Consider the following 56,252-nt stretch of genomic DNA (forward strand, 5'->3'; position numbering starts at 1 on the left):
GTCGTCTTCGCCCAGGAATGGAACCCGGACCAGCACAACAGCGAACCAGAGCACTCCTGCGTCTACGTCGCGATCGCCCGCATCGACTGAGGCCGTTGAATCCGTCCGCTGCGCCTGAACACCAACATCCATCCACGTTGAGCGGCCCGGTTGCTCAACCGGGCCGCTCAACTTCGTGCCCGAACGCATCGACCTTTCCAACGCCGTGGAGCTGGAAGCCGACGGTTTCCCGCTGAACTGGCAGGACTTCCGATGGAATGCGTATCCCTGTTCGACGACGTCACTCGCCCGGCGCGCGGTAGCCGAGCTCCTTCGACACGGCCTCGTCGACCTCGGCGGGGGTCATCAGGACGACGGTATCGGTGCGAGCGGCACCGGAGCCGCTGACGGCCAGTCCGATCGACGCCGCCGAGGCGTTGTCCGGCAAGTCGATGATGACGTAGGTGTCGTACTCGCCGAAGGCGAAGTAGAACGACTCCAACTTGCCGCCGAGCTTCTCCGCCACGCTCCGGATGGCGTCCACCCGGGCCGTGCCGCCCTTCTTGCGCAGACCCTTGACACCCTCGGCGGTGTAGGCCGCTCGCACCAGGTACTTGGTCACTTCGATCACGCCCTCGATCCGTCGTTCGCAGGCAACAAAATTGCTGGTCGTCGAGAAGCGTGATGCCGTCGACGGGATGTCCGCAAACGCTCTCCCCTGAACGGGTCCGAATGCCGTGTATTGGCCATACATCAAGTCGGGCACCCGGAGTCCAGGCGGGCGCTGAGGTTCCGCGACCCGCACCGCCCCGCAGGACGAGGATGGAAAACCCTCAGTTGAAGTGGCGTGACCGGAACGGTCGGCGTTCTGTCCGCTCCGGCGATTCCGCAGGTCTTTTCGCGTTCGTAACCTGCACCTTACCCAGGAGCGCTCTGCGCGACGCGAACGAGGAGATGTTGCCATGCCTCTGGAACCAGCATCCCAGGCTTTCCTGGCACAACTCGCCGAGTCGGGTGGCCCGGCAATACACGAGTCGACACCCGCGATCGCACGGATGAGCGGACCGATCTTGGCCGGTATGAGTGGGCCGGGCCCGGCGGTCGCATCGGTGCAGAACATCAAGCTGGAGGGCGCGGGCGGGCAGTTCCGGACTCGGGTGTTGACGCCCGAGGGCACGCCGAAGGCGATCATCGTGTACTTCCACGGCGGTGGCTGGGTCCTGGGTGACATCGATCTGCAGTACGACCACTTGGGCCGCCAGCTGGCGAACATGACGCAGTCGACCGTGGTCCTCGTCAACTACCGCAAGGCCCCCGAGCACCCCTTCCCGACCGCGATCGAGGACGGCTACGTCGGCCTGACCTGGACCGACGAGCACGCCGCGGAGCTCGCGCCCGAGGGTGCGCCGCTGATCGTCGCCGGTGACAGCGCCGGCGGGAACATCAGCGCGGTGATGACGCTGTGGGCTCGCGACAAGCAGGGGCCGAAGATCGACTACCAGGTCCTCGTCTACCCCGTGACCGACTGCGACCTGAACACGGCGTCCTACCTCGCACCGGAGAACCAGCTGCTGCTCAGCCGGGACACCATGGTCTGGTTCTGGGACCACTACATCCCGGACGAGCAAGCACGCGAGAACCCCGATGCTTCCCCACTGCGCGCCGCAAGCCACGCGGGCCTACCTCCAGCCCTGGTCTACGTCGCGGAGTGCGATCCCCTGCACGACGAAGGCGTCGCCTACGCGAAGGCCCTGGAGGCCGCCGGCGTGCCCGTCGCCCTCGAAGAGGCCAAAGGCCAGATGCACGCGTACTTCCAGATGGCGAAGATCCTGCCCGGGTACGACGAGGGCGTGCAGCTCGTCGCCGAGCACATCAACGAGTTCATCGCTTCGTTCGGTGAGGAGGGCTGAACCGTGCTCGACCACGACGTGATCATCATCGGTGCGGGGTTCGCGGGGCTGTACCAGCTGTACCGGCTGCGCCAGGCCGGTTTCGACGCGCGAGTCATCGAGGCCGGCGACGACGTCGGCGGCACCTGGTACTGGAACCGCTACCCGGGTGCGCGGTGCGACATCGAGTCGGTCGAGTACTCCTACTCCTTCGACCCCGAGCTCGAGCAGGAGTGGGACTGGAGCGAGCGCTACGCCGCGCAGCCGGAGATCCTCGCCTATGCCCAGCACGTCGCGCAGCGGTACGACCTGCGCAAGGACATCACCTTCAGCACGCGGGTCGAGAAATTGGACTGGGACGAGGACGCGACCCGGTGGACGGTGACGACCGACGACGGGCAGAGCCGGACCGCGGCGCACGTGATCGCGGCGACCGGCTGCCTGTCGAAACCGTCCCGCCCGCGGTTCGAGGGCATCGATGACTTCGCAGGCCTGGTGTACTGGACCTCCAACTGGCCGCACGAGGGAGTGGACCTGGCGGGCAAGAAGGTCGCCGTGATCGGCACGGGCTCGTCCGGCTTGCAGACGATCACCGCGATCGCTCCGATCGTCGGGGAACTGACGGTCTTCCAGCGCACGCCGAGCTTCGCCGTCCCCGCGCACAACGGACCGAACGAGCGACTCGCCCGGGTTAGGCCGCACTACCAGGCCTATCGCGAGGCCAGCCGGATGACGCGGCTCGGGTTCCAGTGCGACGACGGCACCGGATTCCTCGCGGAGACCGATCCCGCGGAAGCTGCGGCAGAGCTCAGCCGACGCTGGGACATCGGTGGCCTGTGCTACAACTCCGGCTTCCGGGACATCCTCACCGATGCGAACGCCAACGAGATCGCCGCCGAGTACGTGCGCAGCCGGATCCGCGAGAAGGTCGAGGATCCCGAGTTGGCCGAGAAGCTGTCACCGCGCACATACCCGATCGCGAGCAAGCGGATGTGCGTCGACACCGGCTATTTCGAGGTGTACAACCAGGACAACGTGTCACTGGTCGACATCAACGAAGAGCCGATCCACCGGATCACCTCGACGGGAATCGTCGCAGGCGACACCGAGCGCGAATGCGACGTGATCATCATGGCCACCGGTTTCGACGCGATGACGGGTGCGCTCGGAGCGATGGAGATCCGCAACGGCGACCGGACCCTGCGCCAGAAGTGGGCCCACGGTCCGCGGACCTACCTGGGGCTGATGTCGGAGGGCTTCCCGAACCTGTTCACGATCACCGGCCCGCAGAGCCCATCGGTGCTGTCCAACATGATGACCTCCATCGAGTACCACGTCGACTGGATCACCGGCGCGCTGAAGCACCTGCGCGAGCAGGGGCTCAACCGCATGGAAGCGGCACTCGACGCCGAGGACAACTGGGTCAACACCACCAACGACGCCGCGGACCTGACGTTGATGCCGCAGGCCGCGTCGTGGTACATGGGTGCCAACATCCCGGGCAAGCAGCGCGTTTTCATGCCGTTCACCGGCGGAGTCGGAACCTACAAGCAGATCTGCGACGGGATAGCCGTGGCGCACTACCACGGCTTCGAGTTGAGCTGATGCGCCGACAGCGGCATTCCAGGGACGCACCGCCGGAAACGGGTGGGCTACTGGGCTGTCTCGCCCGTCCACCGCCGGAACGCGCGCACGAAGCTCGAGCCCTCCGCGTAGCCGAACCGCTGGGCGAGCTCGGCCGCGGAGAGCGTCTCCCGGCGCATCGTGTCCTGGACGATGGTCAGCCGGACGTCGTCGATCAGCCGCCGGTACGTGGTGCCTTCTGCCGACAGCTTGCGGCGCAGCGTTCGGGATGACATGTGCAGCCGCCTGGCCAAGTGCTCCACTCCCGGGCCCACCCCACCGTTCTCGATCAAGTACTCCCGGACCGCCTTCGCGACCCCGCCGGCGCTGCGCTGGGCCAGCAGCCGGTCGCACAGCCTTCGGCAGACCTGCGCGGTGTGCGGATTGCCGTGCGGCATCGGGCGGTCCAGGTAGTCGCCGTCCAGGTACAACGCCGTCGTCGGTGCGCCGTACCTGACCGGAACCCCGTAGTCGGGAAAGGGCAGTCCACCGGAGGGCTCGGGGAAGCCGAAGTCCACCTGCCGCAACGGGATCGGATCGCTGCCCTCGAACATGTGCCGGTGCATCACGATAATCGCCGCGCAGTCGCGCTCGACCAAGAACCGGCGCACATCGGCGGGGATGCGGTGCCCGCGCATCCGCAGCACGAACCGGCCGAGTTCGTCCACCTCGCCGGTGATCCGGGAGAAGGCGAACGTCAGAGCGGCATAGCGCAGGCCCACCTCGACCATGTCGCGCACGGTCGGGCTGCTGATCAGGGCATATCCGTAGATGCCGAAGGTCGTCAAGTGGTAGTGGCTCCCGACCTCGAGACCGAGCCCGGGTGGGCTGCCGACCTCGCGGAGGATGTTGCGCACCACCGCCAGCTCCTGGGAGGCCTCGACCAGCAGATCGGGATCGTGCAAGGTGTCCGGATCGATGCCCGAGCCTGCCAGGCACGCCACCGCCGACATCCCACGAGTCGCCGCGAAGTCGAGAAGCAGCACCAATCCGGCGGTGGTTCGCGGGAAGTCCCAGTCGTCGAAGCCGCTGGCGATCACGTGCGGCCGTGCAGGCTCCGCATCCGCAACCGGGGACATGCCCGACCTCCCGTTCCGCCCTGGACAGCATCACTGGCGAACCGGGGGCGGTCGCCGGTGACCTGGCAGTTCCGAGCTCTCGACGGCGAGTCCGCTCGACCACCGAAAACCCGCGCGACGCGGTGGCACCACGAACTCGCCGAGGTGCCCCGCGGTCACGTCTCAACATCCGCGGTTCCTATCGCAGCACGACTCGGCCAGCGGATCAACTTCCCCCACGGAGTCCGGAACCACCGCTGCACGGCATTCGCCGAGCTCGCTGAGGTGCGCCTGCTTCGCCTCAACACCTGCTGATCCGCTTCGCCCTATCTCGCTGTCTCCCACGCTTTCGCTGCGCTGCGACTCAACGCCCAGTCGGGTGTTAATGATCGCGCCGGCGGGTAGGACGTGGTCATGGCTAAGGACAAGAAGACAAGCAAGATCGTCACCGATCCGGATCAAGCCCTTGCCCGCGCGCGGGCGGCCGCCGAACAGGTCAAGCCGAAGAACGAGGCGCTGTACTGGGCGATGATGGCTCAAGCTTTGTTCTTGAGCGAGCTGCGCGACATGATTCGCGAGACACGCACTCCCCGAAGTGGGAGCGTGGAGCTACCCGACCAAGCGCCGCCACGGAGAACAGCCAGGGTTGACGTCGTTGAGAAGTAGCACGCCGTGGATATCGTCGGTGCTTCCACGCAAACGCCCAGGTCCCGCCTCGTGCGCACCACCTGAGGCACGACGCGCAGAAGCACACAGCCAATGCATCCACTAGCTGGAGCCGCGATGCCGGGCCAGTCTTCTCGAGCCCCGACCCCGCTTACCAGTACCGGCTTTAGCTGCCCGAGCTGTCGGGACGGCACCCTCAGGTGGGAACGTCTCCTCGGCCGGCCGAGCGCTCGCCTCAGTCGAGGCTTCGGCTTCTTCAGGGGTCTGTTCCCGGCCGAGTGAAGGTTCCACTGGTTCCTTCGGCGAGCGCAACAGACGATAAGCGACGTACGCCATGGCAGCCGCTGCTGCGCTCCCCGCCGCCACCATGCCCGTACGCCTCGAAAGCACCATCCTCCGCTCGTGGACCTTTGACCGCCAGGTAAACCTGCGCTTGCCACGACGCCTCGGCGCACGAGCTTCGAACACGTCCTGGACAACCTTGCCAACGCGGCGCAATGCGATCTTTGCCATGTCCCAGAGGTGCAGCAAAGATCCGAGGAGCGCGGCCAGAAAAGCCTTGATCTTTATCATGTCCCGAGCTTCCAATCACCGTTTTCATCACACGCGCGAGCAGTTGCAGTCCATTCTTCAGGCGCAGGGGTCTGGACGCCATTCACGAGGCAGTCGATCATCACGTCCCTGAGCGAAAAAAGGTCGCCCATGTGAACTCGCTACGAGCCCGGTGCCACCTCCAAACATCGCTCAATCTAGTGAGGCGATCAAGCGTCGAAGCTCGCGCGGAAAATCCGAAGCACGTGTCCAGAGCCTCCAGCCGCGGTGACTCAACCGCGCTGCGTTGCCCACGGCACTTACGATCAGCACCAACAAGAGGATCACAACCAAACACGACAAGCAGGATGGCCAGCAAGATCGTCCCCACCACCAAGACAAATCTGGCCTGCCAGCTCATACCGGCCGGTGAACCGTCCATCGCTTCCCAGGCCGGGCTCTTCCCGAGGGTGGCTGCAGGAACCTGTGAGCTCGCCCGGAAGACACGAACACGTTGCGATCGGGCTGTCCTGATTGGACCTGTTCGCCTCGTTCTGCGCGTGTGACTACCAATCACGCTCCCGAATACGTGATTCCCGGCGCCGGCCGGGCTGATTCTTCCCCTTAGCATCCTGGCCAGTACCGCGGAACTCGCCGAACTTCTCCTTGGCGGCGTCGATCATCCCCTTGGTCTTACCCTTGGCCCCGCCCTCAGCCATGCTCTGCATCAGCTCTGGAAGGTCCTTGCCGCCCGTCTGATCCAGGTCCAGCCTGTTGGTCGCCTCCGCGAACCGCAGGTAGGTGTCCACACTGGCCACGACGACGCGCGCATCGACTGTGAGGATCTCGATCCCCACGAGCGAGACACGCGCGAACACGTCAATGACCAGGCCCTTGTCGAGGATGAGCTCAACTACATCTGCAAGATTGCCTCCAGTTCGCCGCTGTACCGGGGACCCACCGCCGCCTTGCATGCTTGCGACGGTCATGCGATCACCTTCTCCGACTGGGTATCACAGGTTCACGGCGACGCCGTCCGTGTTCTTCCTCATCCTCCTCGTCCTCGACGAAGCCCTAGGCACTTCCGGGTACTCCTCGACCTAATCGCCGTCCTCGTCTCCTTCGCGCTCCTCGGTTTCGAATTCCTCATCCACTTCTCCGCAGTCCCCGTCTCGCGCGGCAGAGGGGGTATTTCCTCCCGTGGCTTCGTGCAGCCGGCGGAGGACGTCTTTAATGATCTTCCGGTTTGTCGGGTGTGCGAGGGGGTTTCCCCTGTGGTCAGTCATCGCGAGGTAGCAGAGGGCCGAGCGGCCCAAGGTCCAGGTTGAGGTCCTCGACGGCGAAGCCGAAGCGGTCGCGGAGTTCGGCCATCGCCTCTTCCAGCTTCATCAGAGCCAAGCCCAGCTCTTCCACCTGGTCCTCGTCGAGGCCGCCTTCATCCACACGGCGCAGGGCCTGCCGTTCCATCAACTGGCGCAGCAGTTCGATGATGGTCAGGACGAGCCGGACCAGGTCGCGTTGAACCGACTCCGCGTCGGTTTCTATGCGGTGCGGTAGTCCCCGCTGCCTCTCTGGTCGGTGGTAACGCGAAGATTCACCCATCGTCGACCTGCTCCCACGAGTCGACGTCCACCGTGGCCTCATGGATCGAGGTGATGATGGCCCGCAAAGACACCCGCACCAAGTCGACACCTGCCAGCGAGATGGTTACGTCGCCGGCCAGCACGACGCCGCCCGCCAACAACCGATCGAGCAGATCGACGAGTGCGATCTCCCGGGAGTCGCGAACCGTGAGCGGGCTGATGTCGCGGCCCGCGGCAATCGCGCTCACCGCTGATCCGCACCTTCCACCATCACGAACGAGTACGGGGCCCACGGCCCAGTCAGCTCGATCCGCATGGCGCTCTCCGCGGCGATGCTCTCCACCGCCGCGATGAACTCCTCGGTGCGCGCATCCTCCACCAGGTAAGCGCCGTTGAGCACCATCAGCCCCTGATAGCCCGCCAGATCGCGATTCTGCGGCGGATGTACTCGGTTCGCATGAGACACATCGCTGAGCGCAGCGTGGATCTCCTCGGCTTGCCGCCACGCATCGCGCTCCGCCTCGGCCTGTCCCTTCCGCCGTTCCCGGAGCTTGCCGAGGTATGCCTGCCCTGGCCGATCTTGGGCCCCACCGGGCTCCGAGGTCGTGGACTCCCGCTGCTCCTTCCTGCTGACGTCAGCGAAGGCCTTGACCCCCCACTCGACATGACCGGAGACGAGCTCCAGGATGTCGGCGAACGCCGGTCCTCGTTCCACGAGTGCGGCCCGAACGCGGTCATCGTTGTAGTAGACCGTGGCGAGGGCCAGCGGGGCGACAGGCGCGGCGGTGACGGCGGCCTCGACGACCCGGCTGTGCGCCCGGACCGTGGTTGCCAGCCACCCCATGTCTTCCAGGTTCTTGCGCAGCCCTTGTTCGCCGAACTCCGCGGCATCGACAGTGCTGACAAGTGCGGCAAGGCCACCGGAAGTGACCAGACGGACCTCTGACCCGGCGATTCCTGCCACACGCCCGGAAATGCCCACGCCCGCTCGCAAGATCGCGTAGACGTAAGAGAGCGTTTCAGCCATGGTCCTGCTCCTCAGCGCTGCGTTCGCGCACCTCCCGATGAGGTTCGGGGAGCGGCTCGTCCGCACCTTCCTCCAGCGCGGCCCCGGTCGTGCTGCGCCCAGATTCGAGCTCGCGCACCTGCGATCGCAGCAACCGGTTCTCTTCGACCAGGTCCCGGTGGCCGGACGACAGCGTGGGGTCGTGCTCCCACCAGTCGATCCCCATTTCGCGGGCGCGCTCGACCGAGGCTACGACCAGCCGGAGCTTGATCGTGAGCAGTTCGATGTCCAGCAAGTTCACCTGGATGTCACCGGCGATGACGATGCCCTTGTCCAACACCCGTTCCAGGATGTCGGCGAGGTTCGCGGACTGCGGCTGCGCGGGCGTCGTGCCGCGCTCGCCGTACCACGTCGGTGCGCGAGCACCGCCTCCTCGCACCGCTGGAGCGGTGGTCCGGTCGTTTCCGTCATAGCCGTTCATCGTTCGTTGCCTCGCCCTCTGGCATAGCGGTCGACCCGGCGGTAGGAAACGAGATCACCGTCCTCGTCCAGTTCCGCCTCGTACACGGCCAAGATGTCGGCCGTGTCCGGAACCCGGCGGCTCTCGACCACCTCGACGTCCACGACCCAGCCCGTTTCGGACCGCTCGAGGGACGTGACGCCTTCCGGCTGCCGACCGGTCAGCTCGTACACCTGGCGCACGGCCATCCGGGCCACTTCGGCCGCTTTGAGTGAATGCTGTGCTCGCACCCGGCCTCTGTCATCGTCGCTGTCGTGTTCCTGGCGCGGCGGCCGCTTCGGCTCCCGGCCCCGCTCCGGGCTGCTCTTCGTCGTAGGCGTCTTGGATCCCGTCTGCCGCGGGAGATCGCGCCGGCGGGGCTCCGCAGGCGGCTCGCGATCTCCTGGTCCCTCGCGCCGCGCCGTGGCCACCGGGTCACATCTCCTTTCCTCGACGTCGCCGATTTGCCTCGAACAGCCTGCTCAGCAATTCGTCGTGCAACCGGTCGCGTTCGGAGTCGGACAGCTCACCGGCTGCGTAGGCATCGTCGACGTCCGCGATTTGGCGCTGGATGAGCGCGGGGTCGTAGTACTGCTGCTCCGCCTGCTGCTTGACCTGTTCGGCGGCCCACACGACACCACGTACTGGTGCCAGGGGCAAGGTGAGAAGTCCGGTGATGAGTCCCATGTTCAGTTCTCCGGCACGAAGTCGTAGGGAGCGAGCGGACCGATCAACCGCAGGTCGATCCGTCCCGCCCACCGCTCCCCCAGTTCGTCCATGGCCTGCTCGAACTGCGGGATCTGCTCGCGATCGACTAGGAACGTGACGTGCACGGCATCGTCTTCGGCTGCGACCGCATGTGGAAGTGAAGCAACGGAGAACGGTTCGAGCGAGGCCACTAGCGTCTCCGCATCGGATTCGCGCTTCTGGTCGACGGCGTTGCTGACCAGTTCACCCAGTCGCACGCGCTCTGCGTAGCCTGCGTCTTCCGGCAGACCGCTGAGATCTTCGCGGAGCTGCCGGACCTCGGGCACTTCATGCACGATCTCGCGCAAGTGCGCGCTCTCCGCGTATCTGCCCCGAACGGTGAACTGAACGAGTCCTTCGAGTTCGGTGAGCATGGCCTCGAAGCGGTCGTGATGGGGTTCCAGCAGCTCCTCGACGACCGCGTCCGCAGTTGTCACGACCGAGCCAAAACGCATCGGTATCACGGTCGTTTCGGCGGCGAGGGTGTCCAGGACGCGCTCGTGCGCAAGCAGGTCTTCACGGGTGCCGAGCGGTCGAACCAGCCGCACCTCGCTGATCAGCGCAGAGAGCTCGCCTCGCGAGGCCAGCACGACCTCGGCTTCGTCGTCCCCGACGGAGGGAAGCTCGTCTGGCAGTTCTTCTCGGCGACCGATGATGCCGTAGACGTACACGGCTTTCTCGACATCCCCTCCTGGTTCGGTCTGGACATCCTCGGCGCGCTTCGCATGCGTGGTCATCGTTCACGCTCCCGACTCCGCGTGCGCTTGACCGGCTGCTTCTCCCGCTTCTCCGCCTGATCGTCACTCCGGAATTCGTCGAACTTGTCCTTGGCAGCATCGATCACTCCCCTGGTCTTGCCTTCGACGCTGCTCTGCGTAACGCCCTCCACCAGCTCCGGGAGGTCCTTGCCACCCTTCTGCTCCAGGTCCAGCCTGTTGGTCGCCTCGGCGAACCTCAAGTAGGTGTCCACACTGGCCACTACAACCCGCGCATCAACAGTGGCGATCTCGATTCCCACCAGGGAAACCCGAACGAAGACGTCGATGACGAGCCCCTTGTCCAGGATGAGTTCGACAACTTCCGCCAAGTCGCCCGACGATCCGCGCTGCACCGGCGATCCGCCGCCCCCTTGCATGCTCGCGACGGTCATGTGATCACCTTCTCCGGCTGGACGTCATCGCTTCGCGGCGGCGTCGGCCGCGCTGCTCCTCTCCTTCGCGGCCTTCGCCCTCGTCGTACTCCTCATCGCCTCCACCCTCATACTCCTCGGCTTCCGATTCTTCGCCGTGGTCCGCCTCCCCCTCCTCTTCTTCGCCGCCGTACTCGCCCTCCTCTTCCTCTCCGTATTCCTCGCCTTCCTCTTCCTCTCCGTATTCCTCGCCTTCCTCGCCCTCCTCAGCGCCCTCTTCGGCTTCGCCGTACTCGCCCTCGTACTCCTGGGGCTCTTCCTCGCCGCCCCCAGGGGCGTACTCCGCTTCTTCCTCTTCGCGCAAAGCGTCTTCGTGGGTCTTCACGACCTCACGATCTCGGATCTCGCCGCGCCAACCTTCGACCGCGTCCGGCTCCAAGATCGTCCGCGTCATCAGGTGCCGCTTTATGTACTTGAAGTCGGCGCGAACACGGCGGCCCTGCGCACGCCACATGTATGCGGTCTTCTCGAAGAACCCCTGCGGGTAGTACTCGATGACGAGCAGGATCCTGGTCATGTCCGGCGCGAGCGCGTGGAAGGTGACGGAGCCATCCACGGTCCCCTTCGCCCCTGTTGAAGTCCACACGATCCGTTCGTCGGGAACCTGTTCGACGATGGTGGCTTGCCAGCTCCGCTTCGAGAGGAAGATCTGCGCCTGCCAGTTGACCTTCTCGTCCGATTCCTGATCCACACTGAGGACTTTCTTCGTCATATTTGGAAAATCCTCGAATCTGGTCCACTGGTCGTACACGACGCGAACCGGAAGCCCAACATCATTGTGCTCGATGATGTTCACCACCTTGGACTTCCCCTTCTTCCCCCCTTTTCCGCCACCCATGCCCAGTGCACCTTTAATTTTTTGCCCCAGGCCCGTCAGACCGGCCTTCAGTCCCGACTTGACCGGGGATCCCCCTTCAGCCATCTCCTTGGCGCCCGTAACCGCTGCCATCAGTCCGGCGCCGCCGTTCTCCGCCGATTCGGTCAACCGCTCGGTCATTTCTTCGACCTTTTCGCCGACCAAACCGGCTGCACGCTCCCCGGCCGACGTCAGTAGCTCCTTGGCACCAGCCTTCAACGGCTCAAGCGGCAGTTCTCGCAACAAGCCACCCGATCTGGATTCGCGACTTTCGCTGGACGGTTGCGCCATGATCATCACCCAGCCCGCTCAGGAGGTCTTCTTGGGAGCCGAAGGCTTGGACCTGGAGGTCGCCGGCTTGTGCTGGCCCTGCCCCGCAGAACCGCCGATCCGGCGCTCCGCCCGGCCGCTCGAATCACTGGAGGACTTGGTCGCAGACGTCGTCTTGCCCCGCGCACTGGATTGCGACGTCCTCGAGGTTTCCTTCCCCTCGGCGGCATACCTCGGCCGCCGCCCGCTCAAGCGTGCGGAGTGCGCGGGCGTGCGGCGGCGTTCCGTTCTGCCTTCCACGGACTTCTCCGCAGTCCGTTCTTCTTCGTATCCCTCGGACTCGGTCTCTTCCTCGGCCGGAGTCCCTTCCGAGCTCGCCCTCCGCCGGGTTGCCTTCTTGCTGAGGTTGGCCACTTCTTTCCCGGCGCCCGAAAGTTGCTCTTCGGCGTCTTCGACGTTGACCGCACGCAGACCGGCGGCGCGTCTCGTCAGATTGTCACCGAGCGATTCGATCTTGCTCGTCGCAGCAGCCAACACCGCTGATTTGGCCGCGTCCAACAGTCGCTCTCGCGCCTCTCCCGTGAGCTTCTGCACCTCTGGAGAGGCTCCCAGCAGTTTGCCGCCCTTGGCCAGCAGTTCCTTGGGATCCGAGAAACGTCGTCCCGCCAACATCCCCGCAGCTGCGATCGCGAGCTTCATCTTGCGACTGCGCCCGAGGGCATAACCGACGGCTACCGCCAGCGCGATTTGAGGTCCTGATTTCATGATCAGCTCCCTGCCCGAACAGCCGGGCGGGCCTGTTGCCCGCAGTCACGATCGATTCACGCAACCGAATACCAGGGTTCGGCGCTGTCATTTCGACCAAGCGCCGAAGCCCGATCAGCCGACTTCCACGACCACCGTAGTCGGCTACCCGCCCACTGGACACCGGACACCTGCGTCGCGGGGCGATTTCGTGATTTTGAAATACATCAAACTTTGCCATCACGGCTGTCACCCACGATGGAATATCATTGCCTGGACTTGAAAACGAGATCACTGGACCACGCCGGCCCGCTGAAGTTCCTCGTCCACGATCCCGCTCACCCAGCCTCGCAGGGACCACGGAGGTTCCGAGGTGTCGTGCTCTCGTCGATACCGGCGCCGCGCCTGCTCACCACACAGCTTCGCGGATTCTTCATCCGCTGATCCTGAACATATGGTCAAACCGATCAGGGCGGTCAGCACGCTTCGGCCGGCTGCGAGCGTCGCCAAAGTCCCCCGCGCCGGCGGCACGGGTCTGAAACTGCCCAGCAGCAGCGCGTCACTGATGTCGGTCATCACGCGACCTACTACAGCCAGTCGCAGCGGATCCGGGCTGGGCGCGAACACCAGGGCCAGCCCCGATACGACGTCTCGGGCACCGATGCCCCGGCAAAGCGCCGCCGTACCTGGGGAAGTCGTTCCGGCTGTGCCGGTGAGCCCGCATGGAACGGCCAGCGTTTCTGGACGAACAACGACGGTCGCACCAATCGCGGCCGTACCGATGCCGAGCAAGCGAGGGAACCACGACATGGTGCCGCCCCCTTCTTCGAGATGCGAATGCCCTAACCGGACAGAGCGTCTTCGATCAGTGGAGCACCCCACTGGCCTGCTCCACCGGACGCACGAACACCGTGCTCGCCGACCAGTATGCGCTTGGCGCGTGCAAGACGAAGATGGACGATGTGCGGTAGCCGTCGATGCTTGCACGGTGGTCTTGATGACCGAAGTCCTCTTGGCGAAACCCCGCCTGACAGGTAACTTCCAGCGCCCGAGCTAATTGGCCGCGGCCTGAGTCAGCGCTGGGCCCCCTTCTTCGCTGACTTCTTCTTCGCTCTTGCCTTGGGCTCGCGCGCTGCCGGGATGGCACCTTCTGGTGGAACGATTGCTTCGTCCGCACTCTCGCCTAGCGGCGCAGCTCCTTCCACCGGAGCCCCTGCCGGTTGCTCGGCTTCGCTGGTTTCGAGCGCGACCGAGCGGGTCATGCGATAGGCAGCGTAGGCAGCTCCAGCCCCGGCCGTAATGCACGCCGCAGTTATACCTGCGCGCTGCAGGAGCAGCTTTCTGCGATTCGAGGCTGCCCGTCGGCGGGCAGGTCTCATGCTGCTCAGCTTCTTGCGCGCCAGCAGGCGCGCGAGGCGCAAGGCGGCTTTCCCCATGTGCCATCGGCCCAGCAGGTAGCCGATGAAAGCCGCCAGGTACATCTTGATTCGAACCAACATCACGACCCCCCGATGCCAAGATCGCGGTATGCACGCCAAGATCCGAACTTGACCTGCGCTGCCCTCTTCCGTTTCCCAGTGTTCACCTCCATTCCTCAGGGCTTCCCGACGCAGTCAGTCGATGAAGGTTCAAGGGCTCATGGCGGGGTTGGCGATAGCCTGCGCTCGGAAAGCGACCGCGACGCGCGGGGCTGCAACTCTCGATCACCCCATCACCACCGCGAAGTAACGAATTCCTCACTGTGCCGCAGTCGCATCGTTTTGATCACGGCGATGACCAGGAATACCAAGAGCAGCACGAGCAACACAGGCCCCAGCAGCAAGGCAAGGGCGAGGCCGAGGACCAGGAGAACCTTGACCTTGACGCTCAGTCCGGCGACCGCGGCCTTCACCGCCGGCCACAACGGGTGCTTTCCCCTCATGGCAGCGGAAACCCCTGCCAGTCCAGATTGCACGCTCGGCGAACCGCTCGCCGAGTCGGCGAGTTTGTCCAGCCAGGCGGGAACCTTTCGGTAAAGCCTGACCAGCAGGTCGCGGACGATTCGCCCGGCAGCCTCCCGTAGCCACCCGGCCGATCGGGCCAGGAATTTCCGGGTCCTGGCGCTGGCCCTGCCCAGCGTAGCCATGCATCGAGGCTACCCACGGGAGGCCGCCACCAACCGATCCAGCGCGCTGGTCGGACCCTTTCCGACGTTGCCACGGAATGCTTCTGCTCGGGTCGGTGGCCGGGCCCTGGTCAGCGGCGCCCTGGCGCTGCTGATTGTCCTGTTCGCGTCCTGCCAACGCTGGCGACGAGCTACCCCACAGCCATCGCCGCAGTCGTCCTCTATGGAACGATCGGATTCTCCGACACCACACCGCAAACACACCGGCTGATCAGCGCCGAGCCAGCCAACGCCGCGTTCCGACGCAAGATGAGTGCGGCGGACCTGACCTACCTGACCGTCGGTCGCAAACGGCTACCGACCACCGAGCTGGTGCGGCGCTACCACGAGAAGCTGCCGTCCGGCAGCGTCCACCTCGTCTCCCACGTAACCGCGGACGACCCGATCGTCGACGGCGGCACGGCCGCCCGGATGAGCCAGGCCATGGCGACTCCCACCTACGCCCGCGACCACGACACCTTCGAAGCGCTGCTCGGCGGCGCGCCGCTGGTGGAGCCCGGGGTCGTCTTCGCCCAGGAATGGAACCCGGACCAGCACAACAGCGAACCAGAGCACTCCTGCGTCTACGTCGCGATCGCCCGCATCGACTGAGGCCGTGAGTGCGCAACCGCCGTGGAACCTGATCGCGCTACCCGCACGCTTCGCCGCTGTCCAGGCCACCAAGAACCGCTCGCGCACCAGGACAGCCGAAGATCACGAGTCACGTCGCCCACCGCAGCGGTGCTCAGCAGGTGGGTGCTGGACTTCCCCCTGCTGACACACCTGGGCACGCATCGCCTCCAACGCCCGGTGCCGAATCCGTAGCACCTCCTGCCGGGACTGCGACCCGAGCAACAGCATGTCGCTCTGACCGAACGACGAGATCGATTAGACAGCGGCGAGCGGGTCGGAAAGGCTTCCAAGGACCCTGTGCCAGGTGCTCTGCGCGAGTTGTGTCGACGAGCCGCCCGCGCGGTAGCCGGCCAGGCAAGCCGCCGTGGCCCATCCGCGCCGCGAGCGGTCGTGCAGCCCTTGGCGCGGGTGGGGCGTGCGGCGACACTGGGGATGTCGCTGCAGAGGGGGCCGTGATGCAGCCAGGTGCACCGGTGACCGGACAGGCCTACGACCAGCGGAACCAGCAGTGGGATCAGGAGCTGACCGCGGCTTTGCTGGCCGAGTTCGGGCCCGATCAGGGGCGTGCGGTGGCCGCGGTGTACGGCAGCGCGTTCTCCTCCGGCTACCGGGAGGACTCGCCGGTGACGCAGGCGGTGGCCGACATCGCCTGCCTGGAAGGGGACGAGGCCGGGCCGCCGCTGGGCCGGGTGTACCGGTCGCCGCAGGCGGTGGCCGGGTCGGTGCGGTTCCGGATCTGCTGGGCGGGTGAGGCTCCGCTGCTGCAGGAGGTGCTGCCGATCTTCGCCGGGCTGGGGCTGCGAGTGGCCGACCACCGCAGCTACGAGATCCAGCCGCGTGGGCGGCGTGCGGCCCGCGTCGACGATTTCGGGTTGCGGCACGACATCGACGAGCTCAGCGGGCACGCGGCGGCGTTGGTGGAGGACGCCTTCGCGGCGATGTGGCACGGCCGCGCCGAGACCGACGGGTTCAACCGGCTGGTGCTGACCGCGGGCCTGGACTGGCGGCAGGCCGCGCTGGTGCGCGCCGCCTACCACTACCTGTGGCAGGCGGGGTTCGCGTTCTCCCGCCCCTACGTGGAGGCGACGTTGGCGTCCCGGCCGCGGTTCGTGCGGGCGCTGCTGGAGTTCTTCGCAGCCCGCTTCGACCCCGACCAGCCGCGAGGGCCGGTGCCCGCGGAGTTGGAGGAAACGCTGCAGGAGGTCACCGGGCTGGACGAGGACAAGACGTTGCGGGCGGTGCTGGCGTTCTTCTCGGCGGTGGTCCGCACCAACTACTTCCAGCGCGACGCGGAGGGGAAACCGAAGGAGTACCTGGCGTTCAAGATCGACCCGTCGGGCATGCCGTTCGTGCCGCGGCCGCGGCCGTTGTTCGAAGCGTTCGTCTACTCCCCCGCGGTGGAGGCGCTGCACCTGCGGTCGCGGCGGGTGGCGCGCGGCGGGATCCGCTGGTCGGACCGGCCGGAGGACTTCCGCACCGAGGTGCTGGGGTTGATGAAGGCCCAGACGGTGAAGAACGCGCTGATCGTGCCGGGCGGCGCCAAGGGCGCGTTCGTGGTGCGGCGCTCGCTTGCCGGGCTGGAGCGCGCGGAAGCCGATGCGCAGGTCCGGGCCTGCTATGCGACGTTCATCCGGGGGATGCTCGACGTCACCGACAACCTCTTCGACGGTGCGGTGGTGCCGCCGCCTCGGGTGGTCTGCCACGACGAACCGGACCCCTACCTGGTGGTGGCCGCGGACAAGGGCACCGCGCGGTTTTCCGACCTGGCCAACGAAATTGCCGCCGAGTACGGGTTCTGGTTGGGCGATGCTTTCGCCTCCGGGGGTTCGTCGGGGTACGACCACAAGGCGATGGGCATCACCGCGCGCGGGGCGTGGGTGTCGTTGCGCCAGCACTGCGAGCAGCTGGGCTGGGACCCCGATGTCGACGAGTTCACGGTGGTGGGCATCGGGGACATGTCCGGGGACGTCTTCGGCAACGGCATGCTGCTGTCGCAGCGGATCCGGTTGATCGGCGCGTTCGACCACCGGCACATCTTCTTGGATCCCGACCCGGATCCGCTGCTCTCCCACGCCGAGCGGGCGCGGTTGGCGGCGCTGCCCGCCTCCAGTTGGCTCGACTACGCCCCGGAGCGGATCTCCGCTGGCGGTGGGGTGTTCTCGCGGCGGGCGAAGTCGGTGCCGATCTCCCCGCAGGTCCAGCAGCGGTTGGGGGTGCAGGCCGCGGAGCTGACGCCGCCGGAGCTGGTGCAGGCGTTGCTGCGGGCTCCGGTGGACGTGCTGTGGAACGGTGGGATGGGCACGTTCGTCAAGGCCAGCACCCAAAATCACGCCGATGCCGCCGATCCGGCCAACGACGCGGTGCGGGTGGATGCCGACGGGTTGCGGGCGCGGGTGGTCGTCGAGGGCGGCAACCTGGGGTTGACCCAGCCCGCGCGCATCGAGTACGCACTGGCCGGCGGGCGGATCAACACCGACTTCGTCGACAACTCCGCCGGGGTGGACACCTCCGACCGGGAGGTGAACCTGAAGATCCTGCTGGATGCGGCGGTCCGCGACCGCGTGATCGATGGCGGCGAGCGCAACCGGTTGCTGGCCGAGGTCGCCGATGAAGTGGCGGCGGCGGTGCTCACCGACAGCCGGTTGCAGTCACGGGTGTTGGGCGTGGTGGAAGCCGAGGCACCGGTGCTCCTGGACCAGCACGCCGGAGCCATCCGCAAATTCGAGCAGATCAGCAAGCTGGACCGGGCGCTGGAGTGCTTGCCCGACGAGCCGGAGCTGGCGCGGCGCAGGCGGGCCGGGCTGGGGTTGGCGCGCCCGGAGATCGCGATGTTGTTGGCGCACGCCAAGAACAACCTGGCGCAGGAGCTGGTGAATTCGCCGGTGCCCGATGATCCGCACCTGGCCGCGCAGCTGCTGGAGTACTTGCCGGTGGCGTTGCGGGAGCGCTTCGGAGCGGCGATGGCGCGGCATCCGCTGCGGCGGGAGATCCTGGCCACCGCGTTGAGCAACGACCTGGCCGACCACGTCGGCACCGGCTTCGTCTACCGGCTCGAGGAGACCACCGGGGTGGACACCCCGGATACGGTGCTGGCGTATTTGGCGGTGCGCGAGATCTTCGGGTTCAACGCCTTGTGGTCGGACGTCGACGGACTGGGGTCGCGGTGTCCGCCGGGAGTGCGCGCCGAGATGTTCCACGAGCTGCAGCGGTTCTGCCAGCTGGGCGCGTTGTGGTTCTTGCGCCACCGGCGGCCACCGGTGGACGTGGCCGCGGAGGTGGCGCATTTCCGCGGGCAGGTCCGGCAGTTGGTGCCGGTGTTGCCGGCGGCGTTGGCCGGTTCGCAGGCCGAGGCGGTGGCCGCGCGCACCGCCGAGCTCGAGGGGCTGGGGGTGCCGGGGTTGTTGGCGGGGCGGATCGCGGTGCTGGGCCCGTTGGCGGGGTCGCTGGACGTGGTGGAGATCGCCGGTGATCGCCGTGATGTGGGGTTCGTGGCCGCGGTGTATTCGGCGCTGGACGTGGGGTTGGGGATGGACTGGCTGCAGGAGCAGATCGTCGAGCTGCCCTCGGAGTCGCATTGGGAGTTGCTGGCCAAGATCTCGCTGCGGGACGGGTTGTTCGCGCAGCGGCGGCGGTTGACCGCCTCGGCGTTGGCCGGGTTCGTGCCCGGGGTAGGTGTCGATGAGCTCGTGGCGGAGTGGTTGCAGGGCAATGCGGGGCCGGTGCGGCGGTGCCGGGAGACGTTGGGGCAGTTGCGCGAGGCCGGCCGGGTGGATGTGGCGATGTTGTCGGTGGCGTTGCAGGACCTGCGCAATCTCGTGCAGATCAGCGCTGATCCGCGCGTCCGTTGATCAGGTCCGCTGGCCGGCGAGCTCGACGAGAGCGGTGACGGTTTTCCAGTTGGTTTCCGCGCTCGAAGCGCAAGTGCGATCGGCACCCGTTCCCAGGGTCGCCGGACCCGGTTGCTGGGGTATTCCCTACCCCCGTGCGGGTGCATGCCCCATGTTGCGCAGCGGTCGCGGCGAGTCACGCTGAGATCAGCGAAGTGCGGGGAGGCGACGATGATCGTGCAGCGCGAGTCCGGTCGGGTCGGGTGGGCCAGGCGGAAATCCCTCGAGCAGCAGCTGCACGACGGCCCGGCGCTGCGGCTGGCCGCGCTGGCCCTGCGCTTGGGCGTGTGCCGGCACCGCGTCGAGCACGATGCGCGGGTGCACGAATGCTTGACCGGTGTGCAGGACGAGCTGCACGAAGTGCTGGAAGAACTGCGGGAACTGGCCGGGGAGATCTACCCGCGGGCGCTGGCGACCGCCGGACTGGCTGCCGCGCTGGAGGCGCTGGCCGAGCGCAAGGGCATCCCGGTGGCGATCCGGGTGCCGGCGCAGCGCTTCGACGCCGAAGTGGAAGCGGCCGTCTACTTCGAGGTCGCCGAACGCTTGGCGGAGCTGCCCGCCGATGCGGCGTGCGCGCAGGTGTCGATCCAGCGCAAGGGCGCGGAGCTGGTCGTGGCGATCGGCTCCGACGAGCACGACACGAGCCTGATGAGGATCCCATGCGAGTAGCGATCGCCGAGGACGGAGCCCTGTTCCGCGAAGGCCTGGTGATGCTGCTGGACGACGCCGGCCACGAAGTCGTCGCCTGCGTGGACAACGGCGATTCGCTGTTCGAGGCGCCGGAGACGGCGACCGCCGACGTCGCGGTGCTCGACATCCGGATGCCGCCGGAACCCGATGGTGGCATCAGCACCGCCGAACGGCTGCGCGCGAAGTACCCGAAGCTCGGGCTGCTGCTGCTTTCGCACTACGCCGAAACGCACTACCTGATGCGGATCCTGGACATCGGCACGGAACGCATCGGCTACCGGTTGAAGGAGAAGATCGCCAGCGTCGAGGTGCTCACCGACACCCTGACCCGGATCCAGGACGGCGAGATCGTCATCGAGCCGGTGCTGGCCAAGCGGCTCGTGGAGCGGCCGCGCGGCAAGGAGGAGAAAGCGCTGGCCACGTTGACCGAACGGGAAGCCGAGGTGTTGAAGCTGATGGCCGAGGGCCGCTCCAACCCCGGCATCGCCAACCGCCTGTTCGTCAGCCCGAAGGCGGTGGAGAAGCACGTCGCCAGCATCCTGTCCAAGCTCGGCATCCCACCGGAGGACACCCATCACCACCGCCGGGTACTGGCCGTGCTGACCTACCTGCGCGCCCACTGGACCGAGTCCTGAACCCCCGACTTTGTGCCCTGGTGGAGGCATCACCGCGGCCTAGGGTTGGGGTCGTTCGGGGGGAGTGATGCGCGGGAAGGGTCTGGTCGCGCCGTTTCACTGGTTGGTGTTGGTCGGATTCGTCGTCCTGACCTACATCACCGTGGTCGGCGGTGCTGCCCTGCTCTTCGGGGCCGGGCGGCCGATGATGGTGCCCGCGTTCCTCGCCGCTGCGGTGTGCGTCGCTGGTCTCGCCGTGCTGGACCGGCGGATCGGGCGGCTGCCACCGGCACCGTCGACCGAGATCGCCGCGGTCGCCGGGAAGCTGCCCGCCACGGGCTCCTGGGAGCAGACGCTGCCGACTCTCGCCCGCATTCTGGCCGAGAGCACGCGCGCGGAGCACGCTTCGCTGTGGCTGATGGCCGGCGGCCGGTTGGTCAACTCGGCAGCTTGGCCGTCGGCGCTGGCCGGCACCACGCACACCGTCGCCGACATCGACGCGCTTCAGGCAGTGCCCGGGGTGCGGCATGTGGTGCCGGTGGTGGACGGCCACATCCAGCGCGGCGCGCTGGCCATCGGCAAATCCGAGTCCGCGCCCGAAACCCAGGAGCGGCGGATGCGCGACGTCGCGAAGGGCACGGCTCTGCTGCTGCGCAGCGTTTCCCTCGCGAACGAGTTGCAGTCCCGGGTGCGGCGCGCCCAGGAGTTGGCGGACGAGCTCGACGCCTCGCAGCAGCGGCTCATGCACGCGCGCGATATCGAACGCCGCCGCCTGGTCGGCGACATCGGCACCGTCTCCGAGGACGGGCTCAGCGCCATCCGCACCGAGATCCAGCAGCTCAGATCCGCCCTCGACGCAGATCCCGAATCTGCCGCGGAGGTGCTGACCAGGTTGCGCGCGACGTTGGAAGGCGTCATCGAGCGGTTCCGCGCCGTGGTGCGCGGCGTCTACCCCAGCGTGCTGCGCGATGGAGGCCCGCTGGCTGCGCTGCGCGAGCTCTGCGCCGACCTCGGCCGACCAGTGCGGGTCACCGGCGAGCTGACTCGGCGGGTGGACTGGGAAATCGAGTCGGGCCTGTACTACCTGGCCGCTTCGGCGGTCCGGCTGTTCACCGGAACCGAGGACGACCCGGTGCTGGTGCACTTCGCGCAAGAATCCGACCGGATCACCGTGCGCATCAGCGCGCCGACGCCCGCGGAACCGGCCGACCTGGGAGCCGCGCTCGCCAACGACGACGACCGCATCGCCGCTCTGGGCGGCGAAGTGCGCTGGAGCCAGGACACCCGGATCAGCGTGGTCGGCTGGCTTCCGGACCAGCTCACCCCGGTTGTCGAGGAATCCGCACCCGAGCCGGCGGAGTCCGGGGCCGCGCCGGACGGCGTCGAACCGCTGCCCGACCGGATCAATCGACTCTTCCAGCTCGTCTCCGACGCCGTCGAGGTCCGGATCCCGATCAGCGCCGAGGCTCCCCCGGAGCGGGCGGCGCTGGATGCCCTGGATACCGCTGTGCGGGACCTGCCCGCAGGCGATCCGCGCCGCGCGGCGCTGATGTTCGAGCTGGCGCAGATCCGCAGCAGTTCACACGACCTGCTCGAAGAAGAACTTCTCGATCTGCTGCGCAACAACGGCACCGCGCTGTCCGAAGACGACCGGCGGGGAGCGGCGCGACTGCTCGGCGCGGTCGGCCGCGCCCCGTGCACCCGGCTGGCCTTGCCGGTGGGCAGCCCGCCGCAGGAGATCCAGCGGACAGCCGGTGCGCAGCTCGAGCACTGGCGCAGCCGTGCGGAGAATCCGCTGGCACCGCGGGAAGTGCGGGAGATCTGCCGGGGTGTTGCGCTGACCTGCGAGGGGCTGCTGCAGATCAAAGCGGAATGAACCCCTCCACCACGGTGCCCTGCTCCGGTGCGGAGCGGACGGTGAGCCGACCGCCGACCGCACCGGTGCGGTCGGCGATGTTGTGCAACCCTCGCCCGGCGTCGTCGCCGCTGGTGTGGAAACCCGGACCGTCATCGGCCACCTCGAAGTGCACCCCGCGGTAGTCGTCGCGGATGGTGACGGTCACCGCGGCTCCCGGCGCGTGCTTGAAGGCGTTGTTGACCGCTTCCAGGCAGGTGAAGTAGACCGCTGTTTCGACCTCGAGCGGGAACCGACGTCGGGCCACCGCTTCGTCGAGCCTGAGGGCCACCGTGGGCTGATCGGCGCCGAACTCGGCCGTCAGCGCCGCGGCCAGCCCGTGGTCGGCCAGCACGACCGGGAACACCCCGGCCGCGGTGTCGCCGAGCACCCGGCGCGCCCCCTCCAGCTGCGCCAGCAGGTGGTCCAGGCGACCGCGAGCGGATTCTGGCCGGTCGTGGGTGATCTCGTGCTCCACCGACCCGACTGCCATCTGCAGCGCCACGAGGTGGTGCTGCGCCCCGTCGTGCAGGTTGCGTTCCAGGCCCCGGCGCTCGCTGTCCATGTCGGCGATGGCGCGGCGGCGCGACTCGGCGATCTCGTCGGCCCGCTGCAACGCGGTGTTGAGCTGCTCCTCCAGTTCCAGACCGAGCCTGCTGTTGTGCAGCACCGGACCGAGGATGCCCACCAGGTCGTCCAGCAGTCGGTCGCGCTGCCCCGGGACGTCGGTGGCGCTGGTCCGGTCCACCACGAGCGAACCGATTGCCGCGCCCCCGAACCTCACCGGCAGCACGACCGGTTCCGGCAGCTCCGCCTGATCAGCCGGCCACCGGAAGCACCGCTGGCCACCGGACACGTCCAGCCGCAGTTCGCAGAAGTCCGCGCCCAGCCCGCGCGCGATGACCTCCGCCAGGTCGGTCAGATCCGGGTGGTCGCGGCCGCTGGAGACTTCCGCGACCTGCTCCAGGACCGTGGCGGGCTCCGGGCGGCGGCCGAACACCAAACGGTCCACCAGCCGTTCCGCACCCGTGTGCACGGGCAGGAAGACCAGCGCGGCCACCACGACCGCCGCGAGCATCCCGATGACGGCGTTGATCGGTTCGACTGCGGCCAGCACCACGAGTGCCGCGCTGCCGACGAGAAGGACCACCAGGGTGTGCACCGACGCCCGGCTGAACAGGTGCTCGGTCTCCCACGGGCGGGTTCGGCGGGTCACCGTGATCAGCGCGCACGGGACCACCGCGAAGACCAGCCGGGCCGGCCAGAACACCACGGCCAGCGACTCGGGGTAGGGCTTCCCCGGCTGGCGCACGGTCGGGTCGAACAACGTCAGCCCCGGCGTGCGCAACGACCACAGCAGTGCGGTGACCGCGCCCAGCACGGTGATGACGATCAACGCCACGGCCAGGGCCTCGCACAGCAACCGCGACTCGCGCCGCATCTCCGGGGTCGGGCCGGTGCGGGCGTGGTGCCGCTGCGCGAAGACCCCGACGACCGACACCAGCAGCCCGAACAAGATCACGAAGCCGATCGTGTGCGGGTAGTTCACGGTGGAGATGGCCAGCAGATAGAGCACCCCGGCGACGCTGACGCCGACCGCGACCCGCGTCGGCCAAGACGTGAGTCCGATGCGGCCCAGCCTGCCGGCCGGGAACACCACCAGCGCCAGCACGTAGGCCACGCCGCCGACGACGTGCAGCAGCAGCACGTGCCACCAGCCGATGTCGAAGTCGAAGGCGGTCTCGACGACCGGTGCCGAGGCGTGCGCCTGGAGGTTGACCGCCCCGGCCGTGGCCACCAGGGCGATCGTGAGCAGCCGGGTGGCGACATCGCGCCTGCCCGACCGCCAGAGCGCCGCGGCGACCACCAGGTTGAGCAAGCTGAGCAGGTAGTCCAGTAGCGCCAGCCCGGCGAGTTCGCTTTGCTCCGCACCGGCGAGCAGCCCGCGCGCCCACCGGGCGTCAGACACCACCAGCAGGTCGTGGAAGCCGGGCGAGTAAGCGGCGAGAGCGGCCAGCGCACCGATGGTCAGCCATGCCGCGGTCAGCACCACGAATCCGGCGAGCACGGCGTTCAACACCGCGCGGCCAGTCCGTCCAGCGGTGCGCTCGGTCATGGGCTTCTGCCCCCACGTGCCAGTGTCCGCCCCGCAGCGCCCGGAGCAGTAGGTCATACGGCCCTATCGAGAAGATCGTCAACGACGTCCGGGCACAGCCGAGCGACTGACCTTTTGCGGGTCGGGAAGTTCGGCTCCGTCCGCTGCGGGCACCGCCCGGCTACGCAATCGCGACCACGTCCGCCGTGGACAGATCGATCGGCGGTCAGGCCGCCACGTGCAGCGATGTGTTGTAGGCGAGCGTGCCGCCCGCGTGGTGCAGGCTGCGCGCCAAGGCGGTGGCGTGGTCGTTGGCCTGCGCCAGGTGCGGGCCGACCGTTGCCCAGCTGGCCAGGTCCCGGCGGGCCTGGTCCGCCAGGCGGCCGACCAACTCGGCGATCGCGGCGAGATCGGTGAGGACGGCCACCGGGTCGGTGCCCGCGAACAGATCCGCGGCGCCGAGCGCGGTGCGGGCGTCGGTGATGTGCTGCTGCGGGTTCATGGCGGTCGCCCCCTTCGGCTTCCCGGTGTTGTCGATACCCAAATGCTCCCGCTGCCCTCTGACAATTCCGATGGAGCGCGCCCCCGAACCGCCGGTGCACGACCACCGGATTGCGGTGGGGTTCTCCCCACCCGACCGAGCGAGACGCTCAGGTTCTGCGCAGTCAAAGGTGACTTGGAACTGCTTGACGGACGCCATCGGCGCGGGAAAGGGCCGGGCCCGGAGATGCAATTCCCGGACACGACCCTCAGCCGCTAGCGGTTGTTCAGTTGCGCGGTGTATCTGTCAGTACCAGTCCGACCCCATCCACTGGTTGATCTTGGCGTTGTTGTCGCCGCTGCCGTCGTTGCTCTGGTTGATCTTGGCGTTGTTGTCGCCGCTGCCGTCGTTGCTCTGGTCGACCTTGGCGTTGTTGTCGCCGCTGCCGTCGTTGCTCTGGTCGACCTTGGCGTTGTTGTCGCCACTGCCATCGTTGTTCTGGTCGACCTTGGCGTTGTTGTCGCCACTACCGTCGCTGCTCTGAGTGATCACGGCGTTGTTGTCAGCATGCGCCGGGGAGGCGGCCATAGCAGTGGCTGGCATGAATCCAATAGCGCCGATCGCGGCAGCGATACCGATGGCCCGGGTCGTCTTGTTCATGGCTATCTCTTTCGGGTTGATGATGCACCGAGTCCGGAGGGAGGACCTCTGGGTCGTGTCTCTTTTGTGCTTCCTTCACGGCTTGGTTTTTCTGTTCCGTCGCCGATGAAAAAATGGTGCACTCAGGCGATCCCCGCTTTCGATGGGGAGTTCCCCCTGAATTGCCAGGGAGATCCCCCGAACCCCGAGTGGGGCCTCCCCCATCCCGTGGAAGAGACAACCCGAAGGTGACGGATCAGCCGGCCGCTCAGGATCTCGAGCAGAACGGCCGAAATTCAGTCAGGCTAAGCCGAAAGCGCAAAGGGAGCAGCCCCGTAGAGGATGTCTCGCTCGGATCTTGGTCGGCGTTGCGGGCATGATCTTGGTTCGTGGTCGATGAGTTGTCACCGGCGTCATTCCCCTGTCCGCCCTCGGGCCGACCCCGATCGTGCCGCTGCTCGGCGACCGGCTGCTGACCACGGCCCTCGGCGCGACGCTGGCCTTCCTCGCCGCGTTCCTGTTGCGGCCCAGGCCCTCCGCCGATTCGGTTCGTGCCGAGCTGGCCTCGATCCTTCGGGCGCTGGCCGAGGTGTCCTCCGATGACCAGGAAGAGGAAGGCACGCAACGGCACGCCATTCTCACCTGCGTGCTGGACACCGGGAACAACTTCCGCCGAATCCTGCCGGAGGTCCGGAACGCGCCGTCGGTCGCGGGACTGTGGCCGGTTTACCTGGCACTGCAACGACTCAGCTTCCAGCTGGCGGCCACACCTCCGTCGAGACTCGACTGCGAGCGAGGACGATCCATCGGCGCACCACGAATCGGCTCTGCTGCAAGGCAGACTTCGCGACCACCAGGGCAGTCCCGTCGGAAACGCCGTGCTGACCCCGATCGACGCGCTCGAGGTTGCGTCATGCGAAGGGATGCAAGGCGCGGCGGAGCGCGGCGCGGGTTTCAGCGGCCTGACGCCGGGACACCGCTGCTCCCGTGAGCACCGCCGAGCGGTGGAACGTCCCGGGGAACAGGTGCAGCTCGACGGACACACCCGCGCGCAGCAGACCGGAGGCATAAGCCAAACCCTCGTCCCGCAGCGGATCGTTCTCGTACACCGACACGTACGCCGGCGGAAGCCCGGAAAGATCGTCCGCCCGCGCTGGCGCCGCGTACGCGGGAACCTCCCCACTCCACCCACGCAGGTAGTGCCGCCAGCTCAGCACCGCGTCGGCGTGGTTCCACAGCGGTGTCTCATCGAACGTGCGTGCCGAGAACGTCTCGACGCGATCGTCGACTTCCGGGGCATCGAGCACCTGGAAGCACACCGGCGGGCCACCCCGATCCCGAACCAGCAGCGTCAGAGCCGCGGCGAGCCCACCACCCGCGCTCATGCCGTACACACCAATGCGCGCAGCGTCCACGCCGAGCAGCTCAGCCTCCGACGCCGTCCAGCGGAGCGCGGACTCGCAGTCCCGCAACGCCGCCGGATACGGATGTTCAGGGGCCAGGCGGTAGTCGACGGCGCAAACGACCGCAGGCACATGTGCGCACAGGTCCACCGCCTGCGCGGTGAGGGACTCCAGGCTTCACTGGATAGCAAGCACGCCGCCAGGCATGACCATTTGACGAGACGTAAAGGAGTCCACGAATGACGTGCTCGGCGCGAACCATCCGCCACAGATCACAAAAAGAGGATCCCCGCAGGCTTTGACCTGCGGGGATCCTCTCTACCGTCGGGACGGCGGGATTCGAACCCACGACCCCTTGACCCCCAGTCGAGTGGGCGGTCAGCGGCATGCTCAAGTTCGTTCTTCGAGGTCACTTCATAGTGTACTCGGCAAAGTAAAGGAGTCCACCAGCGCGGGAGGTCCCCACCTTGGCTGCCCGACCGCACCTGAGCATGGCCGCCTCCCTTCGACCGAATGGGAACCGGCCTGGTTCAGTGTGGGGCGCTGCACTGAACCAGGCTCACGATCGAGCGAGACCCAGGTGTCCTCAGTGGATATACGACCCCGAAAGGTGAGGGCGAGGCTCCCAGGGGTCGCCACCTCTTCCTTCTTGGGTCCCAGCCCGAGCTCGATGCAGCCGACTGCTCGGCAGGCCGTCGTGTGCATCAGTGCGATCGAGCCCTGGCGACGCCCTCGGCCCGATCCGCCTACGCCACGGCAGCGCTGGTTCCGTCGCTGATCACAGCCACCAACCGCTGCGTCCGGGCGTATCGGTCGACCAGCGACATCGCTGGCGATGGCCCGGCTGACCTGCGCCACGCCCGGCGTGCAGGCGATCGAGCCCTGTCCCGGTCCACCAAGATTTGTTCCGCTCACGCGCGCCCACCCTGGGTCAATGAGAAATGCGGATTTATTCGGGACGATTTTTCGCCCGAAGGGGCAACGTCTGGCGCCACACATTGCTGGGACATCTATTCTTTCGATAAAATTTATTTCACGACTTGGCGCGTAGCGACGCCATTCAAGGGATCCCGCCAAAGGAAGATGAAGACAATGCGTAAACTTCTAGCGAGCACACTGCTCGCCGCCGGCATGTTGGCCGCCGGCGCCCCGATCGCGGCGGCCGAAAGTTTTGCGGGAGTATATCCCAACTTTGATTCAGCAAAGGCCGCATGCGAGCAGGGACGCGCGGAGCACCGGTGGACCGGATGCAGCTATCAGCCCTATCCAGACGGCCAGGTCGGACTCTGGGTTGGCTGATCTCCCTCACGTTTTACCGTTGCGAATGACGAGTCCTCCTCAAACTCGTCATTCGCAACGTCACCGGATGACAGGGCCGCCGTTGCCAGAAAACTCATGGTCCCTGTCTTCAATCCTTCTTGAGATGCGCCGCCGCGCACAATCGCCCACCCTCGCAACCCGCACTGATGAAGTCGTCCATGTCTGCCGAGCGCGATCCAGCCGTGCTCAGATCACTCCGGCGCGCAGCCCGTAGGCGACCAGTTGCGAGCGGTTGCGCAATTTCAACCTACTCGTCATCGCGTGGATGATGTTCTTGACCGTCCGCTCCGAGTAGCAGAGCCGGGTCCCGATCGCCCCGGTGCCCAACCCGTCCGCCAGCAGCCGCACGACGTCGATCTCGCGTCGAGTCAGGCCGGCAGCGTTCAGACCGTGCGGCGCCAGGACCTCTTCCTGCAGGCTCTGCACCTGCCGCAGCAAGTCGCCCAGCAATTCCGGCGGCAACACCCCACCGCCCTTCGCCGCGAGGCCGATCGCTTTGACCAACCGCTCCTCGGTCGCCGTGCGGCGGTGCAGCACCGCCACCACGCGGCACTCGACGGAGCCCAGCAGGTGGGCCCGGTCGAGCTCGCTGGTCACCAGCACCACCGGCGCGGTGGACCGAGAGGCCACCCGGCGGATAGCGGCCATGACCTCGGTAGTGACCCGATCGGCGGCGAAGACCACCACGTCCACCTCTTCAGCGGGTTCGCCCTTCGCGACGAAGATTTCGACACGCCCCATGAGCATCTGCGTCAAGCCGTTCATCGTGATGGGATCCGCTGCGCATACCGCCACCCGCACAGCGGGTTCCTGCGCCCCCGGTGGATCCACCGGGGGCGCAGGTGATTCAGACTGGGACATGTGCTCATCCTCCGAAGTGCGAGCAGTGCGGCGAAGAAGGCCAGAGCGGAGCTGCCGCTAGATCGAGCCGGAACCGGCTCTACGGACAATGTGCTCGTCGGTGGCGTCTCCGATTCGCCGGATTTGGTTCTCATGAGTCCTCGTCCAGCGCGGTCAGCTGGAAGGATCGAGCAGTTGGCGCAGCGCACGGTCCACAATGACCGTGGATACCGGCCCCAGGGGCCGTTCGGCGGTCCGGATGTGCGCGAGAAACCGCTCGTCGGGGGCCAGCCCGTACTCCTCGAGGTAGTAGGCGATGGCTTCTGGCCACAGCCACACACCGTCGGTTCGGAAGCCGATCGGCACCACCGAACCACGGCCTGGCTGAACCACATCGATCATGGTGGTGTCGGTGCTCACCAACACCTGGCCGGCTCTCAGGTGCGCGAGCACGTGCTCGCGATCCGCCGGTTCGGTCAGCCTTGGGTGGTCATCGAGACTCGGGCCTCCTAGCCGATCGACTCGGTTGAAGACGTTCGCGATGAACAGTTCGGACGGTTCAGCCACAGACCAGACGAGCTCGCCGCTGTTACGTGCCGCCCGCTGGTAGCTGGGCGCCTCGCTCAGCCCCACGACTTCGATGCGCGGCACGTCGAGCCGATCGGCGACTGCCACGTGCAGTTCAGCGCTCAGCCGGGCATGGTCGCCACCGTCGGCTTCCACCACGTACACCGGGTACAGCGGCCCACCGCTCCACGACATCCGCCAGGAAAGCCAAAGCCCGCGAGCAGCCGGGGTCACGTCCAGCACAGCGACCAACGCGGCTGTCGCGTCGTCGATGTCCGAATTCGGCCGCTCCGGGTTCCACACGAACCTCCACGGCGAGGAGAAGTCGTGTTCTGTGATCCGAATGCCGCTGAACAACGCGGTTGCGGAGTCATCGACTAGCTCGCTCAGCAAGCCCGCTTGTTCGATGGTCACCGGCACCTTGCGCTGGACGAGCTGCAGACAAACGGCCAGAGCGACATCGCCGACCATACCGGCAGCGAGCTGCCGACGTGCGGTCGCCATGAATTCGTCCGGCACGCGGCCCGCCACGTGTAGCAAGAGATCGTGCATCCGATCTACATAGGACACCGCACTCACCTCCGTTGGTCAGGTAGACGCTGGCACGGACCACGTGGCGATACCCCGTTTCTCAGTTCCGGCCGACGTGGATTTCGGTAAAACCCTCACGAGAGACTCCGCAGCGAGTGGTTTCCAGTCGGACCTTGGTCCTTGCCGTGGTTCACAACGCCAGCGGTGTGATCGTGCGACCCACTGGTGAGTGGATTCCCGGTTCGGAGGAGCGCTGACTGCATCCTGCGGAACGAGCAGGTGCAGCGGACCTAGCTTCGACCCGTGCACGGGATCGACTGCTTCGGCAGCGTCCCAACCAACGGCATATGGCATGCCGATCACCGAGGGAGGCAGACATGACTGTCATCGACCACGGAATCGTCGCCCACGACCAGTCGGCATTCCTCACCGACTCACTCGACCGGGTGTTCTTCCACATGGGTTCGACCCTGGACAACGATCAAGCCGACAAGATCTCCGATCATCTCGCGGCCGGTGACAATGTGCGCGCTGCGCAAGCCCTTGCCGCAATCGCGGCCGCGGCACAGCGACTTCTACCGCACGACGACCGGCTCGCACTCCGCACGATCATCGAAGCGTACAACGGCGATCTCACCCACATCAGGGCTTTGGACGCGCAGGCGAACGCAGAAGTTGCCCCACCACGATCGAACGCGGTTCGCTTCCTGCGTACCGCATAGCTCGAGATCTCGAGTGCATTGCGCGACCTCGACGCTGAGGCAATCTCCAGCGAATGGAGCGACACGTTTCCGCAACATTCGGCGATCAACACACCGCGCTGGGAGGTTCGGGCTCGATCAATCGCCCGAATGGTGGATAGGATTCCTATCGACCGACCTCGCTCGAGATCGCCCTCGAGCATGAGCCACGATCGAGGTGCACTTGTCAGTCTCGAAAGTGCAGGACGCAGCTCCCCGCGAGCGCCTGGCCGGACAGCAACGAGTCCTCGGCAAGCTCCTGAGCGCCGTTGACGACTCCCAGACACCTCTCGTCCTACTCGCCGGCGCTGCGGGTAGCGGCCGCACATCCGTGCTCACCGCGCTCAGCGCTCAGCTACGGTCGCAGCAGGTACCCGTCATCCGCCTGCGGGCGACGTACCTCGATGGTCAGACCTGGTGGGGAGTGCTCAACCGGGTCAACTCGGAGCTCAACGAGCCAGCCGAGGTCACCCGGCTGCTCGCGCACCTGCTCAGCGAGCCCCCCAGCCCGACTCAAGCCGACTGGTTGGCGTCCGCGCTCGGCGAAGTTCTCACCGCACGCGGCAAATGCGTTGTCCTGATCGACGATGCACAGTACGTCGACCCGGCTACGCGCGCCGTGCTCGAACCACTCGCTCGGCGGCTTTTGGACAGCCAGGTCACGCTCGTGTGCACCATCCGGGATCACCCGAGACCGAGCACCTGGGCGGGCCACACGGTCGCGTCGGGCCTTGTGCGTAGCAGGTCAGCAGCAGTCCTACGGATCGCGCCTCTCACCGCAGCGGAGACCACCTCGCTGCTCGTGGAGAAATTGGAGGCCAGGCCCGCACGCCGTCTCGTTGAAGAGATCAGCCGGCTTGGGACGGGGGCGCCTGGGCCGATGTTGGAAGTAACCGAGCTCTACCGGAACGTCGGTGCGCTGTGCGTCGCCGATGGTACGGCGCATCTGGCCAGCAGGCACGCTCTTCCTCGGGTGCCGGACGACTCGCCGCTGCTCGTCGGGGTGCGATACCTGCCCAAGTCTGCCCAGCAGGTGCTGATGACCCTAGCGGCGCTGCATCCGTTTGACGGCGCGGACGTCGCTCTAGCAGCGGAGGCCACCGGCATTTCGGCCGACTACGTCGCGAAGGTGGTGGCCGCGGCGGTTTCCACCGGCTTGCTGTCACTCCATCGAGGACAGTTCGGCTTCCGTCCTCCGGTGCTCGCAGATGCTCTGGCCAGCCGCCTCATGCCATACGCCCGGCTCCGTGCGGCACAAGTCCTGCTCAACGCCGCGCAGAGAAGCAGCAGCATCGACCAGGTTCCCGCATTCGTGTACGACCGGATAGCCGAAGCAGGCTTGGCAGCCGGCTGCTCGAAATCGGCTTCGCTCCTGCTCCAACGCGGCATAGCGGTGCTGGCCTACGAACCTGACCGGGCCCGGCGGTGGATCGGTGCCGCAGCAACCCACTTCCGTGGTGCACAGCGGTGGCGTGCATTGCTCGCACTGGCCGCCGCACACTGGTTGGCTGGCAACTGGCAGGACGCCATCGAAACCATCACAACGCTGAAGCAGGAGACCCCCCGCCCGCTGCCACCAGATCTGCTGTTGGCAGCGGAGATCATTCAGATCACCAGCCTGGACTCGCTGGATGACACGGATGCGCTGAACAAGATCGTGGCCGATCCCGCAGACCTGCCGGCAGACCGCTCTGCTCAACGAATCGTCACAGTGGCGTTGGCCCTGCACTGCCTCGGCCGTTGCAGCGAGAGCAGTCAGCTGCTCGAGTCCACGTGGAGCACCTGGACGGCGGGAGGTGGTTCGACTGCTGGCACAGGTGGTTTCCTCCAGCACGCCAACGACTTCCTCCTGGGCCATCGCACCACGAGTGCGTATCTGGAGCACTGCCAGATCAGCACGGCTCACGGCGACGGGAAAGCGGACTTCCACACCTTGCGCACCGGTTCGGAGCTGGACCTGCTCCTCGCGGCCGAGGACCTCGTTGGTGCCCGCACCTTGCTGGCTGCGTCGGATTCCTTACCATTGACCGGCCCGCACAAGGCGCTGCTGTGCTTCCTCTCCGGAGACTGGGGCGACCAGCTCGATGACGCCCGCGACGACATCGCTACCAACACTGCCAGCGCGCCGATCCTCGCCTATGACACCGCACACCGTGCTTTTGCCCAGATAGAAATGCTGCGAGCGAGGCCATCCAGGGCGCGAGATCTCCTCGACCGCGCTCGTGGCGCACGGCCGAAGCTGAGCCACCTGTTGGACAGCACCGAGTCCGATCTGCTGCACATGCTCGGCGATCGTTCTGGCGCCGCTGAATCGCTTCGCCGCGGCCTGGAGTCGGCCGCAAGTACTGGCCTGGTCTTGGGCACCGACCGGCTGTGGCTGCGCCTGGCGGAGTTGTCGAGGGCCGATGGCGACATGGCACAGGCTCAGCGATGCGCCATCCAGTGCGGCAGGGTCGCTGAGAAAGTCGGTAGCGATGTCGCGCGGCTCAACCACCTGATCGCCAAATTCACCGCCACCGACGACCCCGCGGACGCGGCGGAGGCCCTGCGGCTGAGTTCGCGTCTGGACCAACCATTCGCCCGCGCTCAAACAGTGTTCCGCCTGTCCCAACTGGGCGCCGCGTCCAAGAACGAGATCTTGGAGGCCTACGAGATCTACGGCAGCCTCGGTGCACTGCTTCCCCGGGCGAACCTGCGTCGGCTCATGCGGGAACGCAAGATTCCTGTCCCGGGCCGGAAGGAGACCGTCGCCGAGCAGCAGTTCGTGCTCGCGACACTGGTGACCGAGGGCATGTCGAACCGGGAGATCGCCTATCTCCTCCACGACACGGAGAAGAGCGTCGAGAGCCGGCTGAGTCGCCTGTTCAAGCAGTCCGGCCACCGGTCCCGGGTAGGGCTTGCGACCGCAATACTCACCGGAGCCTTCACCGCGGACGTGAAACCCTGACCGCGCACCACGCATAGACCACTAGGACTCTGTGCTGCTGAAGGTTTCCCCATGAAACGGTTCCACCGCGTCGTCCAACCACAACCGGGCACCGCGATGCAGCGACACTGTGCACGCAGGCAGTCAAATCGACTGCGCGTGAGGGAATGGCAGTGGAGGCAAGTAGGCCGATGGTGCATTACTGCATCCCATTGTTCCTGCCAGGAGACGCGGCTGCCGCCGTAGCACGAAGCCGGCGCCTCCGAGCAAGCACGATGCTCGAACTCTGGGGGTTCCTGCTCAGCACACCTAATCCCGCATCGGCCAGCGATGTCCGGGATGCAACGCTGTCAAGGGTGCGTCTGGACCCGGTGCTGAGCTTCCGCAGGTACCTGCGAGCTATGGAGAGCTTCGGTCTGGCTACGAGCACGGTCGCACTGCATCGTGGCAGGCACAAGGTGTTCGCCGGGTGCTTCCCCGCAGCAATGCCCAGATCGGACCGCACGATGCTCGCGGTTTGGATCGACACTGCAGTCTGCGCAAACTGCCTCGGCCACGTACGTGCGCGATTCCTCGGGGGCTGCCCGGAACGTTCGACCGATCAACGTCAGCTTCCAGCGATTCCGACCCACGCACAGCACGAACTCAGGTGCATCGGGAGACTCAACATCCCCCGGGTGCGGTGGATCTGGGGACAGCTGATGACCAGCGAAACACCGCTATCCCGAACACGGCTTGCCGAGCTGATCCCACCGGATCAGGGCGCCGTCTCCGTCGAGACTCTGGGGCGATACCTGCACATCATGAGCAACGTCGGCCTGTCCGAGGTGGTCTCCTACCAACAAGGCGTGGGCAAGCTCTACGTAGGCAGCATACCCACCACTATCGGTCCCGGCGATATTTCCGCATTGCGGCCGTGGCTGAAGACGCTCCCCCAGCACGTCGCTGGCATCGTTGCCAGTCGCATCGCTCACTTCGTGATCAATGCGGCCGCCCCGCCCTGATCAATCCGGGATTCCCGGAACGCGTCCAGCCAGGCTCGCCGCCACCAGGTCGACCCTGGAGCGGCAACCGGTCTTGGTGAACAACCTCGTCAAGTGGCTTTCCACAGTCTTCTCCGTCACCTGGACGTCCCGGGCGATCTGCCGGTTCGTCCAGCCCTCCCGGAGCAACTCGACGATGCGGAGCTCGACCTCGGAGAAGGCCGCGCGCTCCGCACGAGCGCGCGGCACAGTCACACCCACGGAGCGCATCGCGCCAAGAATTCTGAGCAGCATGGGCCGGACCTCCATGCGCTTGGCCACCCGATACGCCTCGTGCAGCCACGGCCGCGGAGCTTCGCCGAGCCGTCCTACCATCATGCACGCCTTCGCCTGGAACAACGGGTGTTCCCGGGCCTGCGCGATCTCCGCGCACGCCTTGGCGCACAGCAAATTTCGGTGAGCGATCGCTTGCGCGAACAGAACTGTCTCCTCCGCAAAGGGCAGCACCCGGTGTTGCTGGAGCACTTCGAGCTTGCCCACCAGCTCTTTCGCCTCGCCCAACCGATCCAACTCGCTCGCGCACTCAACACCTCGGCTGAGCATGAAACCCGCCCAGAAACGCTGCCGATCGTTCAACCAGCCGTCAGCCCGCTCGCAAGCCTCGGCGGTATCGAGCACTGCCTGGAGCGACTGGGACAAACCGCCCTCCTCGATGGCCTGCCAATGGCTGGCCCACGTCCGCATGGCGGCGAAGCCATCGGCGCGCGACGCCGAAGCCAACCACTCGGCAGACTGCTTCCGGTCCCCCCTCATCCCTGACATCTCCGCAGCGAGGAACTTCGAGCGGTGGTGCAGCTGCGTCGGGACGGGACCGACGACCTCCAGCTCACGGCACATGGACAGGGCCTGCGGCCACCGGCCGAGCATGTAGTCGCGGGCCACCTGGTGGTAGGCGGCCACCGGCCCTTCGGCAGGGACGCCGTACCTCGATTCGAGGACGATCTCCAACACCATCTGCAGATCGCCTCCCAACCCCCGGTCGATGATCTTGGTGACGTCAGCCAACGTCACCGCACGTCCAGGGCGCAAACTTACGAGCGCGGCCTGACAGGCGTCGAAGTCACCGGCGAACGCATGCGCGATGAGATCCAGTTCGGAGTCCGTCAACAAAGAGCCACTCGCTGCGTCGCCGGCGCTGCTCGCCGTGACCGGAGGTCGGCTTTCGTTGTGCACGCCTTCACCGAACCACCAGCGTTCGAACGCAGCTCTCACGGTCCCGGCCTCGCCGGAGTACACCTGCTCGGCCACGGCAGACGGGGTTGGACGGCCGGTGTGCAACGCCGAGAGCAGTGACGCCGAGGCTAGGTCTGCGTGCACCGCAGGGCTGATCGAAGCGGCAGAAGCGAACTCCTCGACCAACCGGCCAAGGACGTCGAAGTGACCTTCTCCCAATGCGCGGTGCAGCGCCTTGGTCAACCCGTCGGCGAAGAGCGGGCTTCCTTCGGAAACCTCCCGAACCTCCCGTTTGACAGCCTCCCAGCGGTCATCCGGCCCTCCCCGAAAACCGCTGGTCCGCCGCGCGCCGTCCGACATCACCGAATCCCTGGCCAGGACTGGCTCGACGTAGGCGCCAGCATCGATCACCTCGTCGTAGATCGTCTTGGAAACCTCCGAGGCCAGGCCCTGGACAGCCGCGGCTTCCACCGCCGGGCACGCCGGACCGATCCTCCCCGCCTGATCGACCACCAGCAGGCCCGACTCGATCAATTCGTCCACGGCCCGCCCGAAGCGGTGGACGCCCTTGAGCACGGTTCTGGGGAGCGAGGCGAGCGCGGGCAGATCAAGCGGGCCCATCGCCGCCAAGAGCGTCAGAGTCTGCTCGACGAACGGCCCGAGTTTGCGGGCTTGTTGCAGCATCGGATGGCCGGGGTGTAGTGGAATCGGCTGATCAGCCCGGATGAGGCAGACGTGGTTGATCACCGTGGTCAGGCGGCCAGCTTCGCGCAACGCCTCCAGTGACCCCAGCACCGTGCCCGGATTGCCGGCGAGTGGACCCAGCGACGCGCGCAACGCGACGAGCAGCCGGTCGTCCACTTGTGCGTTCACCGCTTTGCCGATCATGCGGTCGATGTGCTCGTCAGGTAGCGGATCGAGGTCGAGCACGAGATCGGCCACCAAGGTCGCGTGGTCGGAAACGGCGACCGGCTCCACGCCGTTGGTGAGCGCAAGGACGATCAGGCAGCCCTCCCGACGAGCTGCCTCCAGTAGGGAGAAGTCACTGAGCCCGGTGGGCGCATCGAGTACGAGCACCACTCCCCTGCTCGACGTCAGACTCCGGAACAGCTTCCGCACCGCCGGCCCCAACGCGACCGCAGGTCCACTCGCCGCCAGCCGGGTGATCGCGTTGAGCGCGTGACTGACGCCCGGATCGCCGAACTCCTCGAAGTGCTCCCTCACGGCCTGCTGCAGGGCACCCAAATCCAACGAGTTGGGGGCGCCAGCACCGTCCTCCCAGGTGGGTTCGAGCACGACAACGCCTTGTTTGCGCCAGGACTCCGTCGCCGCGGAAAGCAGGGCCGTCTTACCCACGCCAGCCTCGCCCCGGACCAGCACGAATCCGCCCCTAGACGAGGCCCGAGGGCTATGGGAGAGCAGCGCCGCCAGTTCAGCCTCCCGACCGAAGAGCTCCACCGATGCCTCCAAACTCCTCGGGCGCAAGTCCGGCGCTGAAATCTCGGATGGCGAAACGTGCCTCGGCCGCGGACTCCTGGGACGCTCAGGAAGACGGGAGAACCCGCCACCGGGCGCTCGGTTCGCAGAATTACATCGTGATTGCGTTCGAGCAAGTTGTCACCAGTCGTTTCTCGACCTCGCGATAAAACCGAGACCAACGACGCAGAATATGTCTGAATTGTCTGGATGTGCTGCGATTGCGCTTACCGGAGCAACTGGTCTGACAACTGGTTCCTTACGCGTGACCAGGCCGGTGAATGAATCCCCGTCTTCTGAGGGCCGTCGACCGAGAACCAGCCGGAGATCTGCCCGTCCGACCTAGCGTGAACGGGCAGGTTCCACTCGTCCAAGGCATCGCCGCGGACTCGGACATAACGGGAGCGATGGACGCGATGAAGACCAACATGAAGACGGCGGCGCTGGGAATTGTCAGCTCGATCGCCGTGGCATCCGCGCTGAACACCGCGATTTCGCTGGCCGCACAAGGTTTGGGCGCCTCGCCCTCCACCGTCATCGGGCTGCAGCCCATGGCCTACATCACCCTGACGGCACTGGGCGTGATCGCAGCAGCCGCGGGATGGACATTGATCCACGCCAAGGCGAAGAACCCGAAGTCCTTGCTCGCGAAGCTAGTACCGTCAGTGCTCGTGCTCTCGCTGTTCGCCGACATCCCGCTGTTCTTCATCGACGGCGCCAGCGTTGTCGGCGTCGTGGCTCTCATGCTGATGCACATCGTGGTGGCCGCAGTGGTAGTTCCTGTCTTCGCCAGGACACTCCCGGTATCGGACCACGAGACCGACCGGGTGCCTGGTCCCACCCCCGCGGTGACGGAAAAGCTCAGCCAAGGCACCGCGTAATCCACTCCGCCACGGGTCCGGTCAGCACTTACGAGCCCACGAAGGTCTTCCGGCATGCGCAGCCACGATGTCCTGGAACATCCGCAACCGAAAGCGGGGTTGGTACCGGCACCTGAATCCGCCTCAAAACAGGTGCGCGACCTGGTCCTGGAGCAGCACGGGCCGTCGGTGCTGATCCTGCACACCGCAGACGGTGACGTGGCCGAGCACCAGCTGTTCCGCACGATCCCGGTCGCGGCAGGAGATGGTCTCGTGCTCGCATCAGCTCGCGCCATCCGGTCCAAGGCATTCCGTCCAGCGCTGCGCCAGGCATGCTGGATGGCGCTGGAAGCAGCCACTCCCCACCAGAGTTCGGGCCGCTCTCGGCTGTTCCTGGCACTGGCCGGAGCAGGCCAGGGTAACGGACGCGGCCAGGCACTCGCGCAGAAGATCTCGCGTGAATTCCGCGCGGATGTCTTCGCCCCGGACGGGCCGCTGACGTTCGTGCCCGGCAGTTCGATCTTCGCAGGCACCGACGACCACAGCTGGGTGCGGTTCTCCCCCGGGAAGGTCCGTGAACTGCGCGGTACTCGTTACCCTCGCCCCGAGTGGGAGAACCTGCTGCCCCGGGGGGTCGTCCGAGACGGCGAGTTGCACACCCGCCCGATACCGGCCGGACTGGCTGTGTCGGCTTCGCCGATGAGCGCCGCGTTCGCGATCAGCCACGTGGTGGCCGTCTCACACGTGCACCCCCGGTTCGTCCTCGGCTCCCCAGAGGACGAACCGATCGAGCCTCGACAAGTCGCGGCGTTGCTGTCCCGCTTCCCGTGGCGATTGCGACAGCGGATCCAACTCGTGCCGGCTGATCCTCGGACTGCCGTTGCCGAGTGGCTCGGGAAACTCGCCGCGCTCGCCGGCCACGACGTGATCAGCACCACCGGACTGGTCAGGACTTGGGACAGGTCGGAGTACGTGGTCGTCCCAAGCGGCCCCGAAAGCTCACCGTGGCAACCCTTTTCCACCCTCCTGAGGCACACTCCGGACGGGCAGGTGCTTCCGGTGCAAGCTTCCGCTCCGCCGCGCGGCTGGGTGGCATCTGGGCCCTTGCAGTACCGCAGGAGTTCTGCGGCCGGTCAGCAACCAGGGCCGCACGAAGTCGTGGCGAAGGTGGTGCCCTCCGGGCTTTGCCTGCTGCCCGCATCGCAGGCCGCAAAGCCCGGTTCCGCTGATCGACTGGCGTTCGAAGTGGATCACTTGACCATCACGCTCGGCTGGCCGTGCGCACCACTGCCCGAGGACATGCCTGCGGCGTTGCGGGACTTGTTGTCGGGTCTGCGGCACGAGCAGCTCGCGCGGGTGCGGATTCAGGTCCTCGGGCTCGCCGACGATCAGTTGCGCGCCGACCTTCGCGAGGTCGTCGACCTCGTGGGTGCGCCGATTCAGTTTCCGGTGTTACTCTCGGCCGACGACGACTCGGCGCGCTCCGCCGTATCCGAGGGGACCACCAACGCGGAACAGCTGGAAGCGACGGGAGCCGAAAGCTCCAGTGCGGGTGACGAACCCTCGGCGACACGCTAAGCGGCTGTCATTGATCCTGGGTTTTGATCTTTTTCTTGCACGCGCTGTCAAGCGCACAACCCACCCTCGGCGCTTGGACCGCCGCTGGTTGTCGGCGTTCGCCTGGCGAGGAAAGCCCCACACTGCGTGTATTGGCATACAACGAGTTGGACACCCGGAGTCCAGCTGGGCGCTGAGGTTCGATCGATGCGGCCGCAGCTGTTACGACGACGAATCTCGTCGCAGCAGGCGAATTCTGGACCGTTCGCAGATCCCGGAGCGTCTGTTCTCAATCCTCTTGCCCGGTCTCCGAATCAGGTGCCGACGGGATCGAGGTCTACGGCCTTCAGCACGGTCAGGTCCGCCGACTGCGCCGAGCTGTCCGCTGCCAGCCGGGAAGCCTGCCGATCGGTCATCCCCTCGAACACCCGCCGCGCGGTGCGGCCGTTGCCGAACGTGCCGTCCTTCGGGATCGCCTCGAAGTAGGCCAGCAACGCCTGCCCCGCCTCCTGATCGAGCTCGTAGTCGTGCTTGCGGCACTGCGACTCCACGATCGTGACCAGCTCGTCCGGGGTGTAGTTGGCGAACTCGATGGTGCGGCTGAACCGGGACTCCATGCCGGGGTTCGCACCGAGGAACTGCTGCATCTCCTTCGAGTAGCCCGCAGCGATCACCACAACGTCATCGCGGTGATCCTCCATCAGCTTGACCAGCGTGTCGATGGCCTCCCGGCCGAAATCCGGTCCGGTACCGCCGCGCCCGGAGCTGAGCGTGTAGGCCTCGTCGATGAACAGCACACCACCGAGCGCGCTGTTGAACGCTTCGGTTGTCTTGATAGCGGTACCTCCGATGATCTGCGCGACCAGGTCGGCTCTGGCCACCTCGACCAGGTGACCGGAGCGCAGCACACCGAGCTCGGCAAGGACTTCGCCGTAGAGCCGGGCGACCGTGGTCTTGCCGGTGCCGGGCGCACCGGCGAACACCAGGTGCCGGGCCATCGGTGGCGCGGACAGGCCGGCGTCCACCCGCCGCTTAGCCATCTTGTTCAGGTTGACCAGCGAGAGCACTTCCCGCTTCACGCCTTCCAACCCAACCAACCGGTTCAGCTCGCCTAGAGGGTCGGCTGCACTCGGTGCCCGATCGCGGACCTGCTGCACCGGCGGTTCGGCGTCCTGTTCGGCTGTCGCGGCGGCAGAACTGCCGTAGGCGTCCTGCGCACCGTTCCCACCGCTGACTAGGTTCTCCACGGTGATCTTCGCGGTCGGTCGCAGTTGGCGAACTCCGCTGCCTCGGTTCTCCCGGACCGTGCAGCCCGCCAGCCGCACCGTTTCCTCTGTTTCCAGCCGCACACCGTCCGCGGCGCCGTTGGTGAACTCCGACTCCACGACAGAGCCAGAAGCGCCTTCGTCGAACCGGCAGCCCATCCCGCCGCTGCCGTTGACCCTGCAGCGCCGCAAGGACAGATCCGCGCCCGATCCCGCGTACACGCCGTCGCCGGCCGATTCCGTGATGTCGCAGTCGCTGAGTGCCAGGGCCGCCTCGCTGACGCTCACCCCAACGGAGCCGGCGCGGCGCAGGCTCAACCCGGTGATCGAGGGCCGAGCGCCACTGAGGACTTCCAGGCCGGACTCGCCGGCCCGGTCGATCTCCACGTTCTCCATCCGGCCGCGGGCGCGTCCGTGCACCTGGATCGCCGCACCGTCGCTGCCGACGACCCGCAACCGGCGGAAGAACGGATCGGAGTCCTCGTCCACGCGGACGCCTCCGGTGCAGCTCAGCACCGTGGTCTTGTCGAACTCGGTGACGCTGCGTTCGGTAACGCCGATCCCGACACCATCCACATCGGACACCTCGCATCCGGTTACTTCACCGGAGGACCGGTCGGCGAAGAACAGTCCACGCCATCGCGAGCCGCGGACCTGGCAGGAGCGCAGGACCGGCGCGCAGGAGTTCGCGACGTACACACCCTCGGCACCGGCCTTCTCGACCGAGCAGTCCTCGAGTTGTACCGACTCCGAACTCGCCAGGTAGAAGCCGATACCGCTGCAATCGCTGACGTTGAGCCGAGTCGCGCTGATCTGGGCCTCCTGCTCCACCGCGACGGCAGGCTTGGCAGGGCCGGTCACGACCGTGTCAGCGACCACGAGGCGCCCCCGGCCGTTCAGGCAGATCCCATTTCCCGCGGCCCCGCGCACGGCGCAGGACCGCACGGTCAGGTTCCCGTCGTCGGCGACGACCACCGCAGAGGTGCCCAGTTCCAGCAGTTCGCAAGAATCCAGCACGCTCCCCGCGTCCGAGGTGACCACGACTCCGGCACCGACCTGGTTGCGGACCACGCACTCCCGCATCAGGACACTGCCAGAGCTTTGCGCGTAGATCGCCGCCCAGCCGCTGGAGCGCACCTCGCACTCGGTAAGGGTGAGCTGCCCGGTGGCCACCAGGACGGCCGGGTTCTCCCCGTCCATTGAGTCGACGGTGATCCCCGACAGCGCCGCGGCGTCCGCGGCCACCGCGACTGCGACGCCACGCTGCCCGACGATGCGCACCGTGCCCGCACCGTCCTCGGCGGTGATGGTGATCGCCTTGGTCAGCACCAGGTTCTCGGTGTAGCGACCAGGCCCCACCACGATCACCGAACCATCGGACGCGCTTTCGATCGCGTCCCCGATGCTGCGGTGCCCATGGCCAGTGCCTTGGGTGACCACGATGACGTTCTGGCTCACGTTCCCGGTTCCTCCATACTCACCGCACGGCGACACGCCTTCCTGCTTTGCGCCGCCATGACAGTCATAGCCGGTTCCGTCCGCGTCTCGCCCCGCAACAGCAGCTGACGCCACCAACATGGGGACTTCCCTCATGGATGCGTTCCGGTTCAAGTCTCGGTGCGCACCTCTCCGCGCTCGGCCATTGCCGACTCGGCCAAGTGCGCGCGCAGCGCATCCGCGCCGATCCGCATCGAGGCCTGCGAGTTCGGGTTCAACAACACATCGACCCCGCTGGCCGGCAAGGCATTGACGATCTCGCGGATGTCGGTACCGCGCCAATCTGCCGCCGTCGACCGAGCACGGTGCACCGCGGAGGTGACGACGAGAACAGAAGGAACGCCATCCGGTGCGCGGTCCAGGATCGCGACGCCTTGATCGTCCAGCGCGATCTCCAGCGCGCTCCCCTCCAGCACCGACAACAGCTGGTCGGCCCCGTAGCCGTGGCGCGAGATCGCCCGCAGCACCGCGTCCACTGGATCTGTCGGGGAGTCCGGGGTGGTGGGCTGGTAGGCGGGGTTCGCCCGGAACAGGCCCCAGGATCCATCCGGATAGGACGGCCAGCCACCGAGGACGAGCTCGGTCGGCACTGTGTCATCCGGAGATTCTGGCTCCCAGTTTTGGTCGGTCAGCAACATCCAACCGCCCCTCACGACGTCCGGGACCTCCGGCGTCTCCAGATCCGGATCTCCGCTCATCAGCGCCCTCCTCCCGGGAAGTTCGCGAGCTCATCAGCTCAGAAGACCGACCAGCCGGTCAGGGTGGTGAAGTGATCGAGAGCGGCCATCCCGACCACGGAATTGCCGCGCTTGTCGAGCCCCGGGCTCCACACCGCGACCGCACACCTGCCCGGGATCACCGAGAGGATCCCGCCACCGACTCCGCTCTTGCCCGGGACTCCGACGCGGTAGGCGAACTCCCCGGCCGCGTCGTAGGTCCCGCAGGTGAGCATGATCGCGTTGATCCGCTTGGCCTGCCGGCAGCTGAGCAGAGCCGAACCGTCCCGTCGAAAGCCACGGTCGGCCAGAAACAGAGCGGCCAGCGCCAGATCCCGGCAGCTCATCGCGATCGAGCACTGCCGAACGTACTGGTCGAGCACGGTCGCCACGGGATTGCGCAGAGTGCCATACGAGGCCATGAAGTGGGCCAGTGCGAGGTTGCGGTCCGCATGAGCTGCTTCAGAGGCCGCGACGTTCTCGTCTACCTCCAAGTCCGGATTGCCGCTTTCCTCGCGCAGGAACGCGAGCAGGTCGCCGCTGGCGTCGCCGACCATCGAGATCAGCTCATCGGTGACGGCAAGCGCACCTGCGTTGATGAACGGATTCCGCGGGATTCCCCGTTCGTGCTCCAACTGGACCAGCGAGTTGAAAGCGCTCCCCGATGGCTCGCGGCCGACCCGTTGCCAGAACGATTCGTCGCTGCCCGCGAGCACGAGCGCGAGCGTGAAGACCTTCGAGATGCTCTGCACCGAGAAGGGCGTTTCCCAGTCTCCGACGCCGAGGACGCTGCCATCGAGTTCGGCGAGCGCGATGCCGAAATGGTCCGGATCGACCTCCGCGAGCGCCGGGATGTAGTCCATCACCATCCCCGCGCCGCGCAGTTGAGCGGCCTCCTCCGCAACTCGTTCCAGCACCTTGCTCATTTCCATGAAGGATCACCACTCCCCTGCCGAACTCGTGACGAGTATCGGTTTCTACTCGCCGCCGTTCGGACGTACACCGGCGGTGATCAGTGGTCCGGGGGTATTCCCTCAGTTGCCGCTTCCGATGGCCTTGCGCAACTCATCGGCCCCGAGCCGGACTGACGCCGGGGCACCGGGGTTGAACAAGATGTCGACGCCTTCCACCGGCAGGAGGTCAGCCAGCTGCCTGGCGGTGATCTCCGTCCAGGCTGGGACTGTCAGCCGGTGCGCATGCGCCAAGGCGGTGACCACCAGCACGGTCTGTTGGCCGTCCGGATCGCGGGTGACGATGGCCGAACCCCGCTCGTCGAGACCGATGCAGAACGTGGCCTCGGGAAGCATCGCCACGAACTGGTCGGCGTCGGACTCCCCGCGCATGACGAGCCGGAGCGCGGCGTCGACTGGGTCGGTCGGCAGCTCAGGGCTCGACGGCAAGTAGGCGCGGTTCGAGCGGAAGTGGCTCACATCGCCTTCCGGGTCGATGTACCAGCCTCCGACGATCGCCACCTCCGGCACCTGCCCGTCCTCGGATTCGTAGCCGGGATCGACGATCAGCGTCACCAGACCGCCGTCCTGCGCGGCGTTCACGACTGACCGAACGGAGGCTCTGGCAGTGGACCACCAGCGGCGGCCTCTGCGACGGCTGCTTTGAACGACGTCGCGACGACCCGCATCGATGCTGGGGCGGCCGGGTTGACCAGCAGGTCAAGACCGGACTCCGGCAACGAATCGGCCAGGTCCTGTGCGCTGATCTCCTGCCAAGACGGCACTTCCAGCCGCCGGGCGTGCGCGGGAGCGGTCGCCACCAACACGACGGGGAATCCGTCCGGCGACTGGGTCACGATCGCCGCGCCCTGCTCGTCCAGGGCGATGCCGAACATGGCGTCCCGCATCGCCGACAGCACGGATGTTTCGCTGTACTCACCACGTACCACGAGCCGCACGGCGGCGTCGACCGGGTCGGTGGGCGAATCCTCGTCCGCCGGCACGTAGTCAGGGTTCGGCTGGAACGGTCCTGTGCTGCCGTCGGCTTCCAGCAGCCAAGCACCGATGACCGCCTCCACCGGCGGAGCCTCGCCTTCCACCGCGGGCCGCCACGCCGGGTCGAGAACAAGCACCCACTTCCGCTCGCCGACGCCCTCGGACACCGAGGTTTCGTCCTGCATCATCGCTCCTGTTCGATTGCCTGCCGGAATCACCTTCGCCTCCTAGAATCCCGGAACGGCAGGTTCTTCAGCTCGTCGTCGGTGTACCGGGTACCGGGGTGGTCGCGGGTCCTCCGGGTTCTATCGTCCGCGAGGTAGCTCTCCACCCATCCCATGTTGTTGTCGACCGACAAGGCGATCTCACCGCGGTCAGCTCGATCGTGCATCACAACCCGTCACCGGTGTGGCGAAACAGGGACTTCCCTCACCGGTGCGTTGCATAAGTGATGAGGAGTAGGCTGAAGGGGCTGTTCTCCAACTTTGGCACGGCGGTGGGGTTCTGGGGGTCCGCGATGCGGACCCGCCCGCCCTCGTTCGCGGTCGGCAGGAGCATTCCCACGGTCTCCCGGCCCCGGCGGTCCTTCCGGCGCACCCACACCACGGCGGCGGCGCCCGGTGGCAGCGTCGCCACCTCGGATATCACCCCGGCCCAATCGACGTGGTGGCTGGTGCCGAGAACCCGTCCCAGCTCCTGCATCGTCGGCCGGTACCAGGCGGCCGCGCCCGGGTTCGGGGGCGACGGCAAGTTCTGCTCGTTGGCGTCCCACCGTTCGAGGAACGTCCACGGATCCCCGTTGGGCAGCCCGAACGGTTCCTCCTCCGCGCGCTTGGGGACGACGAGCGCGGAATCGAGCAACTGATCGCGCCAGTCGCCGGTGCGCTTGAACGTCTCCGTGGTGCACGCGAACAGCCAGCCGCGGCGCAACTCGTCCTCGGCAGCCGGGGAAACGAGGGTGACCTCGCCGCCGTAGGTGGCGTTCAGCCAGGCCGTCGCCTTGGCCACCGCCGAGCCGACATCGGTGGCCGCGACCTGCCAGGGCGCCGAGATGGGTTCGGCGCTCGCGGGCTCCCGGTGGAACACCGCGACGGTCAGCTCGTGGACCTCCGAATCCTTCAGCTCAGCGGGCATCCCGTGCTGGGGATCGAGCACCAGCACCGCGCCGTCCACGTGCTTGGCGTACAGCAAGTGGCCGGTGACCTCGGCATCCCGGAACCTGCGGCGCAACCAGACCACCGCGCAAGAACCCGGTCCGGCGGCGGCGATGGCGTTGAGCGCGGCGGCCCAGTCCTGGTGCGTCGTCGTGGTCGCGTCCGGGAAGTGCTCCGCCAGCAGCCGGGTCCACCAGGCCGGCCGTTCGTCGGCCGGACGCCACGGCAACGCGCTCGCTCCGGCGCCCTGCAGAACGGCGTCGATGGCGACCACGCAGTTCCGGGCGTTGACCCGCCAGCGCCACGGTTCCTGCCCGGGCACGACCGGCCGTTGCGCAGGGGCGAGGTTGAGCAGCTCGTCGATCGGCGCCGAGTTCGAAACCGGGAAGGGCTCGCGGCCATCCTTCGGGACGGCGATCGTGCAGGCCAGCATGGGCTCCGCAGCGGCCTCGCGACTTCCGCACCCGACCAACCAGCTGTGCTCGCCCTCGGCGATCGGCGCCGTGCCGACGACACCGACGCGGCCCCCGTAGACGTGCTCCAGCCAGGTGGCTGCGGTGCTGATCGGGTCGATCATCTCGCTAACTGCTCGATTCTACGTCGACTGAAGAGGTTCGGGGAGGGGCTCAGTACTCCATCGCATACAGCTCGTTTGGCGGCTTGCTGATGTCAGCCGGTAAACCGTCCTGCCCGTCGAGGTAGACGACTGCACCGTTGGGGTGCTTGTGCACGTTGAAGAAGTGCCCGATCGGCGCGCCTTTCCACGTTACCCCGACGGACGCCACGAATCCCGGCGGCTGCTGGCTGACCTCATGGCTGAGCTGGTTGTACCCACCAGGAACCTGCTGGAACTTGCGACCGGGATAGCCGTTCAAGGCCGCGCCGTTCTCCACGGCGTTCAACGTCATCGGAGTCGCCGGGTCCACTTGATACGGGTTGTTGCCCTTGAGGTGGGTCGCGGTGGCGACCGTGCAGTACCCGCAGTTGTTGTCGTGCCCCGCAGTGCCGTTGTCCCAGTTCTGCTTGTTGATCTGCTGAACACCGGGGTAGTACTGCTGCATGAAGTCGTTCGCCGCTTTAACGTCGAATTGGCCGTGCTGATCGACAAAGGTCTGCGCGCTAACCACTTGCGGTTGCTGCTGCTGTTGTTGCTGTTGCTGCTGCTGTTGTTGCTGTTGCTGCTGCTCTCCTCGCCGCTGCACTCGCTCCTGCAGCCGCTGTCGCTGCTGCCGTCGACTCTGCGCCGGCCGCTTCTGCACTCGGTTCGCAGGAGCGACGAAGGTCTGCATGCTGAGCACTTCCGGCGGATGCGTTTGCTGGTCCTGCGCCGGCATGTGCTGCACGTCCACGACCAGATCGGACTCCGACGACGCCGCCGGCTCGAACGGCTCGAACCTCCTGACGGAGTTGTCCGCATGCTTGATCTGAAGCGGCCGCCCGAGATTGGTCGCGATCAGTCTTGCCACGAGCTCACCGGTGTGCCCGATGCGCCCAGAGCGCGGGTACGGCCCTTCCGCCAGCGCGACCGCCAGCGGGGGCACGTCCGCTTCTTGCTGCGCCTTCAGAGCAAGCTCGGTGGCCGGTTGAGCGTCGAAGGTGTTTTCAGCCGTCGTTTCGGATCGGAACTGCTCGATCCCCGCCGAGATCGTGTCGGCCCGCAGCTGTTCGGGGCCACCGGCATACGGCACGACGGCGTAGAGCGACGTCGGCCCCACAGGTGGCAACGATCCGAACCCATCCAGATAGCTGGCCTTAAACTGCTCGAACGTCCGCTGCAAGGCAGGCGCCGACACCCCGCGGGTGTCAGTAGCGGGAACCGACTCGCTCTGCGAACTCACCTCTTGCGCACTCGATATCCCCGCAGCCTGCCCGCCCCGACCGGAGGCCGCATCGAAAGCAGACTCCGCACCACTCGCTCCAGCTTCCTCGCGCACGGTACCCTGCTCAGCGGCCACCATCGGCCAATCCGACCCGGCCGACAAGAAATCGCCGGGCTCCGACCAGACGCGCGTCGACTCCTGATCAGACGGCGCCTCGCTCTGACGGGCATCTTCGGTTCGCGAATCGGGAATACCACCGGAGGCGGACTCGGCGGCGGTGCTTACCGAACGCTCCGAAACACCAAGGCTTGTGAGCGATTGAACCGAACTACCCGGCCGAGAGGTACGCAGGACGCTGTCCCCGCTACCGATGTGGAACAGCATCGGACTCTCGGAAGCCGTATTACCCGAGTCACCTTCTGCATCATCGGAATCCGAAATCCGGTCTGCGTCCAGTTCGGGTTGAAGCCGCTCAGCGACCCGCCCATCGCCCGGAATTTCGGCCGGAGCGTTCTGCGGGGTCTTGCCACCTCCCCCGGAATCCAGCGCCGGAGTTACTTCCTCATCATAAGTTCTCCGCTGCACCTGGGCGCCAGCCTTCGAGAACTTGCCATGGGTAGTTTCGTGGACCACGAGAGGCCGTCGAATCGCAGGCGGCTGCGGCCGCTTCGGGATCTCGAGTTCGATCGCACGGATTTCATCGGTCGTCAGGATGGTCTCATTCCGGACGCTGCTGGATCCGTCGGGGTAGTGGGTTATCAGACCAGCGTTGTGCGCCACAAGAATGTAAGGACGACCCGAGCGGCCATCCCACGGACCGTTTCCGATTTCTTCCCGCGCAGCGTGCACGGTCATGTAATCGTTGTCCAATCGGCGGGCTGCGTCGGTGAATGCCGCCGATCCACTCCCGCCTGCCGCATGACAGATCAACATCAGCAAATGCAGGTTCGGATCGGTACCGCGGAGGAACTCGTACTGAGGAAATTCCCGGATGGTCCGGTAAAGTCCCGACCCAAGGACGTCAATATCGACGATACTTCCATCGGAAGAAAGAAGGTGGACTTCAAACTTGTTCACTCCCTGCGCGGAAACCCATCCGTGTGTGGCAATCCAGATCATGTTGGCACTTGCCGGCCACGACGTCGGCACGCTGCGCATCCGACGTTCGGCGCTGGTGATGAATTCAGGAATGAGCAACTCATTGGGAAGAGTTCGCATGAAGTTGCCGAGCTGGGTGAACGACCGCGCCCACGTACCCATACCTTCCACATAACTGGGTTCGATGTGCATCGAGAGGCCACTGGGACCGCCATCGCGGTTGAACATCAACGACCGGACAACTTCCTGCGGTGAGTAGTGAACTAATTGCCCCCCAGTCTTCAATGTTCCAGAGAGGCGTGGGGTCGACCTAGCGGGATTCAAACGAGGAAAATCCGGAGTGAAAGCAATCCGAGCGCCATTTACCCAGCCGACAATATGACCGATGGCGGTTCCGTCCATTGTTCCGTCGAAACGACCGCTAGCGTTGACCCAAAGATCGCGGAAGCGACTGGCGATCGGCCTGCCATTGGAGTTCGTCACAGTTAACGTGCCGTCAAACATTCCGGTGAATTTACCGACGACCGAACCCGTAATACCCCCCTCGAATCTCACCCCTTGAAGACTGACGTTTCCATGCAGGAAGTCGGCATTGGTACCAGAACGGGGAATCTCAAGCCGTTGCGAGACACGGGACTGCCCAGCACGAGATGAAGGCACGATACCGCCACCGACTGCGGCCGTGGACACACCGCCGACCAACCCCGGCTGTCTCTCAGGTCTCCTCCCAACGAGATCGGCGCTGCCGTGGACGAGGTCCGTGCCGCTTCGAGCGATCGCGTGAATGCCGGGATCAGCAATCGGCCGGAGATCAGTACCGTCCTGTCGCGGCTGGGCCGATTCCGCACTAGCGGTCAAGGAGAGCTCCGGCGTACCGGCCGGAGTTGCCTCCTCGCCGCTGCCCCGGCGCGGGACCGGCCGACCGGAATCATCGCCACGGCGACCCGGCGGAACACGTCCGCTGCCGGGAAGCCAATCACTCTCTGAATCGTCTCCGAAGGGGAGAGTCTGCTGCTCATGGTCGGTGTACCGGGTATCGGGGTAGTCGCGGATCTTGCGTGTCCCGTCATCAGCGACGTAGCTGGATACCCACCCCTTGTTGTCCTCAACGACAAGAGTGGGCACATATTTCCCCGTGACGGCGTTTCCCACGGCGACAGTGCCTGCTGGGGCGAAGAACTCATTGGGCAGCCCCATCGCCTGCGCCATTTTCGCCCAGTCAGGCAGCGCCTGGGCTTGCTTCCCACCGATCTTGCAGACCGTGAGCAGCAACTCGCGACCGGGACTCGCCGCGTACATCTCCTGGAACTCCGGGCGCTGAACGAGCACGTACAAGAACGTGCCCCCGGACATATCCACACTCCCGCCGAAGTGGGCGACGTGCATGCTGATCTCATTGCTATTTCCGTGCGTGCTGAGCAGACTGGGGCCGACCCGAAAGAGCCCGGTGGCGCCCGTTCCGACGTCGGTGATCCTGCGCACCACGAGCGGCCAAGGCGCTGCAGCCTTGCGGTGAGCCGGATCGTTCGCCGGGTTTTTCCGCAGCTTCAATAGCTGCTCTGTTTTGAGCGCCTCGCCGTCCCGGGTGCGCACCACGTCCCGAATACCGTCGAGGTTCGAGCTCACCGTCCTGTCGATCTGCACTTCTCGCGATTCGTGGATGAAGGTGAGGCCGTTGATCCACGTGACCCCGCCAGCGGACATCTTGAACACCGCCTCCGGCGCGGCTTCCTCCGGGTAGAGCTTCTGCTCCTTCCCGCGACCGTCGGTCACCTTCACCGGCCGGTCGTTATCCGGAATGAACCTCGAATCCGGCAAGTACTTCTCGAAGAAGCGAATGTTACGGACGTTGCCCATGGAATAGACCGCTTTACTGGACCGGTTCGCATCGCTGTAGGAATACCAGCCCCGGTTGTCCTCGACACCGAACCTCCCGTCCGCCAGCTGAGTGACCTTCCCGTCATTGCCCATGACAACGACGTCCTGGCGGACTTTACGCAGTTCCTCAAAAACGCCTCGCAGCGCACTCTTAGGCGCCGAAAGCACAACGACGGTGAGATCGTCCGCGTCCCAGGCGAGATCCTGGAACACACGCAAGTTCCTGGCCACGAGCCCCAGCACGGACGGGGGGATTTCCGCCGAACCGCTGCCCTCCTCGCGCACCAGGACGTAGGCACCGTCGCGCCAGCCGATGTCCAGGTACAAAACGTGGCCGGGCAACTTGGACTCGCCGCCGGGCCGTTTGGTGCGCCCCGCCGCCTGCTCCGGGGTCTCACCGGGCAGCGTCCGCACCAAGATGTCTGATTTGCTGGTCAGCGAGTAATTGTTGTGGCGACGGAACGAAACGCCATGGACGAAATCGTCGGTGCTGGGCATCGCCTCGTAAGTGTAGGCAGCCCCCTCGAGCAAGATCCTCTTGCGCTGATCGCCACGAGCACTGATCCCACCAGGGTTGGTTGAACTCCCCGCGATCGGAACCGTCGAACCCGGTCTAGCGTGCCTGTCGTAACCAGACCCGCTAGTACTACCGACCGGAGGCGCCCCACCCGGCAAACCCCGCTGCTTCAACGAAGCGACAGCCCTCGCCAAATCATAATCGTTCCTCGGAGTCGCCCCTTCCCCGCTCTCCCACAGCGCACGCCACTCCGCATACCTCAAATGCAGATCATCAACCGACATCGACCACTGGAATCGCTTCTCCAAAACAGACCGCACAACAGCAACCTGATGACCGTCAAGCCGCTCCGGCACCACCGACGACTCACCACGCTCCATCCCCGCAATCCGAAGACCACCGCCCTTCTGACCAGGCTCGCTGCGGGGACGCGCAAAAGCGCTCTCCGTCGCAACGGCTGGTCGTCCACCCGGCCCTGCCGTCCCGGGGAACTCGATCGCGCGAGACCCAGTCGCGAGAGACTGCTGCCGCAGCTGCCGGTACGGGGCTTCGAATTCCGAGATCGCGCGGGCTTCCTCGGGCGTCAGAATGGTTTCGCCCCGGATGAGGCTGGAGCCATCGGGGAAGTGGGTGATCACGCCGGCGTTGCGCAGGACGCGGAAGTACGGACTGATCGAGCCTACGTCGCGGATCGGCCCGTAACCGACCAAGTCGAGTCCAGCGTGGACGGTCATCTGATCATTGTCCAAGCGCCGAGCCGCCCCGATGAAGGCCGCCGATCCGCCCAAGACTCCCGCGTAGCAGACCAACAGACCCAGGTGCTGGTTCGGGTTGCTACCACGCAGGTGCTGGTACTGCGGGAGCTCCCGGATCGTCCGGTACAAGCCCTCACCATCGACGTTGATCTTGACAACACTGCCGTCAGATGAGAGGAGGTGGAGGGAGATCTTGCCCGGAAGTCCATGCGTGGAAATCCAGATCACCTTGGCGCCCGGCGGCCACGGAGTCGCCCCCCGGCGGTGACGGAGATCATCGATGTCCAAGAGGGTGACCGTGTCGTCGTCCCCAGGCAGAGTACGCACGAAGCTGTTGAGCTGATCGGACTTCCACGCCCAATTGGCTATCAGTGCCAGTTCACCGGGTTCGGCATCCAGGGAAAGCACACTAGAATCGCCGCGTTGGTTGAGCAGCAACGTCCGCACTACCTCTGTCGGCCAGTAGTTGACGATTCGTCCGTCGTCTGTGGTTCCGGCGAGATGCGGGGCCGGACTGGTGGGGTTCGACCGGAGCGGCGCCGGGGTGAAGGCAATCCGAACCCCGTTGACCACGCCGGAGATCTTGCCGAAGGCGATTCCGCTCATCGTGCCGGAGAACGCGCCGTAACCGTTGACCCGGCGATTGCGGACGAAATCGACGACCTTCCTGCCGCTGGAGTCCGTCCTGGTGACGCTGCCGTCCAGATGACCGATGAAATTGCCGACGACCTTGCCCGAAATCTTCCCCTCGAGTCTCACCCCGTCGAGATCGACGCGGCCGTGGACGAAGTCGGCGTTGGTGCTGCCTTGAATGATCGCGCGATTCACGGTACCGGCGATCGGCTGGGAATCGGTCAGTTCATGGGCAACCGCATCGTCCTGCGAGGGCGGGGCCGGAGCCGCGGCATCGGTACCCGAAGCATCGCCCGACGCCCCTGGAGCATCCTCCTCTTCCGATTCCTCGGCAATAGCCGCGAGCGGCGCCCGGAGGTTGTCGTGAACAGGCTCAATCCGGTCAAGGTCGAGAACGAGCGTGTCCTGTGCCGGGGCCTGCTCCGCATCCCGCGGTGACGCTTCCTCGGGAATGGCCGCAAGCTGCGTTCGGTAATCACCGATGGCCCCGACGTTGCGGCGGCCCCGCTGCCGGCCGCCGAAGGGCTCGGAGTCGGATCGCTTCACGTCGAATTCCACCGGCGTTGTACCGACCAGCGCGTTGTCGCCTTCGAGGCGGTGTTCCGTCCAGGTGCGCGCCAGGTGCGACTTCGAGTGGACGACGACGTCGAGCTTCCGGGTCGCGGTGTACCGGTGCCAGACTTCGCCGCGGATCTTGGTCGAGTGGGCCCGCTGAGTCGCGTTCGACATGCCCTCGGACGTTGATTTCCCGCGCGCCGCACTGGATTCGGGTCCACCGAAGCTGGGGTTGTTGAACACTGCGGCACCAGCACCGGAGCTCAGACCGCGACCGTTGTTGTCCGAGTTGCTCTCCGCGCGGGTTTCACCGTCCTCCGAGGTGTGGGCCTTCTCTGTCCAGTCGAACTGGAACTGCGGATCGGTCAACCGCTCCCGGACCTGGACCTTGTACGTGATGGACTGGAACTTGTCCTGGACCGGGAATTCCACGGTGTACCCGTCTTTGGAGAGCAGGCGGCCGTCACCTCCGAGATTGGCGACCTGCATGTCCGGGGAGAGCAGTGCATCGATCGTTGCCCGGTGCGGGGTGGCGGGCCCGAACCATCGCCGCACCAGGTTCGCATTGCCGTGAGACGCGGCGATCACCTCCACCAGGTCCGCACTCAGCTGCTCGTCACGGGGCGCCTTGGAGACCTGGAAGGATGGTGTGTTCCGGGCGGCCGTGGTGATGTCCCCGTGTCGCCTACCGGCCCCAGCTGCGAAACGCCGGGTCAGCAGGAACTCCGGCGCGTCCAGGTCGGCCGTACCGCGCACCGTCCTCAGTTCCGGCGGCAGCTCGATCTCCCGCTGGTCCGGGTGGCGGTACGAGTGCTTCCCCAGGTGACCGTCGCTGACAGTGGACAGCGGTAACGGCGGCATCTCGACCTTGTGCACGGTGAACTCCAGGTCCACCGGTGCCCGCAACGAGGCTCTCGCATTGCTTTCGCTCCGGTCCTGCCGGTAGTCCTCCAGCCCCGTGGACTGCTCGCTTCCGCTTTCGGCGGACCAGCCCAGCGGTAAGCCGGGCAGCAGCGACACCTTGCCCGGCGTTTCCGGGCCGACGCTGAACCCGAGGCCGAACGACGCTGTGCGCGCACTGCTGTCGCCGACCTCGTGCGAACCGTTGACCTCGGAATACCCACCGGCGTTCGGATCGTCGTAGTAGACGCGCTGAACGTCGCCCGGAGCTGATCTCGCGTGGACGGACAGCTGGTAGTAGCTCGTTCCGAACCAGTCCGAACCGAAGAACTGTCGAGTCCAGCCGCCGTTGAGCGCCTGGTCAATGCCCGCCGGGGAATCGAGATGCCGCAGGCCGCGCGTCTCGTTGAACAGCGGTGGCGGTGTTCCCGAACCGGGATCCCAATTGGGGAACAGCTTCGGTGCCGCGTGAGCCAGCGCCCGGATCGCCCGGTCCGACGTCCTTTCCGGCACGTCTCCGCCTGCGGGCTGCTCCTGATCGATGGTGAACCCGGTGACCACGACGTTCTTGTCCATGCCCTGCCCGATGTCGCGCAGCAGTGGCAGGTCGGGGCCGAGGTTCTCGATCCGGGTGGGTGCGGACGGTTTGGTGTAGAGCACCCCGTCCGGGACGACCAGCTCGATGAAGTCGCCGCTCGCGCCGGTCGGGTACGGGCTGATCGCATCCCACTTGGTGTTGGGCTGCCCGAACAAGTGCTGCCAGGCATCTGCGCTAATCCGCACCACCAGGTCGCCGGTGAACAGTACCGGCTCGATCTGCCTGGACGCGCTCGTCTTCGTCGCACCTGCCAGGGATTCCTCGTCGCCAGCCGACGTCGTCACCCCAGCAGCGGCCGAAGCGTCCCCCACACCGTAGATGAACGTCGCGCCGAGCTCGGCCGAGTTGCTGGCGCTGTGCTCGTGGGACACCACCGGCGCGGACTTGATCAGCTGCTCCCACTGCGCGTTTCCGGCCACCGGACCCAGCTGACGCTCGTTGTACACCCGCATCTCGACCGCACCGCGCTGCATGCGGTCGAACACCAACCCGGCGCGGCCACCGTCGTCGCGGACCTGGGCACCGTGGAACATGCTGGCGAATCGCGTCTCCCACCACGCCGGATCGAGATTCATCAGGTAATTCGGCTCGTCGGTCCCCCGGACGAGTTTGCGCCGCGCCCGCTCGAATTTCCCATCCTTCGCTCCGCGCGCCGCCTGGACCTGCCTCGCCCGGAACTCCTGGTTGGCCCTGTCGTAGAGGTCAACGGCCGAGACCACGGCCGCCTCACGCATGTCGACCCGGTCCCCGCGCACGTTCCCCGCGGCC

43 protein-coding genes are annotated in these 56,252 nt (G+C 66.3%); 13 read left to right on the forward strand and 30 right to left on the reverse strand.

The features are described from left to right. Nucleotides 1-280 precede the first annotated feature (280 nt). Complete coding sequence (locus ABTZ89_RS01380; RefSeq protein WP_351038804.1) at nt 281-610, reverse strand: GYD domain-containing protein; 330 nt, start codon at nt 608-610, stop codon at nt 281-283. A gap of 424 nt (nt 611-1,034) precedes the next feature. Here ABTZ89_RS01380 and ABTZ89_RS01385 point away from each other — a divergent pair, with 424 nt between their 5' ends. Further along, nucleotides 1,035-1,889, forward strand: coding sequence for an alpha/beta hydrolase (locus tag ABTZ89_RS01385; protein ID WP_351038806.1), 855 nt, complete (start codon nt 1,035-1,037; stop codon nt 1,887-1,889). 3 nt (nt 1,890-1,892) lie between these two features. Then, nucleotides 1,893-3,473, forward strand: coding sequence for a flavin-containing monooxygenase (locus ABTZ89_RS01390; RefSeq protein ID WP_351038808.1), 1,581 nt, complete (start codon nt 1,893-1,895; stop codon nt 3,471-3,473). Nucleotides 3,474-3,520: 47 nt separating this feature from the next. Here ABTZ89_RS01390 and ABTZ89_RS01395 read toward each other — a convergent pair whose 3' ends face one another. After that, on the reverse strand, nt 3,521-4,570 hold the full coding sequence (locus tag ABTZ89_RS01395; protein ID WP_351038810.1) for an AraC family transcriptional regulator: 1,050 nt from the start codon (nt 4,568-4,570) through the stop codon (nt 3,521-3,523). 393 nt (nt 4,571-4,963) lie between these two features. Here ABTZ89_RS01395 and ABTZ89_RS01400 point away from each other — a divergent pair, with 393 nt between their 5' ends. Beyond that, nucleotides 4,964-5,215 carry a hypothetical protein gene (locus ABTZ89_RS01400; RefSeq protein WP_270946367.1) on the forward strand — a complete coding sequence of 84 codons (252 nt, stop codon included), beginning with the start codon at nt 4,964-4,966 and terminating at the stop codon, nt 5,213-5,215. 1,097 nt (nt 5,216-6,312) lie between these two features. Here ABTZ89_RS01400 and gvpJ (ABTZ89_RS01405) read toward each other — a convergent pair. The 14 genes from gvpJ (ABTZ89_RS01405) to ABTZ89_RS01470 all read right to left on the reverse strand — a co-directional run bounded on the left by gvpJ (ABTZ89_RS01405) (nt 6,313) and on the right by ABTZ89_RS01470 (nt 14,765). After that, a complete protein-coding gene (gene gvpJ / locus ABTZ89_RS01405) occupies nt 6,313-6,735 on the reverse strand; it encodes a gas vesicle protein GvpJ (RefSeq protein WP_351038813.1) in 423 nt (140 codons plus the stop codon). A 289-nt stretch (nt 6,736-7,024) separates the two neighbouring features. Continuing rightward, nucleotides 7,025-7,348 (reverse strand): gas vesicle protein K, encoded by a 324-nt coding sequence (locus tag ABTZ89_RS01410; RefSeq protein ID WP_270946370.1) that lies wholly within the window; start codon nt 7,346-7,348, stop codon nt 7,025-7,027. Beyond that, entirely contained in the window at nt 7,341-7,577 is a 237-nt protein-coding gene (locus ABTZ89_RS01415; protein WP_270946371.1) for a gas vesicle protein, read from the reverse strand. Before ABTZ89_RS01415 ends, ABTZ89_RS01410 begins: the two co-directional genes overlap by 8 nt. Then, the gene (locus ABTZ89_RS01420) at nt 7,574-8,356 is read right to left on the reverse strand and encodes a GvpL/GvpF family gas vesicle protein (RefSeq protein ID WP_351038816.1); all 783 of its coding nucleotides are present in this window, start codon (nt 8,354-8,356) and stop codon (nt 7,574-7,576) included. The genes ABTZ89_RS01415 and ABTZ89_RS01420 overlap by 4 nt, the downstream gene beginning before the upstream one ends. Then, nucleotides 8,349-8,816 carry a gas vesicle protein gene (locus ABTZ89_RS01425; protein ID WP_351038817.1) on the reverse strand — a complete coding sequence of 156 codons (468 nt, stop codon included), beginning with the start codon at nt 8,814-8,816 and terminating at the stop codon, nt 8,349-8,351. Before ABTZ89_RS01425 ends, ABTZ89_RS01420 begins: the two co-directional genes overlap by 8 nt. Continuing rightward, nucleotides 8,813-9,265, reverse strand: coding sequence for a gas vesicle protein GvpO (locus ABTZ89_RS01430; RefSeq protein ID WP_351038820.1), 453 nt, complete (start codon nt 9,263-9,265; stop codon nt 8,813-8,815). Before ABTZ89_RS01430 ends, ABTZ89_RS01425 begins: the two co-directional genes overlap by 4 nt. Nucleotides 9,266-9,269: 4 nt before the next feature. Further along, the gene (locus ABTZ89_RS01435) at nt 9,270-9,521 is read right to left on the reverse strand and encodes a gas vesicle protein GvpG (protein WP_351038822.1); all 252 of its coding nucleotides are present in this window, start codon (nt 9,519-9,521) and stop codon (nt 9,270-9,272) included. Nucleotides 9,522-9,523: 2 nt separating this feature from the next. Beyond that, on the reverse strand, nt 9,524-10,318 hold the full coding sequence (locus ABTZ89_RS01440; RefSeq protein ID WP_351038824.1) for a GvpL/GvpF family gas vesicle protein: 795 nt from the start codon (nt 10,316-10,318) through the stop codon (nt 9,524-9,526). Next, nucleotides 10,315-10,731: a gas vesicle protein GvpJ gene (gene gvpJ / locus ABTZ89_RS01445; protein WP_351038826.1), complete on the reverse strand. Its 417-nt coding sequence runs from the start codon at nt 10,729-10,731 to the stop codon at nt 10,315-10,317. Before gvpJ (ABTZ89_RS01445) ends, ABTZ89_RS01440 begins: the two co-directional genes overlap by 4 nt. Before the next feature lie 4 nt (nt 10,732-10,735). Then, a complete protein-coding gene (locus ABTZ89_RS01450; protein WP_351038828.1) occupies nt 10,736-11,917 on the reverse strand; it encodes an SRPBCC family protein in 1,182 nt (393 codons plus the stop codon). A gap of 18 nt (nt 11,918-11,935) precedes the next feature. Next, on the reverse strand, nt 11,936-12,661 hold the full coding sequence (locus ABTZ89_RS01455) for a hypothetical protein (protein ID WP_351038830.1): 726 nt from the start codon (nt 12,659-12,661) through the stop codon (nt 11,936-11,938). A 270-nt stretch (nt 12,662-12,931) separates the two neighbouring features. Further along, entirely contained in the window at nt 12,932-13,432 is a 501-nt protein-coding gene (locus ABTZ89_RS01460; protein WP_351038832.1) for a hypothetical protein, read from the reverse strand. Nucleotides 13,433-13,713: 281 nt separating this feature from the next. Then, a complete protein-coding gene (locus tag ABTZ89_RS01465; RefSeq protein ID WP_270946381.1) occupies nt 13,714-14,139 on the reverse strand; it encodes a hypothetical protein in 426 nt (141 codons plus the stop codon). A gap of 212 nt (nt 14,140-14,351) precedes the next feature. Beyond that, entirely contained in the window at nt 14,352-14,765 is a 414-nt protein-coding gene (locus tag ABTZ89_RS01470) for a hypothetical protein (protein ID WP_270946382.1), read from the reverse strand. Between the two features lie 288 nt (nt 14,766-15,053). On the opposite strand from ABTZ89_RS01470, the gene ABTZ89_RS01475 reads away from it, so the two are divergent. The 5 genes from ABTZ89_RS01475 (at nt 15,054) to ABTZ89_RS01495 (ending at nt 22,483) form a co-directional block, all read left to right on the forward strand. After that, on the forward strand, nt 15,054-15,395 hold the full coding sequence (locus ABTZ89_RS01475; RefSeq protein WP_351038835.1) for an SAM-dependent methyltransferase: 342 nt from the start codon (nt 15,054-15,056) through the stop codon (nt 15,393-15,395). 494 nt (nt 15,396-15,889) lie between these two features. Next, on the forward strand, nt 15,890-19,264 hold the full coding sequence (locus tag ABTZ89_RS01480; protein WP_270946384.1) for an NAD-glutamate dehydrogenase domain-containing protein: 3,375 nt from the start codon (nt 15,890-15,892) through the stop codon (nt 19,262-19,264). A gap of 210 nt (nt 19,265-19,474) precedes the next feature. After that, nucleotides 19,475-19,972, forward strand: coding sequence for a histidine kinase (locus ABTZ89_RS01485; protein WP_351038837.1), 498 nt, complete (start codon nt 19,475-19,477; stop codon nt 19,970-19,972). Continuing rightward, the gene (locus ABTZ89_RS01490; RefSeq protein WP_270946386.1) at nt 19,963-20,628 is read left to right on the forward strand and encodes a response regulator transcription factor; all 666 of its coding nucleotides are present in this window, start codon (nt 19,963-19,965) and stop codon (nt 20,626-20,628) included. Before ABTZ89_RS01485 ends, ABTZ89_RS01490 begins: the two co-directional genes overlap by 10 nt. Nucleotides 20,629-20,695: 67 nt before the next feature. Beyond that, a complete protein-coding gene (locus ABTZ89_RS01495) occupies nt 20,696-22,483 on the forward strand; it encodes a sensor histidine kinase (protein ID WP_351038840.1) in 1,788 nt (595 codons plus the stop codon). Here ABTZ89_RS01495 and ABTZ89_RS01500 read toward each other — a convergent pair. The 6 genes from ABTZ89_RS01500 to ABTZ89_RS01525 form a co-directional block, all read right to left on the reverse strand. Next, nucleotides 22,470-24,617, reverse strand: a complete 2,148-nt coding sequence (locus tag ABTZ89_RS01500) for a sensor histidine kinase (protein ID WP_351038842.1) — start codon at nt 24,615-24,617, stop codon at nt 22,470-22,472. The genes ABTZ89_RS01495 and ABTZ89_RS01500 overlap by 14 nt on opposite strands. Nucleotides 24,618-24,822: 205 nt before the next feature. Then, entirely contained in the window at nt 24,823-25,098 is a 276-nt protein-coding gene (locus ABTZ89_RS01505) for a hypothetical protein (RefSeq protein WP_270946389.1), read from the reverse strand. A 285-nt stretch (nt 25,099-25,383) separates the two neighbouring features. Beyond that, nucleotides 25,384-25,737, reverse strand: a complete 354-nt coding sequence (locus ABTZ89_RS01510; RefSeq protein ID WP_351038844.1) for a hypothetical protein — start codon at nt 25,735-25,737, stop codon at nt 25,384-25,386. Nucleotides 25,738-26,627: 890 nt separating this feature from the next. After that, a complete protein-coding gene (locus tag ABTZ89_RS01515) occupies nt 26,628-27,293 on the reverse strand; it encodes an alpha/beta hydrolase (protein WP_351038876.1) in 666 nt (221 codons plus the stop codon). A 1,332-nt stretch (nt 27,294-28,625) separates the two neighbouring features. Next, nucleotides 28,626-29,204, reverse strand: a complete 579-nt coding sequence (locus ABTZ89_RS01520; protein ID WP_351038846.1) for a helix-turn-helix transcriptional regulator — start codon at nt 29,202-29,204, stop codon at nt 28,626-28,628. Between the two features lie 249 nt (nt 29,205-29,453). Then, complete coding sequence (locus tag ABTZ89_RS01525) at nt 29,454-30,416, reverse strand: hypothetical protein (protein WP_351038848.1); 963 nt, start codon at nt 30,414-30,416, stop codon at nt 29,454-29,456. Between the two features lie 338 nt (nt 30,417-30,754). Here ABTZ89_RS01525 and ABTZ89_RS01530 point away from each other — a divergent pair, with 338 nt between their 5' ends. From ABTZ89_RS01530 to ABTZ89_RS01540, 3 genes are all read left to right on the forward strand, one after another. After that, nucleotides 30,755-31,099 carry a hypothetical protein gene (locus ABTZ89_RS01530; protein ID WP_351038850.1) on the forward strand — a complete coding sequence of 115 codons (345 nt, stop codon included), beginning with the start codon at nt 30,755-30,757 and terminating at the stop codon, nt 31,097-31,099. 202 nt (nt 31,100-31,301) lie between these two features. Further along, nucleotides 31,302-34,064 carry an AAA family ATPase gene (locus tag ABTZ89_RS01535; protein WP_351038852.1) on the forward strand — a complete coding sequence of 921 codons (2,763 nt, stop codon included), beginning with the start codon at nt 31,302-31,304 and terminating at the stop codon, nt 34,062-34,064. A gap of 680 nt (nt 34,065-34,744) precedes the next feature. Then, on the forward strand, nt 34,745-35,047 hold the full coding sequence (locus ABTZ89_RS01540) for a hypothetical protein (protein WP_351038854.1): 303 nt from the start codon (nt 34,745-34,747) through the stop codon (nt 35,045-35,047). Here the strand turns inward: ABTZ89_RS01540 and ABTZ89_RS01545 are convergent, their stop codons facing one another. Beyond that, nucleotides 35,048-37,717, reverse strand: coding sequence for a helix-turn-helix transcriptional regulator (locus ABTZ89_RS01545; protein WP_351038856.1), 2,670 nt, complete (start codon nt 37,715-37,717; stop codon nt 35,048-35,050). Nucleotides 37,718-38,142: 425 nt separating this feature from the next. Here ABTZ89_RS01545 and ABTZ89_RS01550 point away from each other — a divergent pair, with 425 nt between their 5' ends. Next, on the forward strand, nt 38,143-38,616 hold the full coding sequence (locus ABTZ89_RS01550) for a DUF6069 family protein (protein WP_351038858.1): 474 nt from the start codon (nt 38,143-38,145) through the stop codon (nt 38,614-38,616). 54 nt (nt 38,617-38,670) lie between these two features. Continuing rightward, entirely contained in the window at nt 38,671-40,173 is a 1,503-nt protein-coding gene (locus tag ABTZ89_RS01555; protein ID WP_351038860.1) for a hypothetical protein, read from the forward strand. Between the two features lie 293 nt (nt 40,174-40,466). Here the strand turns inward: ABTZ89_RS01555 and ABTZ89_RS01560 are convergent, their stop codons facing one another. From ABTZ89_RS01560 to ABTZ89_RS01590, 7 genes are all read right to left on the reverse strand, one after another. Next, nucleotides 40,467-42,875, reverse strand: coding sequence for a right-handed parallel beta-helix repeat-containing protein (locus tag ABTZ89_RS01560; RefSeq protein ID WP_351038862.1), 2,409 nt, complete (start codon nt 42,873-42,875; stop codon nt 40,467-40,469). Nucleotides 42,876-43,024: 149 nt separating this feature from the next. Then, nucleotides 43,025-43,552 carry a type VII secretion system-associated protein gene (locus ABTZ89_RS01565; protein ID WP_351038864.1) on the reverse strand — a complete coding sequence of 176 codons (528 nt, stop codon included), beginning with the start codon at nt 43,550-43,552 and terminating at the stop codon, nt 43,025-43,027. Between the two features lie 98 nt (nt 43,553-43,650). Beyond that, the gene (locus ABTZ89_RS01570) at nt 43,651-44,562 is read right to left on the reverse strand and encodes a glutaminase (RefSeq protein ID WP_351038866.1); all 912 of its coding nucleotides are present in this window, start codon (nt 44,560-44,562) and stop codon (nt 43,651-43,653) included. A gap of 102 nt (nt 44,563-44,664) precedes the next feature. Continuing rightward, the gene (locus ABTZ89_RS01575; protein WP_351038868.1) at nt 44,665-45,156 is read right to left on the reverse strand and encodes a type VII secretion system-associated protein; all 492 of its coding nucleotides are present in this window, start codon (nt 45,154-45,156) and stop codon (nt 44,665-44,667) included. A gap of 23 nt (nt 45,157-45,179) precedes the next feature. After that, on the reverse strand, nt 45,180-45,764 hold the full coding sequence (locus ABTZ89_RS01580) for a type VII secretion system-associated protein (protein WP_351038870.1): 585 nt from the start codon (nt 45,762-45,764) through the stop codon (nt 45,180-45,182). Between the two features lie 241 nt (nt 45,765-46,005). Continuing rightward, nucleotides 46,006-47,307: a YrhB domain-containing protein gene (locus tag ABTZ89_RS01585; protein ID WP_351038872.1), complete on the reverse strand. Its 1,302-nt coding sequence runs from the start codon at nt 47,305-47,307 to the stop codon at nt 46,006-46,008. A gap of 49 nt (nt 47,308-47,356) precedes the next feature. Beyond that, nucleotides 47,357-56,218 (reverse strand): toxin glutamine deamidase domain-containing protein, encoded by an 8,862-nt coding sequence (locus ABTZ89_RS01590; RefSeq protein WP_351038874.1) that lies wholly within the window; start codon nt 56,216-56,218, stop codon nt 47,357-47,359. Between the last annotated feature and the right edge of the window lie 34 nt (nt 56,219-56,252).

Origin of the sequence: Saccharopolyspora sp. NPDC002686 (genome assembly GCF_040295745.1) — a bacterium.
Taxonomy (GTDB): Bacteria; Actinomycetota; Actinomycetes; order Mycobacteriales; family Pseudonocardiaceae; genus Saccharopolyspora; species Saccharopolyspora oryzae.

What these genes read in the sequence shown, in the direction of transcription:
- ABTZ89_RS01565 (WP_351038864.1), bottom strand. Translation starts at nt 43,552, where the DNA reads ATGTTGCTGACCGACCAAAACTGGGAGCCAGAATCTCCGGATGACACA.
- ABTZ89_RS01395 (WP_351038810.1), bottom strand. Translation starts at nt 4,570, where the DNA reads ATGTCCCCGGTTGCGGATGCGGAGCCTGCACGGCCGCACGTGATCGCC.
- ABTZ89_RS01420 (WP_351038816.1), bottom strand. Translation starts at nt 8,356, where the DNA reads ATGGCTGAAACGCTCTCTTACGTCTACGCGATCTTGCGAGCGGGCGTG.
- ABTZ89_RS01470 (WP_270946382.1), bottom strand. Translation starts at nt 14,765, where the DNA reads ATGGCTACGCTGGGCAGGGCCAGCGCCAGGACCCGGAAATTCCTGGCC.
- ABTZ89_RS01475 (WP_351038835.1), top strand. Translation starts at nt 15,054, where the DNA reads ATGAGTGCGGCGGACCTGACCTACCTGACCGTCGGTCGCAAACGGCTA.
- gvpJ (WP_351038813.1), bottom strand. Translation starts at nt 6,735, where the DNA reads ATGACCGTCGCAAGCATGCAAGGCGGCGGTGGGTCCCCGGTACAGCGG.
- ABTZ89_RS01485 (WP_351038837.1), top strand. Translation starts at nt 19,475, where the DNA reads ATGATCGTGCAGCGCGAGTCCGGTCGGGTCGGGTGGGCCAGGCGGAAA.
- ABTZ89_RS01500 (WP_351038842.1), bottom strand. Translation starts at nt 24,617, where the DNA reads ATGACCGAGCGCACCGCTGGACGGACTGGCCGCGCGGTGTTGAACGCC.
- ABTZ89_RS01450 (WP_351038828.1), bottom strand. Translation starts at nt 11,917, where the DNA reads ATGGCGCAACCGTCCAGCGAAAGTCGCGAATCCAGATCGGGTGGCTTG.
- gvpJ (WP_351038826.1), bottom strand. Translation starts at nt 10,731, where the DNA reads ATGACCGTCGCGAGCATGCAAGGGGGCGGCGGATCGCCGGTGCAGCGC.
- ABTZ89_RS01490 (WP_270946386.1), top strand. Translation starts at nt 19,963, where the DNA reads ATGCGAGTAGCGATCGCCGAGGACGGAGCCCTGTTCCGCGAAGGCCTG.
- ABTZ89_RS01555 (WP_351038860.1), top strand. Translation starts at nt 38,671, where the DNA reads ATGCGCAGCCACGATGTCCTGGAACATCCGCAACCGAAAGCGGGGTTG.
- ABTZ89_RS01510 (WP_351038844.1), bottom strand. Translation starts at nt 25,737, where the DNA reads ATGAACAAGACGACCCGGGCCATCGGTATCGCTGCCGCGATCGGCGCT.
- ABTZ89_RS01385 (WP_351038806.1), top strand. Translation starts at nt 1,035, where the DNA reads ATGAGCGGACCGATCTTGGCCGGTATGAGTGGGCCGGGCCCGGCGGTC.
- ABTZ89_RS01585 (WP_351038872.1), bottom strand. Translation starts at nt 47,307, where the DNA reads ATGATCGACCCGATCAGCACCGCAGCCACCTGGCTGGAGCACGTCTAC.
- ABTZ89_RS01440 (WP_351038824.1), bottom strand. Translation starts at nt 10,318, where the DNA reads ATGACCACGCATGCGAAGCGCGCCGAGGATGTCCAGACCGAACCAGGA.
- ABTZ89_RS01455 (WP_351038830.1), bottom strand. Translation starts at nt 12,661, where the DNA reads ATGAAATCAGGACCTCAAATCGCGCTGGCGGTAGCCGTCGGTTATGCC.
- ABTZ89_RS01505 (WP_270946389.1), bottom strand. Translation starts at nt 25,098, where the DNA reads ATGAACCCGCAGCAGCACATCACCGACGCCCGCACCGCGCTCGGCGCC.
- ABTZ89_RS01400 (WP_270946367.1), top strand. Translation starts at nt 4,964, where the DNA reads ATGGCTAAGGACAAGAAGACAAGCAAGATCGTCACCGATCCGGATCAA.
- ABTZ89_RS01570 (WP_351038866.1), bottom strand. Translation starts at nt 44,562, where the DNA reads ATGGAAATGAGCAAGGTGCTGGAACGAGTTGCGGAGGAGGCCGCTCAA.
- ABTZ89_RS01495 (WP_351038840.1), top strand. Translation starts at nt 20,696, where the DNA reads ATGCGCGGGAAGGGTCTGGTCGCGCCGTTTCACTGGTTGGTGTTGGTC.
- ABTZ89_RS01435 (WP_351038822.1), bottom strand. Translation starts at nt 9,521, where the DNA reads ATGGGACTCATCACCGGACTTCTCACCTTGCCCCTGGCACCAGTACGT.
- ABTZ89_RS01465 (WP_270946381.1), bottom strand. Translation starts at nt 14,139, where the DNA reads ATGTTGGTTCGAATCAAGATGTACCTGGCGGCTTTCATCGGCTACCTG.
- ABTZ89_RS01590 (WP_351038874.1), bottom strand. Translation starts at nt 56,218, where the DNA reads ATGCGTGAGGCGGCCGTGGTCTCGGCCGTTGACCTCTACGACAGGGCC.
- ABTZ89_RS01520 (WP_351038846.1), bottom strand. Translation starts at nt 29,204, where the DNA reads ATGAACGGCTTGACGCAGATGCTCATGGGGCGTGTCGAAATCTTCGTC.
- ABTZ89_RS01530 (WP_351038850.1), top strand. Translation starts at nt 30,755, where the DNA reads ATGACTGTCATCGACCACGGAATCGTCGCCCACGACCAGTCGGCATTC.
- ABTZ89_RS01410 (WP_270946370.1), bottom strand. Translation starts at nt 7,348, where the DNA reads ATGGGTGAATCTTCGCGTTACCACCGACCAGAGAGGCAGCGGGGACTA.
- ABTZ89_RS01540 (WP_351038854.1), top strand. Translation starts at nt 34,745, where the DNA reads ATGACCAGCGAAACACCGCTATCCCGAACACGGCTTGCCGAGCTGATC.
- ABTZ89_RS01550 (WP_351038858.1), top strand. Translation starts at nt 38,143, where the DNA reads ATGGACGCGATGAAGACCAACATGAAGACGGCGGCGCTGGGAATTGTC.
- ABTZ89_RS01580 (WP_351038870.1), bottom strand. Translation starts at nt 45,764, where the DNA reads ATGATGCAGGACGAAACCTCGGTGTCCGAGGGCGTCGGCGAGCGGAAG.
- ABTZ89_RS01425 (WP_351038817.1), bottom strand. Translation starts at nt 8,816, where the DNA reads ATGAACGGCTATGACGGAAACGACCGGACCACCGCTCCAGCGGTGCGA.